The following is a 45958-nucleotide window of genomic DNA, read 5'->3' as shown; positions in this document are numbered from 1 at the left end:
TGCCCGCGCCCAGTACAAAACGATCTGCGCCGTACACCAGCAGTGCAAATCCGCCGATGATGGCACCTAATTCCAGAAAACCAAAAGCCATAGCTATCCCAACTTATCGAGTGAGTGTGTCGAGGAAAATTCCCGCAAACACGGCGGCGCCCAGCCAATTGTTATTCAAAAATGCGCGAAAACAGCAGTCACGCTGCCGGTTGCGAATCAGCCACAATTGATACATGGCCAGACCGGCGGCGAGCAGAATGCCGGCATAGTAAAACAGCCCCAGGGACTGCGATAGTCCTATCAGTATAAAACCGCCCAGTACCAGCCCTTGCAGCGCGGCGATGATGGCGATGTCCGCCTGGCCAAACAAAATGGCGGTGGATTTCACGCCAATTTTCAAATCATCATCGCGATCAACCATGGCGTACATGGTGTCGTAGGCCGTGGTCCAGAGAATGGTGATGATAAACAGCCACCAAGCCAAGGACGGAATCTCGCCAGTTTGTGCGGCAAAGCTCATGGGTATCGCCCAAGCGAAGGCCGCGCCCAAATAAACCTGCGGTAAATGCGTATAGCGTTTCATGAAAGGATAGGTGGCTGCCAGCGTTACCGCGACAAACGACAACATAATGGTGAAACTGTTCATGGTTAGCACCAGCGCAAAGGCGACCAGCGCCAGACTGGCAGCAAGCAAAACGGCTTCTTTGGCGGAAATGCGATTGGCGGCGAGTGGTCGCTGTTGGGTGCGTTGCACGCGACCGTCAATGTTGCGATCGGCAAAATCGTTAATGGCGCAGCCGGCAGAGCGCATCAAAAATACGCCCAGCACAAATACCAGCAACACATGCCAGTCGGGCATGCCATCGGCGGCCAGCCACAATCCCCATAACGTGGGCCAGAGCAGTAACAGCGTGCCAATGGGTTTGTCCATGCGCATCAACAAAGCGTATTCGCGCAGTCGCTGGCGGGTTGTCAGAGTGGTGCTGTGCATCAATATGCCTGGTGTGCAGGTAAAAAAATTTCGCTGACCAACAGAGCGTGGTGGTGAAAACGAAAACGCGACCGACGCCCCCAGATGTCGAGGTCGTTTGTTTGCCCCGACGTGGCGGCATTATACATGCCTTGGCCGCGACTCAGACGCGCGATTTGCAGATTCTCACGCTGGATGGCGGGGTTGGCAAACAGCACTGCGCCCAGCGGTTTGCTGCCCAGACGGGTGAGTGAGCGCAGTGGTCCGCGCAGCGTGGTGTGCGGAATCACTGTGCGGGCAAACACCCACGGTTGATCAAAACAGCGCAGTTGCACATGGCGGATGAAACAGAATTCGTGATCGGAAAGCGCCAGTTGTTCGCGTTCGCTTTGCAGTGGTCTGCCCCAAAACTGCTTTACCACCTGAACACGAAATTGACCATCGCAGGCTTGCTGCAAACGCTTGGTGAGCGAGTGTCGGTCGGTGAGCCAGGAGTGCAGCGTCGCTGGGCAATGGCGTAAATGCCAGCCGCGTGCATCAGACCAAATGGGCTCGCGATGGGTGGAGAACATAGAAATACCGTTGGTTAAACATCACTGTAGCGCAGACCTTGCGGCAGCCAGCGCTGAATCAGGGGGCTAATATTGTCTGGATATTGCTGAAAGAGCAAATCGGCGGCGCGTTCAATTTGCGGCAGCAAATGCTGATCGCGGATTAAATCAGCAATGCGCATTTGCGCCAGTCCGGTTTGACGCGTGCCCAGCAATTCACCGGGGCCGCGCAATTCCAGATCAATGCGGGCAATTTCAAAACCGTCACTGGTGCGGCGCATGGCTGCCAGACGCTCGCGACCGTGGTTTGACAGCGGTGGTTTGTACATCAGCACGCAACTGCTTTTGACCGAGCCACGCCCAACCCTGCCGCGCAATTGATGCAGTTGCGATAATCCCAGGCGTTCGGCGTTTTCGATAATCATCAGACTGGCGTTGGGTACGTCGACGCCGACTTCGATCACCGTGGTGGCGACCAGTAACTGCGCTTCGCCCGCCTTGAAGCGAGCCATGACTTCTTCTTTTTCTGCCGGTTTCATCCGGCCATGCACCAGCAGCACAGTGAGTTCCGGCAGTGCCGCAGACAATTCGGCAGCGGTGTCGATGGCGGCCTGATAGTCGAGCTGTTCGGACTCTTCGATCAGCGGGCAAACCCAGTACACCTGACGCCCCTGCTGGCAGGCCAAGCGTACCCGCTCGACCACGTCAGCGCGGCGATTTTCGTTGATGACCACGGTGTCCACTGGCTGGCGGCCCTTGGGCAATTCGTTAATGACCGATACGTCGAGGTCGGCATAGGCGGTCATTGCCAGGGTGCGCGGAATCGGTGTGGCGGTCATCACCAGTTGGTGCGGCAGTTTACCGCTGTGTCGGCCTTTTTCGCGCAACGACAAGCGCTGATGGACGCCAAAGCGGTGCTGCTCGTCGATGATGATCAAACCGAGTCGGGAAAACTGCACCTCGTCCTGAAACAGTGCATGGGTGCCGATCACCACTTGTGCCTGACCGCTGGCAATGTGACTGAGTGCCTGCTCGCGGGCTTTGCCCTTGAGCTTGCCCGCCAGCCAGCCTACTTCCACACCCAACGGCTGCAGCCAGTTGCGAAAATTCTGCACGTGCTGCTCGGCGAGCAATTCGGTGGGCGCCATGATGGCCACCTGGTATCCGGCTTCCACCGCCTGCAATGCGGCCAGCGCCGCGACGATGGTTTTGCCGCTGCCGACATCGCCCTGAACCAGGCGCAACATCGGACTGGTTTGTTGCAGATCTTCAGAGATGGCCGCGCTGACCCGTTGCTGGGCACCGGTCAGTTCAAAGGGCAGGCTGGCGAGCAGTCGCTGACTGAGTTGATTGGCCGATGGCAGTGCCGGCGCGCGATGGCGGCGTATTTGATGACGCAGGCGTTTGACGCTCAGGTGGTGGGCCAGTAATTCCTCGAATACCAGTCGCTGCTGGCAGGGGTGTTCGCCCTCCAGCAGTTGTGCCAGCGAAATGTCCGGCGTGGGGTGATGCAGTGTCTGTAGTGCCTGATGCAGGTCTGGCAGGCGCAATTGCTGTAACAGCGGTGCGGGCAGCCATTCCTGCAGGCGATCGTGATGATTGTGCATCAGCGCCAGGGCTTGATCGGCCAGTTTGCGCAAGGTTGCTTGGCGGAATCCTTCGGTGGCCGGGTAAATCGGTGTTAGTGCGGTATCGACGGCAGAGAAGGTTTCCTCCTGAACGAAGCGGTACTCCGGGTGGACGATTTCCAGCGAGTTGGCTCCGCGGCGGGCCTCACCGAAAACCCGAATCTGTCGTCCCGGCTGGAAGCTGTCCTGCTGTTCCTTGTTGAAGTGAAAAAAGCGCAGGGTCAATTGGCCGGTGCCATCGCTAATGCGTACCAGCAGCGAGCGGCGTTTGCCGAACTGGACTTGCGACAACAGAACTTCGCCCTGCAGCAGGGCCTCCGTTTGCGGACGCAGGCTGCCAATGGGGGTCAGGCGAGTGCGATCCTGATAGCGATAGGGAAGGTGAAACAGTACGTCCTGCACACTGTGCAGTTGCAGCTTTTGCAGTTTTTCCGCGACTTTGGGGCCAACGCCGGGCAGGCGGGTAAGAGGCCACTGGGCAAGGCTATCGGAGCTGGTGGTTGAGGCTATCGTGACAGGCGGCATCGACGTGACGGTGGCTGTTTAAAAATACAGTATATCACGTCAGATTTTGCTGGCTACGAGCGATGGTCGGTCGCCCGCACCCTGGGCGATATTCGACCACGGGGAGCGGGCGCGACCGGCGATTAGTCCTTGTGGCGATGGAAGTAATCGTCCTTCAATGTCTTCGCCAGACCGGCTAGCAGAATCAGCGCCAGCAAGTTGGGCAGCGCCATGAGAATGTTGGCAACGTCGGCCATGTTCCACACCAGATTCAGCGGCACGGCGGCACCGACCACTACCAGCATGGTGAACACCAGACGGTAGGGCAGAACGGCTTTATCGCCGAACAAAAATTGCGCTGCACGGTCGCCGTAGTATGACCAGGAGACAATGGTGGAAAAGGCAAACAGCACCAGACCCAGACCGACCACCCAGGCGCCGGCGTTGCCCATGCTCAGGCTGAAGGCGTAAGCGGTAAGTGACGCGCCCATGGCTTCTTCGGGTTTGGTCAGGTAGGCGCCGGTCACCACAATCACCAGACCGGTCAGGGTACAGATTACGATGGTGTCGATGAAGGGCTCGAGCATGGCTACCAGACCTTCGCGTACCGGTTCGTTGGTTTTGGCCGCTGCGTGCGCCATGGGGGATGAACCCAGGCCGGCTTCGTTGGAGAACAAACCGCGTGCCACACCCCAGCGAATGGCTTCACCGATCGCTGCCGCACCCGCCGCCCAGGGATTAAGCGCCAGATTTAGAATGGTGAACAGTGCCGAGGGGATTTGTGGCAGGTAGTTAAATAGCACAAACAAAGCCGCAACCAGATAAAAAATCGCCATGAACGGCACAATTGTCGAGGCAAAACTGGCGATGCGCTTTACGCCGCCGATGATGACCAGACCAACCAATAGAGCCATGATGACGCCCACGATCCAGCCGTCCTGACGCAGTTCTGGCCAAATAAAGCCCAATCCGTCGACAACCGAGTTGGCCTGCACCATGTTGCCGATGCCGAATGAGGCGATCAGGGTAAAGCTGGCGAACAATATCGCCATGCGTTTCATTTTCAGACCGTGCAGCAAGGTGTACATCGGTCCGCCGGAGACGCTGCCGTCTGGATTCACTTTGCGGAATTTCAGTGCCAGGGTGCACTCGGTGAACTTGGTCGCCATACCTATAAAGGCGGTCACCCACATCCAGAACAGTGCACCGGGACCACCCAGTGCGATGGCGGTGGCGACGCCGGCGATGTTGCCGGTGCCTACGGTGGCAGACAGGGCGGTGGACAGTGCCTGAAAGTGCGACACCTCGCCGACCTCATCGGGATGGGTGTATTTGCCGGACAAAATTCGCGTACTGTGCATAAAACCGCGGATCTGCACAAAGCCGAGTTTGAAGGTGAGATAGAAGCCGACGCCCAGCAGCAGGATAAAGGTCAGGGCGTTCCCCCAGAGCAGTCCTGAAAGTGCTCCGGTCAATTCTGTCAGTGTGTCTAGCATGGAAATGTCCGCCGAACGCAAAAAAAGAGGATTTTTGTTATGGTAAACAACGCCCTAAGGCAGGCAGTTGCTGGTTGGTCGAACATTATACATCTGAGTTTCTGAAAACAGACAGGTTTTTGCTTTTTGGACAAAAAAACAACAACAGGCGGGGCTGTGAGTGTGTGCTAGATCAAAATTTAGGTAAAAAAGATACATTTTGCTTCAGGAAACCAGTTGCTTTGTCGAAACAAAAGGCGTAGTTTCCGTACCTGAGGGGTTTTAGAAACAGGTCTGGTTGACTGGTGTTGTTTTATTGCATCAACTAATGAAGTTAAAACTGTAGGAGAAACACACATGATGAAGCGTAGTTTGGTGGCTTTGGCAGTAGCAAGTGCAGTGTCTTTTTCAGCTCAGGCGGCGGATGTGAGCGGCTTTGCTGATATTCAGATGAAAGCTGACAACGAAGAATATACCTTCGGCGCGGCTGGTGAGGTGGATTTCTCTGCGACTCAGGATGGTGTGACCGTTCGTATGGATGTTGACGTGAATCTTGCTGGTAACAATCGTCAGCAAGTGAATCCTTTGGTTGGTCACGATACTGACAATGATAATGTTGAAGATATGTGGGATACGACATCAACCGATGCTGCAGTCATTGAACAAGCGTTTTTCGCAGCTCCTGTTGCCTCAAACGTAACGCTGGTTGGTGGTGTGTTCAACAACCCCATCGGCATGGAAGGTCAGGATGCGGTTGATTTGAGCACCGTTACTAACGGCCAGATTTACGGCATTTTTGACAATCAGACGGCACTGTACGGCAACAACGTTGCGGGTTTGGCGGCTGCGGTTGATGCCGGCATGGCCAAGGTGACTGTGGGCTTCCTGAATGACATTGGTCACAACAAGGATAGTAAGGGTAAAAGCGTGAATTCCTTGGCGTTGGTGGTGAATGCGCCCATCATGGAAGGTCTGGATGTTGAATTGGGCCACGTTACCCAGGAAGCTGGCGCTGGCGCAGTGACTGACATCAACCTGACCGGCAAAGTGGCTGGTGTGGGCTTGGGCGTGGAATATATGATGGCCGAGAAGGCGGTTGATAGTGCCATCGGTGTGACTGTGGGCTATGAAGTGATGCCGGCGCTGGATGTGACGCTGCGTTATGACACTGTTGCCTATGAGGCCGCTGCCGCTCCTGCGGTAAGCAAGAAGGATTCTACGTCTACTACCCTGGCGTTGAAGTATGGCATGGCCAAAAACCTGGATGTGAAGGCTGAGTATCGCAGCGATGATAATGGCACCAACACCGATTCTTCAGGTGTGGTTGGTTTCGTTGCGAAGTTCTAATTAGTACCCAAGCGCATGGCTACCCGATAGCCATGCGCTTGTTTTTTTCCGCTTTGCTAATTTCCCGCCAAGTTATTTTTCTGATTTGTTGCGACAGCGTTTATTCCGCTTGATCCAGCTGTAATACATCAATGTGATCGTGGCTGGCCTGCCAGCGCACATCAAAATCAAATAACCGCATGCCATAGATTTTGTCTTCCGCTATGTTTTGTTTGTAGGCAGGGCGGGGATCGGTTTCCAGTATTTGTTGAATAAGCTGACGGACATCGCAGCGGTGCTGCAGTGATTTTTGTAGGCATTGTTCCAGCGCTGGCGGGCTGAAGTGAACGGCCATTTTGCTGGCGGGTGCGCTGGGGGCAAATCCAGAGTGCGCGTTGGGAATCGCATCGACGTAAGGCAGGTAGGGTTTGATGTCGACGATGGGTGTGCCGTGCACCAGGTCGGCATTTTTGATCTGGATTCGGCACGAGTGATCCGTTGTTTCAATCGAAACTATCTCGACGACTGACAGGCCGATGGCATTGGGGTGGTACGGTGATCGGGTGGAAAAAACGCCGCGTTTTTCGTTGCCGCCTAATCGTGGCGGACGCACTAGTGGGCGCCATTGTTCATCACGGTTGAGGTGAAACAGGAACATGATCCACAGGTGCGAAAAAGCTTCCAGACCGGCGAAGGCAATGTCCTGGTCGTACGGTGGATAAAAATGCAGGGTGGCGGGGGCCTGGCTGACGAGTCCGGGTTGGCGAGGGACGCCAAATTTTTCTTTGAAACAGGATTCGACAAAACCAATGGGCGTGATCTGGTGATTCATCGCGCCATCTTAGAGAGGCATCGGGACAATCGCAAGTGTCCCGATGCCGTCAGGATTAGATCAGACCGGTCGCTGAACGCAGTTCGCCCAGGTATTCGCGGGTGAGGACTTTGGATTCTTCAACGGCAGGTTGGTCGAATGCATCAATGCCCATGAGTTCGGCGACCACGACCGTTTCCATTTCCAGCAAAATGATCAGCTCGCCCAGTGCGTAGGCGTCGCGCTCGAGCAGTGCCAGGGTGCGGTTGGGGCGTCCACGGCGGCTGAGTGTGGTTCGAGTGGCCTTAAGCTCGGAAACGAACAGCTCACCAATGGTGTGGCCGGCCAGCGGTGCGATGGCAGGAATATCCTGGAAGCGCATCGGCACGCGCAAACCACGGAAACGGAAGCCTGGATCCGACAGGAATGTGACCAGTTTGTCGTCCGGGCCTTCCAGCAGTAACTGCAATTGCGAGTGCTGATCGGTAACGCCATGTGCCTCGGTTGGTGTCAGGCCACGATTTTTGCCCTGGGCGTCAATTTTGCCCAAGCTCTCGGCCCATAGCTGGCGGAACCAGTTGACGACAAAACGCAAATTGTCGGCGTAAGGCATGACAACACTGATGGTGCGATTGCGTTCGGCGTGCAGGTATTGCGCTGCGCCGTTATAGAACGCTGGATTGGTAACGATATCGCTTTCCAGGCAGCGTTCCATCATCGAGCGCGCACCCTCCATCACGCCGTCAATGTCTACCCCACCAACATACGCAGGCAACAGGCCGACGACTGACAGTACCGAGAAGCGGCCACCGACGGGTGGGTGTTCAATGACTTCGATTTCCAGGCGTTCGGCCAGTTGATAGAGCGCGCCATCGGTGTTTTCAGTGATGACCAGTACATGTTCTTTGACTTTGTCGCTGCCAAGCTGGTGTTCCATGATGGGCAGCATGGTGAGGAATTGCGATAGTGTCTCGGCGGTGTTGCCGGATTTGGAAACCACCAGCAGCATGGTTTCATTCCAGTCGACTTTGTCCAGCGCGACCAGGGTTGAGGGGTCGACGTTGTCATAAAACTCAACGGTGTTGGCCGGCTCCTGGCTGCCCAAGGTGCGTACCAGCATTTCGCCGCCCAGTGATGAGCCGCCAATGCCGAAAACGACGGTGCGGCGGTAGTTGTTGGCAATCTGCTGCCCTTTGCGTTTGATCTGATCAAGGTTGGTGGTGATTGGCAGATTAAGGAAGGTGGAGTCTTTTTGTTTGACCCATTGCTGGCAGCGCTGGCGCAGTTTGTCCAGCCGGGGCGACAGTGCACGCAACGCTTCCTCGCTGACGCCGCCGTTGCCGATGTGCTTGTCAAACAAATTGCCGTTGTCTATGGACAGTCTGGAAAGTGACTTGCTCACTCGTGTGCTCCTTGTATCTTCAATGTACGTTTGCCAGTGAATCGACAGTATATGTTTCAGACTTGATAGTTGATTTGCGAATTATAACCGCTATATCGGTTTGAGTATCATCCCTCCCAATGGGGGTAGGGTGAGGCTGAGCGAATGATCGAAGCCCATGCAGGCATGATTTTCCGCGGTGAGTTGGCCACCATTGCCCTGGTTGCTACCACCATAGGCATGACCGTCAGAATTCAGCAGCTCGCAATAGTTCCCACCACGCGGTACGCCGATGCGGTAATGATGGCGAACCACAGGGGTGAAATTCAGCACCACGATGACGAATCCGCTTTCATCCTGACGAATGTAGCTAAGCACTGATTGCGATGCATCATTGCAGTTGATCCACTGAAAACCGCGATGATCAAAGTCAAAATGGTGCAGCGCTGGTTGTTGTCGATAGTGATAGTTTAAATCGCTGACCAGTTGCTTGAGCCCTTGGTGATGCGGATATTGCAGCACATACCAGTCCAGCGAATGTTGATGGTTCCATTCCGGGCCCTGGCCGAATTCACAACCCATGAACAGCAGCTTTTTACCGGGATAGGTGAACATGTAGGTGTACAGCAGGCGCAAGTTGGCGAACTGCTGCCATTCATCGCCGGGCATTTTGCTGCGTAGCGAGCCTTTGCCGTGGACAACCTCATCGTGAGAGAACGGCAAAATAAAGTTTTCGGTGAAAGAATACAGCAAGCCAAACGTCAGTTGATTGTGATGAAAGTGGCGATGGACTGGATCGTGTTGCATGTAATCGAGCGTGTCATGCATCCAGCCCATGTTCCACTTGGTGCTGAAACCCAGGCCGCCGGTATACACCGGGCGGGATACGCCAGGCCAAGCGGTGGATTCCTCGGCCATGATCAGCGTGCCTGGATGTTCAGCGTGGGTGACGCTGTTCATTTCACGCAGGAAATCGATGGCCTCAAGATTTTCCCTGCCGCCGTATTGATTGGGAATCCAGTCATTGGGATCGCGCGAATAATCCAGATACAGCATTGAGGCGACGGCATCGACGCGCAGACCATCCAGATGGAATTCTTCCAGCCAATAAAAAGCGCTGGATAGCAGGAAATTTTTCACCTCTGGCCGGCTGTAGTTGTAAATCAAGGTGCCCCAGTCGCGATGAAAACCTTTGCGTGGATCGTCGTGTTCGTACAGCGCGGTGCCGTCAAATCGCGCCAGGCCATGGCTGTCGCTGGGGAAATGCGCAGGCACCCAGTCGAGAATGACGCCGATATTGTTTTGATGGCACAAATCGACGAAATAGCGGAAATCATCGGGCGAACCGAAACGACTGGTGGGGGCAAAATAGCCCAGCGCCTGATAGCCCCAGGAGGCATCCAGCGGATGCTCGGTGATGGGCAATAGCTCGATGTGGGTGAATCCCAGCTCCTTGATGTATGGCACCAGGCGCTCGGCCAGCTCGCGATAATTTAGAAAGCCACCGTGCTCATTGCGATGCCAGGAGCCTAGGTGAAGCTCATAAATTGATAGTGGTTGATGCAACCAGTTTGCTTGCTCGCGTGCACGCTGCCATTGTTGATCCTGCCAGACATAATCGGATGTGTTGACGTAGCACGCTGATTTTGGGCGCAGCTCAAACGCTTTGCCGTAGGGGTCGGTTTTGGAAACAGCGAGGCCGGTATCTCGGTTGCGAATTTCAAATTTGTACAAATCACCGGCCTGACAACCGGGAATGAATAACTCCCACACGCCGCTACTGCCGCGATTGCGCATGGGATGGCGTCGCCCGTCCCATTGATTGAAATCGCCAACGACGCTGACGCGTGAGGCATTGGGAGCCCATGTGGCGAAGAGAACGCCCTCAATGTCGCCAATAACCCGGCGATTTGCGCCAAGAAATTGATAGGCATGCCAATGTTTGCCTTCGCCAAACAGGTGAAGATCAAATTCAGAAATCTGCGCATCAAATGCATACGGGTCATGTTGGACAATCTGATGGCCTTCAATGTGCTGCCATTGGATCTGATAGTTTGCAGGTAATTTCTGTGCGGGGCCTTGCCAGATGAACACGCCTTCCATGTCAGTGGAGAGCATCGGCTCGTCCAGCGGCAAAATGCGGGCAGAGCTGGCATGAGGGTTGTAGAAGCGAACGCTGCAAATTTTGTCCTGTTGGTGGCGTCCCAATACCGCAAAGGGGTCGTGATGACGTGCGGAGCAAATCAGTTCGAATTGCTGTCGAAGTGGGGAATCAATCTCAAAATTAGTCATAGGGCGTTTCAACGGGGACCGTTTATCCATCGGTTGGGGCCAGAACCAGCAAAAAGCTCGTTCAAAGGCGGATATTCAACATCGTGGAACAAATTGATTGTACAAACAGTAGTAATAGATTTATATGATAAGTATTTTTAAAGCAATTTATTATTGAAAAAGATCGGCGGCGAGGTCGTCGTTGACGCTTGGTGAGAAGTTTGGATAACCCAGGAGGGACATGTGGAAGATAAACCAACACGTTATGTTAGCCGCCTGACGCGCAACGCATTCGCGATCATATTGGCAGGTGGCCGAGGTAGTCGATTGCAGCAATTGACTCGCTGGCGCTCCAAACCGGCCGTGCCATTTGGTGGCAAGTTTCGCATCATTGATTTCCCGCTATCAAATTGTATCAATTCAGGGATTCGTCGAGTTGCTGTGGTGACTCAGTATAAATCACACTCGCTGATTCGCCATGTACAGCAGGGCTGGGGGTTTTTGCGTGGCGAGTTGGGTGAATACGTAGAGATTTTACCAGCGCAGCAGCGCATCGAGACTTCATGGTATGCAGGCACTGCTGATGCTGTGTATCAAAATCTGGATATTATCCGCCGACATCGCCCTGGCCACATTGTGGTGCTGGCCGGTGATCATATCTACAAAATGGATTACGGTACGATGCTGGCGTACCACGTGGAAAAAAAGGCTGACATGACGGTCGGCTGTATCGAAGTGGATGTGGAGTCTGCCAGAGCGTTCGGCGTTATGTCCGTCGAACCGAGTGGACGAGTTGTAGCGTTTGACGAAAAACCGGCCAATCCGGCGTCTATGCCGGGCAAACCAGGCGTGTCGCTGGCATCCATGGGGATTTATATTTTCAATCCGGATTTTTTGTATCAGCAGTTGATTAGTGATGCGGTGAATGACAGTTCGGACCATGATTTCGGCAAAAACATCATTCCCGGTATTATCAACGAGCACCGCGTGTTTGCGTATCCCTTCCGCGATCCGGAAACGAATAGTCAAGCGTATTGGCGGGATGTGGGCACGGTGGATTCTTTCTGGGAGGCCAATATGGAGCTGATTGGCGTGACGCCAGAGCTGAACTTGTACGATCGCGAATGGCCGATTTGGACTTACCAGGAACAGCTGCCGCCAGCAAAATTTGTATTTGATGATGATGATCGGCGTGGTGCAGCGGTGGATTCCATGGTGTCAGGTGGCTGCATAATTTCTGGTGCGATGGTGCGACACTCCTTGCTGTTTTCCAATGTGAAGATTAATTCGTTTTCAGAAGTTGAAGATGCGGTGATTTTGCCCGATGTAATTATTGGCGAGCGCTGCCGCTTGAAGCGGGTAGTCATCGACAAGGGGTGTAATATTCCTGATGGTACGGTGATCGGTGAAAATGCGGCGGAGGATGCCAAGCGATTTTATGTCAGCCCCGGTGGGGTGGTATTGGTAACTCCAGATATGTTGGGAGAGGATCGGCGTTATGTCGGATAAGACGCCACTGAAAGTGGTGATCATGTGGCATATGCATCAGCCACATTATCGCAATGCGGCCACGGGGCAATATGAATTGCCGTGGACGTATTTGCATGCGGTAAAAGATTACGTCGATATGGCGGCAATGCTTGAGGCTGTGCCGGCCGCCAAGGTGGTGGTGAATTTTGCTCCGGTGTTGCTGGAGCAGTTGGATGATTATGGTCAGCAGATCCAGCAGTTTTTGCTGCATGGCACGCCGATCAGTGATCCGCTGCTGTCGTTATTGGTGATCCGCCCGCTGGCAGTGGATCAGACTTCGCGGTTGCAACTGATAGAGGCATGTCTGCGGGCCAACGAAGAACGCCTGATCAAGCGCTTTGCGCCTTTTGATCAATTGGCGACGTTTGCGCGCTGGTTGCAAAAAAATCCCGCTTCGCTGGCGTATGTCGAAGAGCAGTTTTTTGTCGATTTACTGGTTTGGTATCACCTGGCATGGATGGCGGAGACGGTTCGGCGGCAGGATAGCTTCATTCAAATGCTGCAGAAAAAAGCGCAGGGATTCACTCGGGAAGATTGCAAACAGTTGCTGACCTTGATGGGGGAGCTGATTCGTCAGGTGATTCCTCGCTACCGTCGTTTGGCGGAGCGAGGTCAGGTTGAGTTGGCGTGTTCACCATACATGCATCCGATTGTGCCCTTGCTGCTGGAATTCAATTCGGCTCGCGAAGCGATGCCGCAGGCGCCATTGCCGGAGTTTCCGCATTATCCGGGTGGCGAAGATCGGACTCGCTGGCATATCGAAAAAGGCTTTCAGGTTTTTGAACGCTATTTTGGTTTTCGTCCGCGCGGCTGTTGGCCCTCGGAAGGTTCGGTCAGTGAAGAAACGATCAAACAGTACGCTGAATTCGGTGTCCAATGGCTTGCCAGTGGCGAGACAGTGATGCGTAGCAGCGTGGCGCAATCGCCAACGCTACAGGGGCGACTGGAAGGCTCGTGCCTGCATTCCTCATTTCAGTTTGGCCAAAATCCGCTGCGTTTGTTCTTTCGTGATGATGGCTTGTCTGACCTGATCGGATTTACCTATTCTTCATGGCACTCCGATGATGCAGTGAATAATTTGATGCATCACCTGGAAAATATTGCCAGCGCCTGTGGTGATAAGAAAAACGCCGTTGTTTCGATTATTCTCGATGGCGAGAACGCCTGGGAATATTACCCCGATAACGCCTATTATTTTTTACATGCCTTGTACAGCAAGCTGAGTCAAAATCCAAAACTGAAAATGAGTCACTTCAGTGATGTTGTTGACTCGCCGGCTGTGCCGATCTCGCTGGAGAGACTGGTGGCTGGATCATGGGTGTACGGCACATTTTCCACCTGGATTGGCGATAAGGAAAAAAATCGTGGTTGGGATTTGTTATGCGAAGCCAAGCACGCCTTTGATTTGCAGGTGACCAAACATTTGCTTAAAGGTGAGGCGCTGGAGCGTGCGACTCAGCAGTTGGCGATTTGTGAAGGTTCAGACTGGTTCTGGTGGTTTGGTGATTACAATCCATCGAACTCTGTGCGCGATTTTGATCGCTTGTATCGCACCCATCTGGCTGCGTTGTATCAGTTGATTGGTTTGCCTGTGCCCGAAGTTTTGCAGCAGGCAATCAGTCAGGGTGGCGGTGATCCCGCTGCAGGCGGTGTGATGCGTCAAGGCAAGCAAAACTAACAAGCCGAGGAAGTCCTGTGTTTGATGTTCAAACCCGTAGTGCTGGCGTGTTACTGCATCCGACCAGTTTGCCGTCTGGCGTACTGGGCGTGGACGCGTACAGGTTTGTTGATTTTCTCGCGGAAGCGGGATTTTCCTTGTGGCAGGTATTGCCGCTGGGGCCGCCTCATGGTGATCGTTCTCCCTATCAATCGATGTCTGTGCATGCCGGCGATCCTGCGCTGATTGACTGGCAGTATGCCGTTTCCCGCTCTTGGCTGACGGATGCCGAATCTCGCAGTGTGGCGGATGAGCGTAAATATTTTGCGGCGCAAGGATTTGGTCGTCAGGCTACTGAGAGCGATAAGCGCGCGTATCGTGAATTTTGTCAAACGCAGTCGAGCTGGTTGGACGACTATTCGCTGTTTCGCGCGTTGAAGCTGCATTATAACGGCGTGTCCTGGTGTGATTGGCCAAAGCCGTTGCGTGATCGCGATGCCAGTGCATTGCAGCAGTGGGCAAGCCAATTGGCAAAAGAGGTTGAAGCGTTTCGTTTCGAGCAGTTTGTATTTTTTACCCAGTGGCAGGGAATTCGCGATTATGCCCGGCAAAAAGGCGTGGGCCTGTTTGGCGATATGCCAATTTTTGTCGCGCATGACAGCGCGGATGTCTGGGGCAATCCCGAAATTTTCCGGCTGGATGAGCGTGGCCAGCCAACGGTGGTGGCGGGCGTGCCGCCCGATTATTTTTCTGCCACCGGGCAGCGCTGGGGTAATCCGCTGTACAACTGGGATGTGTTGGCACAACAAAATTTCGCCTGGTGGAATCAGCGTATGGCCACCCAGCTTGGCTTGTTTGATGTGATTCGCATCGATCACTTCCGGGGTTTTGAAGCGTATTGGGAAATTGCCGCCGAGGAAAAAACAGCGATCAATGGTCATTGGGAATTGGGTCCTGGCGCGGCATTTTTTGAAGCACTGCAGAACAAGTTTGGCGAGCAGTTGCCGCTGGTGGCCGAAGATTTAGGCGTGATTACCGAGCAAGTCGAAGCATTGCGCGAGGCATTTCATTTGCCCGGCATGAAGATTTTGCAGTTTGCGTTTGGTGGCGGCGCGGATAATCCCTATCTGCCACATAATCATGCGCAGAACAGTGTGGTCTATACAGGCACACACGACAACAATACCACGCTGGGTTGGTGGCAAGAACAGCCGGCCTCGGTGCGTCAGCATGTGTGCGATTATTTGATGTGCAATGAAAGTGCGATGCCGGTAGCGCTGGTGCGCAGCGCCTTGGCGTCACGTTCGCGCTGGTGTGTGTTGCCGTTGCAGGATTTATTGATGCTGGATGGTCAGCATCGGATGAATGTGCCAGGAACCGAAAAAGGCAACTGGAGTTGGCGTTTTGCCTGGGATCAATTTCAGCCCGAACTGGCGACACAGTGTCGCCAGTGGCTGGGGTTGTATGGTCGGTTGTTACCGCGCTAAATCCATAACAATTTGCCTGTCTCAAATCGATGTGACAGGTGTTGGTGGTAGGGATAGGCGCGAATGCGGTAAGACTGCAGTCCTGACAGCGAGGGCGACAGTGACAACTGGAAAATCGTTTCCTCATGCTGGCGAATGTTGGTTGCACTGAAACGATGGCACTCCTGCAGGTGGTAGTGGTGCAGCGAGTCCTGGGTTTCAATCAGGCATTCGATAATCACATCTTTGGGCTGTAGTCCGGCCAAATTTAGCGCCACCTGAATGTTGAGCGTTTCGCCGGCAAGAATGCTGGTGTGCTGCAAATCATCCAGTCGGCGGATAGTGACTTTGGGCCAAGCCTCGTTGACGCCTTGTTTCCACTGCGCAAGATTGGTTGCTGGTTCGCCGCCGGATTCGGCCAGTCGGCGTCCTTGTTTGGCAGCCTTACTGTACAGTTTGCTGACGTAATCCATCACCATGCGTTCGGAATTGAAACGCGGAATCAGGCTTTTCATTGATGCTTTGGACATGCGCACCCAGTCGGATGAAAATCCATGAGGTGTGCGACGGGAAGAGCGTCTGTCGTGGCCGGCGTAAAGTGTATCAGGGCGACTGTAATACAGTGGCACGACCTGATGTTCCAGCAGGCTCAACAAATCTTCGCCTTCCTGACGATCGCGGAACGCAGGATCAAATTCGGGGCCGTGTGGTTTGATGGCCCAGCCGTTGTTGCCGTTGTAACCTTCACCCCACCAGCCATCAAGTACGCTCAAATTGATGACGCCGTTGACGCCAGCTTTTTCGCCGGAAGTGCCGCTGGCTTCCATCGGATACTCCGGATTGTTGAGCCAAACATCCACGCCGGCCACCAGCTTGCGCGCCAAAGCCATGTCATAGCCTTCAGCGAGAACGATTTTGCCTTCAAATTCCGGGCGGCGCGAAAATTCGTGAATGGTGCGAATCAATTCCTGTCCCGGATGATCTTTGGGATGCGCCTTGCCGGCAAAAATGAAAATGACGGGCGTGGTCGAATTGTTGATCAATCGCGCCAAACGTTCTGGATTGGAGAACAGCAGTGTGGCCCGCTTGTAGGTCGCAAACCTGCGTGCAAAACCAATCACCAGCACGTCGGTGTCCTTGGGGTTGATGTATTTGGTCAGGCGCTCAATTTCGGCGTCGCTGCAGCCATTGCGTCGATGCTGTAATTGCAAACGTGCATGAAGGTACTCAAACAAATCCTGCTTAATCGACTGGTGCGTGCTCCAGTAAACGTGATCGGGAATGTCGTCGATGCTTTCCCAGTATTCCTCGTTACGCAATTCACCGCGCCAGCCAGCACCAAGGCGCATGTTGAACAGGTTGGCCCACTCGTGCGACAAAAACGTCGAAACGTGAATGCCATTGGTGACATGCTCAATGGGGTTTTCGCGCGCTGGAATGTTTGGCCAAACGTAGGTTTCCATTTTGGAAGCAACGCCGCCATGAATTTTGCTGACGCCGTTATGGAATCGTGAGCCACGCAGCGACAGTGCGGTTTGATTAAAGCTGTGAGGATCGCCAGGGAAGCTGCCCAGTTGTAAAAATTGCGTATCGGAAATCTGCAGCTTTGCCGGCAGCGAAGGAAAATATTCGCGCATCAGGTCGTGGCTGAAAATGTCGTGGCCTGCGGGCACGGGCGTGTGGGTGGTAAACACGGTTCCGGCAGCAACTTGTTCCAGCGCGGAATGGAAATTACGTCCCTGGGCAACCAGTTCGCGGCAGCGTTCGAGAATGGAGAACGCCGCATGGCCTTCGTTGATATGCCATACGGTAGGATTTTTTTGCATCTCGCGTAGCGCACGAACACCGCCCAGACCCAGCACCATTTCCTGCTGAATGCGCATGTGTTTGTCGCCGCCGTAAAGTTGATAGGTGATGTGGCGGTCTTGTTCGTTATTGGAGGGCAGGTCGGTATCCAGCAGCAGCAAATCGATGTGACCAGCGCGGGCGCGCCAGACTTTGACGTTCACCTGTCGATCCTGAATGTCGACTTGCACCATCACTTCGCGACCATGTGCGTCAACGGCGGGCTGGATGGGCAGATCGTTAAAGTGACTGGGTGAATAATGTGCCAGCTGATTGCCCTGGGCATTGATGGTTTGAATGAAATAGCCTTGACGGTATAGCAGGCCGACGCCAATAAACGGTACGCCCAAATCGCTAACGGCTTTGCAGTGGTCGCCGGCGAGAATGCCCAGGCCGCCGGAATAAATGGGCAGACTTTCGTGTAAACCAAATTCAGCGCAAAAATAGGCGACCAGATCTTTTTTCGGATCTAAAAATTGCTGAATTTCGGCAACAGGTTTGGCGGCGAGATAATTGTCGTGAATGTTGATGGCGCGATCGAAATCTTCCAGAAACAGGCGATCTTCAGCCGCTTGTTGAATAATGGCTTGATCAACTCGGCGCAAAAAAACTTTGGGGTTATGGCCGCAGTTGCGCCACAGTTGTGAATCCAGGCGTTCGAAAAGTTGTACGATTTGCGGGGTCCAACTGTACAACAGGTTGTTGGCAAGCTCATTGATACGAGACAGGCGCTCAGGGATGCGTGGTTGAACTTCGAGGAGAAAACGAGTGCCGTTGTTCATGAACATTCCATCATTAGTGGCGAGAACCATTGATGATAGAAGAGTCGCACCCATAAAAAAAGCCATATGTGTTTAACATATGGCTTTTTAGCGATTTGGTACCGAGGGCGAGAATCGAACTCGCACGATGTCACCATCACCGGATTTTGAATCCGGCGCGTCTACCAATTCCGCCACCCCGGCTTTAAGGTTGCGTAGTATAGTGACTCCGAAATAAAACAGCAAGAAAAACTGTGAATGAAAAATCAGTTGGCTAAGGCTTGATCAGGAGCCTTAGCCAGTGATCTTTGCGGCACAGGCCACGAAAGCTGCAGTAAGAACAGGTTTCCGGGTCGCCCCAGGCAGGCAGTGGCTGTTGATCAAGAATCTGTTCGCCCACCGTTTGCAGGCGCTCGGCGATGCGCTGGGTCAATTCGGCCAGGTGTTCGCCTTCGATGCGGCTGCCGCGAACGTTGTCACCGTCAAGGAGAACGTATTCGACCTGTTGTACATCGACGTCGGCCAGGGTCAGCGCATAATGCGCCAGCTGCACCGCTTCGCCGCTGTCGACATCCTGCTGGCTAGGTATTCTGCCGGTTTTGTAGTCGAGAATGGCGTATCCCTGGTCGCGCTGGTCAATACGATCGAGCCGGCCATAGAGCTGGCAGATGTCCGCCAGTGGCGCCCGTTGCGAGACTTCGGCGCGATGGAAGCGCCAATGATCCTGCTGGCGTTTGAGTTCCCACCGGATGATGGCAGGAATCAAATGCTGGGCGCGACGCAACCAGCCGCGATGCTGGAAATTGTCTTCAATGTCGCGGGCAAACACCGCTTCGCAAATCATGTTCAGGTGTGCTTCGGCGTCATGTTGATTGGTGGCGTTGACCACCTTGGCAAACGGCGGCGGCAGACCAGGCAGTTGGGTGTGGAATGCCTCAAGCATTTGATGAATGCGGTGGCCGTAATCGTTTTTCTCCAGTGCTTCGCGTACTTCCTCCGGTGCCTGCAGCTTCAAGCCTTTGGCGGCGAAGAACGCATACGGGCAGTCGATCAATTGCTGATGCGAGGTGGCCGAGAGGTGCTGTGGAAACAGTGTGGTTGGTAGGCTGGGCAGTGGTTGATCGCTGGCGTGGGGCAGCGAGCTGTGGGTCGGCCAGCGAACCTGTTCCGGGGTGTTCAGCCATTGTTCCAGTGCCGTATCGGTTAACGATTGCTGCCAGCCCAATTGATGGGCGGCTTGCAACAGGGTGAACCAGGGGCTGGGCAGGTTTTCCTCTTCGCCCTGATGAAAGGTTAGCCAGATGTCGGGTGCGGATTCGAGCAGGCGGCGGAAATGGTAGAGCTGTTGGTCCTGTGCCTGCTGGCGGGTGGGCAGCCCAAGCTGGCTGCGCACGGCGTTGTTGAAAAATGGGCTACTGCCGCGACTGGCAGGAAAATATTCGCTGCTGACGCCACCGATGATCAGGGCTTCAAAATGGCCCAGCTGGCTTTGCGGCAAGTGTAGCAGATCGACGTATTGTTCGTGCGGATCTTGTGGCTTGAAGGTGTGTTTTTCCAGGGCACGGCCCAGCCAGGTGCGAAAATCTCCCCAGCCCAGCGGCAATTCGCTGTGTCGGCCTGCCTGTTCCAAGTCATGCAGCACCAGCAGAATTTGTTGACCGCCGTCATCGTTGCCAAAGCCTTGGGTCAGTCCCAGTCGTTCCAGACTTTGTTGCAATGCCTGCAGCCAGACCACTGCAGGGTGTTGCTGGCGACGAATGTGCAGGATGGGTTCTGCGGCCTGTCCCAGGTGATCGAGCAGTTGCTGCAGCGGACGGGCATCGAACGGCAATACATTTTCCAGACGTTGCTGGCGTGAGTGCAGTGCGGCCTGGTAACGGGCGAGATTGCGCGGAATGTTTTCCATGCGCACCACGTCCAGCTCCAGTCGGTAGACCTGCTTGAGGTAATCGCTGCGAGCCGCTTCGTCACACAGGTAGGGTGATTTGAGCAGGTCCAGCAGCGGTTGATGAGCGAAATCTTCTTCCAGGCATTGCAGCCAGTTTTCCAGTGCGGCGGCGGCTGAGGTGGTGGACAGCGACCAGCCGGTGGAATCACGCAGCGCGATTTGGCGGCGCTCAAGCAGCGCCCGCAGGCGACGCGCCAGGCGGCGGTCTTCGATCACCAAACCGATGCGCTGTTTTTTTTGCGCCTTGATGTGCAGCACTTTGAGCACGATGGCCTGGGCTTCCTGTTCAAAACTGTCCGCCTTGAACAGGTGCAGTTTTCCTTGGGCGGGACTGCGCGGATGTTGTTGGGCGAATTGGCGACAGCGACTGCCCAGATCGGTTTCGGTACTGCCAAACACCATGTCCAGCCACTGGCTGTACAACTGTTTGGCTTGCGCGTTGTTGATGTTGGTTGCGGGTTGTTGCAGACGCTGCAGCAGTTGTTGCAACGGATAACCGGGCAGTGACGGTTGCGACTGCGGTGCGCCGTGCATAAAAAATTGCGCCTGACCACTGTTCAGCAGCGGCGCCAGCCATTGGGCTTCAGCGGGTGTCAGTCCGGCATAGCCGGCGACGTAGTAGCGCCGTTGCGCTGGTGGGCGATGCTGGGCCAGGCGCAACAGATAGGCAGTGTTCAGATCGATTTGGCCGTGGGCGCGCAGTTGTTCCTGCCAAGCCAGCCACAAGGTGTGTACCAGTTGCGCTTCGCGCGACAGCGCCGCCGACTGGGTGCCGTAGATGTGCTGCAACTGGATGATGAAGTCGTCCAGGTTTTGCGGCAACTGGCACTGGTACATCACCAGCTCGTCGAATAATTTCAGCAGCGAATCGGCAATGGCCCAGGGGTTGCCGTGATTGAACAGTTCCGGGTGTTGCTTGAGTGCTTCGACCAGCACCAGTTCGCGCGCATCGCCGCTGAGCACCGGCGTGTCCAGCAGGGATTCGCCTTCGATGTGCTGTTTCAGTGTGGTGATGTGCGGTCCCAACAAGGCGGGACAATTCTGTGCCTGTGCTTCCTGCAGCAGCAAGCGGCGCAAGCGCACGGCGGGCAGCAAATCGGGCAGCAGTACCACGACCTGACTCAGGTCGGGCAATTGGTGACGATGCTGGCGGATGATTTCCCCGGCCACGCTGGCCAGCACATGATCGGCAAAGGCCAGCGCGTGAACCGGGGGCGATGTCATCGTGACGAGGTTAACGTTCGATGTACTGCATTTTGTTGGTCTTGCCGTCCCATTCTTTGGCGTCAGGCAGGGCGTCTTTTCTCTCGGTGATTACCGGCCAGAGTTTGGCAAGTTCGGCGTTGAGTGCAATGTAGGCTTCCTGGCCGGCAGGCACGTCATCTTCAGAGAAAATGGCACCGGCGGGGCATTCAGGTTCGCACAATGTGCAATCAATGCATTCGTCAGGATCAATGACGAGAAAGTTGGGGCCTTCGTGGAAGCAGTCCACCGGGCACACTTCAACACAATCGGTATATTTGCATTTGACGCAGTTGTCAGAGACGACGTAGGCCATTCTTTACTCCTGATTTTTTTTGCGTGCCGCTATTTTAGTGAGAATGTGGGGCGGCTGCGACACTTTATTTTTTCATCAACGCCTGCAGGCTATAGAGCGCGTTGATAGCGTCGCGCGGCGTCATGTCGTTGATGTCCATTTTTTTCAACGCGACCAGCGCAGGCGATTCCACCGGCATGTCAAACAACCCCAGTTGCTGCTGTACCGGTGCACTGATCACGGCGGGTTGCTGCACGGCCTGATTTTCCAGTTGATGCAGGCGGCGTTTGGCCATGTCCACCACCACTTGCGGCACGCCGGCCAGGCTGGCGACGGCCAGACCATAACTCTGGCTGGCAGGGCCTTCCTTCACCGTGTGCATGAAAACAATTTTGTTGCCGTGTTCCACTGCTGTCAAATGCACGTTGGCGATGCTGGGGTGTTCTTCGGGCAGGGTGGTCAGTTCGAAATAGTGAGTGGCGAACAGGGTGAACGCGCGCACGTCTTGCGCCAGATGTTCAGCACAGGCCCAGGCCAGTGACAGGCCGTCGAAGGTTGAAGTGCCGCGACCGATTTCGTCCATCAGTACCAGACTTTCGGCGGTGGCGTTGTGCAGGATGTTGGCGGTTTCGGTCATCTCCACCATGAAGGTCGAACGACCACCGGCCAGATCGTCCGATGCACCGATGCGGGTGAAAATTCTGTCCATCGGGCCGATTGCGGCGCTGTCGGCGGCGACATAGCTGCCGATGTGCGCCATCAATGCGAGGATCGCAGTCTGACGCATGTAGGTCGATTTACCGCCCATGTTGGGGCCGGTGATGATCAGCATGCGGCGTTGGTCGTGCAGTTCCAGATCGTTGGGCACGAAGGGCTCGGACAGTACCTGTTCGACCACAGGATGACGACCCCCTTTGATCACCAGTCCGGGCTGGCTTTGCAGTTGTGGCTGGCACAGTTTCAGCGTGGTGGCGCGCTCGGCCAGATTGTTAAGCACGTCCAGTTGCGCCAAGGCTTCGGCGGTGGTTTGCATTGCTGCCAGCGGCGGCTGTAACTGTTCGAGAATGGCATCGTACAGTGCTTTTTCCTTGGCCAGTGCGCGCTCTTTGGCACTGAGGACTTTGTCTTCGAAAGTTTTTAATTCCGGCGTGATGTAGCGCTCGGCACCCTTCAGGGTTTGGCGGCGCTGGTAGTCCAGTGGCACCTGATCGGCGCGCACTCGGGACAATTCGATGTAGTAGCCGTGAATGCGGTTATAGCCAACTTTCAGTGTGCTGATGCCGGTGCGTTCGCGCTCGCGGGTTTCCAGATCCACCAAAAACTGATCGCTGTTTTCACGCAGCAGGCGCAGTTCGTCCAGCTCGGCATCAAAGCCGGCGGCGATGACGCCGCCGTCGCGAATCACTACCGGTGGATTGTCGATAATCGCCGCCGACAGCAGGGCGAAAACATCGGCGTGCAGATCCATGTCCTGTTGCAGTTGTTGCAGCAGCGGTGAATCCAGTTCGGTCAGATGCGCATGAATCTGCGGCATCAGTCCCAGCGTGTCGCGCAGCACCGCCAAATCGCGTGGACGGGCGCTGCGTAACGCGACGCGGGCGAGGATGCGTTCGATGTCACCGACGCTGCGCAGGGTGTCGAAAATTTCCTCAAAGCGGCTTTGCTCCAGCAGGGTGTCGATGGCCTGATAACGTTGGCGCAAAATGGCGTGCTGGCGAATAGGTTGGTTGATCCAGCGTCGCAACAGGCGGCCACCCATGGCGGTGGCGGTGTTGTCCAGCACCGAGGCCAGGGTGTTGCTGGTGCCGCCGTTCATGTTGATTTCCAGTTCCAGATTGCGGCGGGTGGCTGCATCCAGGTTGATGGCGTCGTCCAGGCGCACGGTGCGCAGACCGCGCAGATGCGGCAGGGCGCTTTTCTGCGTGTCCTTGACGTATTGCAGCAAACAGCCGGCGGCGGCGACGGCGCTGTGCAAATCCTCGCAACCAAAGCCGGACAGATCCTTGGTGTTGAACTGCTGGTTCAGTTGGCGTTGGGCACTGTGCAGATCAAACAGCCAGGGTGGCTGTTTGCGCAGGCCGGGGCGTTTTTGCAGGATGACTGGCAGGCTCATCTCTTCGCTGACCAGCAATTCGGACGGACGCAACCGCTCGATTTCCGCCAGCAGTCCTTCCTCGGTGTCAGTTTGCAACACATAGAAACGACCACTGGCCAAGTCCAGACTGGCGACGCCGTAGTGCGTACCGTCAAAGTACAGCGCACCGAGCAGGTTGTCGCGGCGCTCTTCCAGCAGCATTTCGTCGGTGACGGTGCCGGGCGTGACCACCCGCGCCACCTGACGTTCGACCGGGCCCTTGGAGGTGGCCGGATCGCCGACCTGTTCGCAAATGGCGACCGATTCGCCCAGGCGAACCAGTTTGGCCAGATAGGGTTCCACCGAATGATACGGTACGCCGGCCATGGGGATGGGTTCACCGTTGGATTCGCCGCGCGCAGTCAGGGTAATGTCGAGCAGACGCGAAACCTTGCGGGCATCGTCGAAGAACAGCTCGTAAAAATCGCCCATGCGGTAAAACACGATGGTGTGAGGGTAGTCGGCCTTGATGCGCAGGTACTGCTGCATCATTGGAGTGTGGCCTTTGGTCTTTTTGCTATCGACGACTGACATGGCGTGAAATTTATCGAAATAGTTTTAATAAACAGAGGGTTGCTGCGTGATCGCAGAAAATACCCGCCAGCGAGGGGGCAATTATATCGCAGACGCGATGGTGGGGAGGTGAATTATGGTGTGGGTGACAAAAGATCTTCCCAGCACTGCATAGTCCTTGATGTTGTATTGGTTTGGCCGTCGATCGTTACTGATTCTGGTTGATAGATTGGATTTTTACCTTGTTTTCGGTTAAGTAAATCTAATGAAGAGCGTACATGGGGCTAAAGTCGGTGGATTTTATACATTGCGGGTGAGGCCGATTTTGGGTGATTGCCCGTGATGTTGGAAGGAATGAGATTGCTGAAAATCGACAGTTCGCTGGAATAAGCGATGGATGTGATCGGCAAGTCGCTTGAAATCATGCTGTCGGCGCAGAAAATAAAAAAAATAAATGTGGCCAAACAGGCTTGATGTATTGCCGACAAGGACGTTTCGTGGCCGTTAGCAATAATGTTTGCGTGGTTGTGCATGGATGGAATTACGCAGGCAAGGGGGCCACTGATGGCAATAGCATTGAATCGAAATAAAAACTCTGTCTTAGGGCTGTTTTTGCTGGTGATTCTGATTCCACTGTTTCTGGTTTCTTTTGGCTTTTGGCAATATCACCAAAAATATGAGTCGGACATTGAGTTCCTGCAGCGAGAACGGCTTGGCTTGCGTGAGATTCAGCGTCTGTACGGCATGATGCTGATGCTGCAGAAAATCCGAGGATTGGATAATCTCTACAGTCTTGCTGGCAACGGGCGGCTTTTGCCGACGATAGTCGAGCATTCTGATCGTTTGCGAGCGGCGATACGTGCCGGCGTGCAGGCACCACAAATCAGTGCGCTAGGGCTCGATGGTGAGTTGGCCGAGTGGGGAAAAAATGTCTCGAGTCTGTTAGTTGAAGCCGGTCAGTCGCGCTCCAACACTCCTGCGTTTGATCGCTACAGTCAGTTGGTTGGTGAGATGCAGCGGCTGATTGTCCAGGCAGCGGATCGCTCTAATCTGACCTTGGATGGACAGTTGGAGTCGTTTTACCTGGTTAATGCGGCGGTTCATCGCATTCCTGTCATGACTGAACAGTTGGCTTCGATTCGCGGGCTGGTGTCGCCGCTGGTGGGGCAAACTCCCCCCGTATCGGTTGTTCGCGCTATTGAGGCACACAGGGCAATTTTACAAAATGAAACTCACAGATTGACCCGCATGCTGCAACAGCATTTGCGTGATACGCCTGGACAGTATCTGCGGGTTTTGGAAAACCTATCCCAGTTGGCAGGCGGGCTGGATGATTTTTTGAAACAGGTGGCGTTGGTACAGCAGGGCGGAGTTGTGCCAGGAACGCCAACGTATTTTTTTAATGAGATCAGCAAGTTTGTCGACGATATTCAGCAGTTGCACCAGCAGGTTGTTGATGATGCAGATACGGTGCTGAGCGACAGGATTGTACAGTTGCGCAGACAGCAATGGGAGGGTGAGCTGGGATTTGGCTTGGCTTTACTGACCATGCTGGGCAGCGCTGCAATTTTTTACCGAAACAATCGGCGGGTCATGCGGCAGCTCAGCCAATCAGAGGATGAGTTGCTGTATTTTAAGCGCTCGCTGGATCGAGCGCAGGATGGTGTGTTTATGTTTGCACCAGCGTCGTTGGAATTGTTGTATGCCAATGCCAGGGCGATGCAGCAGCTAGGTTATCAAAATGACGATGTGCTGCAGATGCGCGCTTTTGAGCTGATGGTGGAATTCAGTGAGGCGCAGTTGCGAGAAAAAATCTCACCCTTGTTGAGCGGCCAACAGCAGAGTATGAGTTTCGAAACTCACTATCGGCAGCGTGATGGGCATCTTATTCCTGCAGAAGTCGTTATGCAGTACTTTGCACTGCATAACGACGAAGGGCGTTTTGTGGCGATTATGCGCGATATTGGTGAGCGCAACCGCGCGGAGGCGTGAAAAAGAGTTTTACTCAATCGGGGTGTCGTTCTGATTGCCCCAGTCTGACCAGGAGCCGGGATAGCCACGCAGTTTGGTAAATCCCAGATGTCTGAGCACGGCAAACGACAGCGCTGAACGGTGATGGCTGTGACAGTAAACAATCACTTCGAGTTCGGGATGGATGCCTTTGGCGGAGAACATGGCCTGTAATTCAGTCAGTGGTTTGAGCTGCAGGGCGTTGTTGCGATCCAGGGCATCGGTCCATTCGATATTGACGGCACCAGGAATATGACCACCGCGTGCGGCGCGCACGTCGGTGCCGGCGTATTCTGCGGGGCTGCGGGCGTCGAGGATACGCACCGATTTGTCACTGAGGTGGTTCTGGATGTAGCTGCGCTCGGCGATCACCGACGGATTGCTGAATGTCAGCGGGTAATGGCTGTGTTCGATGGGCTGGCTGTCGGTGCTCAATGGCAGTTTGGCGGCTTTCCAGCTGTGGATGCCGCCGTCCAGCAGGGAGAGTTTGCGATGACCGGCTGCTTCCAGCGTCCACAACAGGCGGGCTGCTTTGCCGCCGCCTTCGTCGTCACAGGCCACGACCCAGCTGTTTGGTGTGATGCCCAGGCTGCTGAAAATCTGGCTGAGGTGTTCAGCTGACGGCATCAGGCCGAAGGTCGGCGGCGTGTGGCGGACGATCTGGCCGTAAGGCAGATGGCGAGCGCCGGGAATGTGTCCCTGCGCGAACAATTGCGGATCGCACAGATCGATGATGACCAGATCGGTTTGTTGGAGAACAGCGTGCAGTGCCTGGGGGCTGATGATGTACGGCGCTTGGCTCATGGAGGCTCCTGTGCAGGTCGCGGTTTTGATGATCGCGGAATTGTACAGGGAATCGTGGGGGATGGGCAGAGCGCGCGGCTCGTCGGCTGACGAGCCGCGAAAAATCGATGATTATGCGTCGCGCAGGCGCTTGAGCATGATTTCGTGCAGGCGCAGGTTGGACGCCAGCAGGTCGCCGCTATCCAGGAAGCTGTCCGTGCCATCAATGTCGGTTACGGCGCCGCCGGCTTCGCGCACGATCAGTGCGCCAGCCGCCATGTCCCAACGATTCAGGCCCAGTTCCCAGAACGCGTCATAACGACCGGCGGCCACGTAGGCCAGATCCAGTGCTGCCGAACCTGGGCGACGAATGCCAGCAGTGTCGGGGATCAGAGCTTTGAGCGTCTTGAGGTAGCGATCCAGGTCCTGGTCTGGACGGAACGGGAAACCCGTGCCCAGCAGTGCGCCACGCATGGTTTTGCGTGCGGTAACCCGGATGCGGCGGTCATTGAGCTGGGCACCGTTGCCACGGTAGGCCATGAACATTTCGTCCTTGACCGGGTCGTACACTACGCCCAGTTCCAGCTTGCCTTTGTGCAGCATGGCGATGGACACGGAGAACTGCGGAATGCCGCGTAAAAAGTTGGTGGTGCCGTCCAGGGGGTCAATGATCCACTGGAAATCGCCCTCGCCACTGGCGCCGCTCTCTTCAGCAAGAATGGCGTGGTCGGGGTAGGCGCGGCGAATCACATTGATGATTTCCACTTCCGCACGTTTGTCGACTTCGGTAACGTAGTCGTTGGCCTGCTTTTCTGAAATATTCAGAGTGTCTATGTGATTGACTGAGCGTAAAATCACTTGACCGGCACTGCGGGCCGCGCGGGTTGCGATATTCAGGGTGGGATGCATCACGTTTCTCCGGGATTGTTACATTGCGGCTATCGCTGCGGGCCGCGTATTTTAGGGCTTACGCTTTCTGATAGCAATCTAAGGGTTTTATGAATTTTGTCAGCAACATCCGTGTGGTCATGATTGAGACCAGTCACCCCGGTAATATCGGCGCGGCGGCGCGAGCCATGAAAAACATGTCACTGCACCGGCTGGTGCTGGTGAATCCCAAGCAATTTCCGGCGGAAGAGGCCACGGCGCGGGCTTCCGGCGCAGATGATCTGCTGGCGACGGCGCGGGTGTGTGCCTCGCTGGACGAGGCGGTGGCTGATTGCCAACTGGTGATCGGTGCCAGCGCCCGGCTGCGCAGCGTCGAGTGGCCGCAGCTGGATGCCCGCGAATGTGGCCAAAAGGCAGTGGCCGAGGCTCAGGCCGGGCTGCAGGTGGCGGTTCTGTTCGGCCGCGAGCACTCCGGCCTGACCAACGAGGAGCTGGATCGTTGCCACTATTTGATGCACATCCCGACCAACCCCCATTTCCAGTCGCTCAATGTGGCGGCGGCAATTCAGGTGGTGACCTACGAAATCCAGATGGCGTCATTGGCGGCGCAGCCGGCCGAGGCGGTGGACGAGGAGCTGGCGGATGTGGCGCGCATGGAGGGCTACTTCCAGAACCTGCAGGTGACCATGCAGGAATTGGGGTTTATGGATGAAAGTAATGTCAAATTGATGCGCCGACTGCGCCGTTTATACCAGCGCGCCCGTCCCAGCTTGACCGAACTGGACATCCTGCATGGTATTCTCAGCGCCGCCAAAGGGAAAAAGTACCAGTGGATGAAAGATCGACTGGACTTGTTAAACAAAGAAGTTGACCATATAACTAAGAAATAGCGGTAAAGACGGAATTTCATGTTTGCACGAATCCGAGAAGACATCCGTTGCGTATTTGACCGTGATCCGGCGGCGCGCAACAGTTTTGAAGTATTGACCACCTACCCTGGGCTGCACGCGCTGTGGGCGCACCGCCTGGCCAACTGGTTCTGGCGGCACCGGCTGCTGTGGTTGGCGCGGTTTATTTCCGGGGTGGGGCGCTGGTTTACCGGAATCGAGATTCATCCGGGCGCGACCATAGGCCGGCGATTTTTTATCGACCACGGCATGGGGGTGGTGATCGGCGAGACGGCGCAGATCGGTGACGATGTCACCTTGTATCATGGCGTGACCCTGGGCGGCACGTCCTGGAAAAAGGGTAAACGCCACCCCACGCTGGGTAACGATGTGGTGGTCGGCGCGGGCGCCAAGGTGCTGGGGCCGATCGAGATCGGCACCGGGGCGCGGATTGGCTCAAACGCAGTGGTGGTCAAAAGCGTACCTGCGGCAGCGACGGTGGTCGGTGTGCCAGGACGAATTGTCGCTAAAAAGCCAGAAATGGATGAAAAGCGCCAGAAAATAGCCGCGAAAATCGGCTTTGATGCCTATGGCACCACGCCGGACATGCCGGATCCGGTGGCCCACGCAGTGAACGCCATGCTGGACCATATTCATCTGATGGATGAGCGAATGGAGCAGATTTGCCACGCGCTCAAGGCCATAGGTGCTGAGGTGCCGGAAGGGCGCATGCCGGAGCTGGACTCGTGCAGTATCGACAGTCCTGAAGGTCAGGGCTCGGTCCAGGATGAGACGCTGCGCTGAGTGCGAAGAATCGGGTTTAATTTCACTTGAACTCGAAGGGTTAAAAAATTGACAAGTTTAGTCAGATAAGCAACAATAAGCATAGTTAAACAGAGTGCGAAGTTTCGCAAAAAACCTTAGAGAGAAGACTATGCGATTGACGACAAAAGGCCGCTACGCGGTCACCGCAATGCTGGATCTGGCAATTAACTACAACGAAGGTCCGATCACTCTGTCGGATATTTCCAAGCGTCAGGGGATCTCTTTGTCCTACCTGGAGCAGTTGTTTTCCAAGCTGCGTAAGCGCGGCCTGGTGGACAGCGCCCGTGGTCCTGGCGGTGGTTACCGTCTGAGCCGTGGTTCCGACGAGATTTCCATCGCTGAAGTGATTGCCGCTGTGGATGAGAGCATTGACGTGACCCGTTGCGCCGGCAAGGGCAACTGCCAGGGTGACGGCAACTGTCTTACCCACGAACTGTGGTGCGACTTGAGTGGCCAGATCCAGAGTTTCCTGAATAACATCACGCTGGGCAAATTGGTAGCCAATCGCGGTGTGCAGGAAGTGGCACTGCGCCAAAAAGAGCGCGTGATCAATGGTGAAGGTAACGCACAACAGGCGGCGGTAAACAGCTAATCGCCGCACCCTGATTGCGAGGGTTGCGCCATGACGGTTTACCTGGATTACAACGCGACAACGCCGGTGGATTCGTTGGTGTTGGAGGCGATGTTGCCGTTTTTGCAAACGCTCAGTGCCAATCCGTCAGCGGTCCATGCGCCAGGGCGACAAGCCCGCGCCGCGATGGATGTGGCCCGTGAACAGGTTGCTGCGTTGGTGAATGCACATCCTTCGCAGGTGGTGTTTACCAGTGGTGGCAGCGAGGCGAACAGTCTGGCTATTCTGGGATGCGCGCGCGGCATGGGCTTTTCGCACATTGCCTGTAGCGCGATTGAACATCCTGCGGTGCTGGAAGCGTGCTACGCATTGCAGCGCCAGGGTGTGCGGTTTGACGAGCTGGCAACCGGTCCCGATGGTTTGTTGCGCCAGTCTGCGCTGCGGACGTCATTGCAACAAGGCTTGGGGTTGTTGTCGGTGATGCTGGCCAACAACGAAACGGGCGTGTTGCAGCAGGTGCAGGAAATCGCGGTCTTGGCGCGAGCGCACGGAGCGGTAGTGCACACCGATGCAGTGCAGGCGCTGGGCAAAATTCCCGTCGATTTTCGTGGCCTGGGCGTGCAGATGATGACGCTATCGGCGCACAAGATTTATGGTCCCAAAGGTGTTGGTGCCTTGGTGATGGACAAGCAGCTAAAGCTGGAACCGCAAATTTACGGCGGTGGTCAGGAAAAAGGGCTGCGGTCAGGGACGGAAAATGTTGCGGCCATTGTCGGTTTTGGCAAGGCGGCGGAAATCGCCAAAGCGAATTTGCAACAAATGACGCGGTTACAACAGTTGCGCGATCAGCTCGAGCAAGGGTTGATGCAACTTGGCGGCGTGGTGGTTTTTGCCAGACATGCAGACCGCTTACCTAACACCAGTTTTTTCAGCGTTGCCGGCATTGACGGTGAAACGCTACTAATGAATTTGGATCTGGCAGGTTTTGCCGTATCGAGCGGTTCAGCCTGTGCCAGCAAAAGTGAACAACCTTCGCATGTGCTGATGGCCATGGGGGTTGAAAAAGACATCGCTCGTGGCGCGATCCGCGTCAGTTTAGGGCGGGCAACCAGTGCTGACGACATTCATGCTTTTTTACAGGCGCTGCAGCAGCAAATCTCCATGCTGCGTTCCCTGTCGGCAGTGTTGGTTTAGATGAAGACTTTGATGGAGTAACGCAAGAAATGAAGTTGCCAATCTATCTGGATTATTCTGCAACAACGCCAGTTGATCCGCGTGTCGCAAAAAAAATGATGGAATACCTGACGCTGGATGGCCAGTTTGGTAACCCTGCGTCGCGCTCACATGCATTTGGCTGGGCGGCTGACGAAGCGGTGGAAACCGCTCGTAAAAATGTCGCTGATCTGATTAATGCCGATCCGCGTGAAATTGTTTGGACTTCTGGCGCAACCGAATCAGACAACTTGGCGATCAAGGGCGCAGCCCAGTTCTATCGCAAAAAAGGCAAGCACATCATCACCTGCAAAACCGAGCACAAAGCGGTTTTGGATACCTGCCGCCAGTTGGAGCGCGAAGGTTTTGAAGTAACCTATCTTGAGCCCGAAGCCAGCGGCTTGATCGACCTGAACAAGCTTGAAGCCGCGATGCGTGACGACACTGTGCTGGTGTCCATCATGCACGTCAATAACGAAATTGGTGTGGTACAGGATATTCGCGCGATTGGCGAAATGACGCGTTCTCGCGGCATCATTTTCCATGTTGATGGCGCGCAAAGTGCGGGCAAGGTAGAGATCGACATGGAAACCATGAAAGTGGATCTGATGTCTTTTTCCGCACATAAAATTTATGGCCCGAAAGGCATTGGTGCGCTGTACGTGCGTCGTAAACCACGGGTGCGTTTGGAAGCGCAAATGCACGGCGGAGGTCACGAGCGTGGTTTGCGCTCGGGTACGCTGCCAACGCATCAGATCGTTGGTATGGGCGAAGCATTTCGATTGGCCAAAGAAGAAATGGCCAAGGATAACACTCACATTACAGCACTGCGTGACCGCCTGTGGAATGGCATCAAAGACCTGGAAGAAATCTATGTCAACGGCGATATGGAGCAGCGCATTCCCGGCAATTTGAACGTGAGTTTTAATTTTGTCGAAGGCGAATCGCTGATCATGGCGCTCAAAGATATCGCGGTATCTTCCGGTTCAGCCTGTACTTCATCCAGCTTGGAGCCATCCTACGTGCTGCGTGCCTTGGGTCGCAGCGATGAACTGGCGCACAGCTCGATTCGTTTCACTATCGGTCGCTTTACGACCGCCGAAGAAGTTGATTACACCGTAAAACTGGTGCGTGAAAAAGTGGCCAAATTGCGGGATATGTCGCCATTGTGGGATATGTACAAGGAAGGTATTGATCTGAATTCTGTACAGTGGGCGGCACATCATTAACGGAGGTAAAGTTATGGCTGTGACAATGACGGTTGCCGCTGCTGAGCGGGTAAAGAAATTTCTCACCAATCGTGGCAAAGGCGTGGGCTTACGTTTGGGCGTTAAGCCTAGCGGCTGTTCCGGTATGGCGTATGTGCTGGAGTTTGTCGATCAGGTGGAAGAGACGGATGAAGTCTTTGAAAGTTATGGCGTGAATGTCATCGTCGATAAGAAAAGCCTGCTGTACATCGACGGTACCGAGCTGGATTTTGCCAAGAGGGGTTGAATGAAGGTTTCAAATTCAACAATCCTAACGTCGCCGGCGAGTGTGGCTGTGGCGAAAGCTTCACCGTTTAATTCGATTTATCGATGATACAGCACGAGAAAAATTATTTTGAGCTGTTAGGTGTTTCTGCCAGCTTTGACTTGGATGTCGCTGTGCTCAGCGAAAATTATCGCGCGGTTCAGCGCGCCTTGCACCCTGATCGTTTTGCCAATTCTTCTGAAAAAGAGCGCCGCCTGTCCGTGCAACATGCAGCACGGATAAACGATGCCTACAACACCCTGAAATCTCCATTGTTGCGATCGGTCTATCTGCTGGGGTTGCGAGGCGTTGATGTGCAAATCGAAAGCAATGCCAATATGGCGCCGGCGTTTTTGATGGAACAGATGGAGTTGCGCGAAGCATTGGATGATGCAGCAATGGCTGGCAGTACGGATCAAGTGCAGACGCTGCTCGAGCAGATTGATGCCAGGGAGCGTCAACTGCACAAAGAGTTGAGTGCAGGTTTTGAAGAAAACAGCGATGCTGCACTGCAGCGGGTTGCGCTGAATGTTCGTAAACTACAATTCTTTAGCAAATTAAAACACGATGCTGAGCAGGTCGAGGCTCAGTTAGACGAATAAATACGGTTTACCTCATGGCATTACTGCAAATCTCTGAACCAGGACAAAGCGCGGTTCCGCACCAGCGCAAATTGGCTGCGGGCATCGACTTGGGAACCACCAATTCGTTGGTGGCGAGTGTGCGCAGCGGCGTTGCCGAAACCTTGCCTGATGCGACTGGGCGGCATATTTTGCCCTCGGTGGTGCACTACGCAGCAGGTCAAACGACCGTGGGCCACGAGGCATTGGCCGTCGCTGTTCAGGACCCGCTAAACACGATTGCATCGGTGAAACGCTTCATGGGGCGTGGACTGGATGATGTTGTGACGCTGGGTGAACAGCCGCCTTATGAATTATTGTCCGGCGAAAGTGGCATGTTGCGAATTCGCACCGTGGCCGGCGATGTTAGTCCGGTCGAAGTGTCGGCGACCATTCTCAATCAGTTGCGCGAACGTGCGGAGCAAACACTCGGCGGCGATTTGGTTGGCGTAGTGATAACTGTGCCGGCTTATTTTGATGAAGCGCAGCGTCATGCGACCAAGGATGCGGCGAAGCTGGCGGGTTTGAATGTGCTGCGTTTGTTGAACGAGCCCACCGCAGCGGCAGTCGCTTATGGTTTGGATACCCGTGCCGAGGGCGTGATTGCTGTCTACGACTTGGGCGGCGGTACGTTTGATATTTCCATTCTGCGTTTGAACAAAGGCGTGTTTGAAGTGTTGGCCACTGGTGGCGATTCTGCGCTGGGTGGTGATGACATGGACAGGCTGGTGGCGCAGTGGATTATGCAGCAAGCGGGTATCAAAGGTGATGAAGGTCATCAGTTGATGCGCTTGGTGTTGCAGCAGGCGCGCGCCGTGAAAGAAATGCTGACCGATGTTGCTGTTGCGCCAATTTCGTTGCAACTGGCGGAATTTTCCTGGCAAGGTGAATTGACGCGTGTGCAGTTAAATCAGTTGATTGAGCCGTTGATCAAAAAGACGCTGGCTCCGTGTCGTCGTGCGCTGCGTGATGCAGGTGTGAGCAAGGACGAAATTGCAGAAGTGGTTTTGGTGGGTGGTTCAACGCGGGTGCTGGCTGTTCGCGAAGCAGTGCGTGAGTTTTTTGGTCGCGATGCTCTGGTCAATATTGATCCGGATAAAGTGGTGGCCATTGGTGCTGCGCTGCAAGCCGACGTGCTGGTGGGCAACAAGTCTGATGAGGAAATGTTGCTGCTCGATGTGATTCCCTTGTCGCTGGGACTTGAAACCATGGGTGGTTTGGTGGAAAAAATTATTCCCCGCAATACCACCATTCCAGTGGCGCGGGCCCAGGAATTTACCACGTTTAAAGACGGCCAAACCGCCCTGGCGGTGCATGTGCTGCAAGGCGAGCGCGAAACAGTGGGGGATTGTCGCTCACTGGCGCGATTTGAATTGCGCGGTATTCCGCCGATGGTGGCGGGTGCGGCGCGTATTCGTGTGACCTTTCAGGTGGATGCCGATGGTTTGCTAGGCGTCAGTGCGCGCGAGATGATTAGTGGTGTAGAGGCAAGCATCGTGGTCAAGCCGTCGTATGGTTTGACGGACAGTGAAATCGAAACCATGCTGCGTGATTCTTTTGCCCATGCGGCGGAAGACATGCAACAACGCAAATTGCGGGAACAACAGGTTGAGGCCGATCGCGAAATTGAAGCATTGACCTCGGCGCTGGCCGAGGATGGTGAGCGATTGCTGAGCGCCGATGAGCGGCAGCAAATTGATGCTGCACTGGCTGCGCTAATTGCACAACGCGCCGGCAGCAATGCTGATGCGATTAAGGCTGCGATTGTTGACGTGGAGCGGGTCTGTGCAGACTATGTTGCGCGCCGCATGAATTCGAATATTCAAAAAGCCTTGGCTGGGCACAAGCTCGAAGAATTTAGAGGGTAGTTATGCCGCAGATTATTGTGTTGCCACACGAGGAATTGTGTCCCAATGGCACAGTGGTTCAGGCCGAAAAAGGCGAAACCATTTGCGATGTATTGTTGAAAAATGACGTGGATATCGAGCATGCTTGTGAGAAATCCTGCGCTTGCACAACCTGTCATGTCTATATTCGTGAGGGAATGAATTCCTTGAACGAAGCCACCGAGACAGAAGAGGATTTGCTCGACAAGGCTTGGGGCTTGGACCCAGACTCCCGTTTGAGTTGTCAGGCGAAGGTGGGTGATCACGATCTGGTGGTCGAGATTCCCAAGTATACGATCAACATGGTATCGGAGCGTCACTAGAGGGCTTATGAACTGGACAGACTCGTTGGAAATAGCGATTGCGCTGGATGAAAAATATCCCGACGTTGATCCGCGTTTTGTGCGGTTTACCGATTTGCATGCCTGGGTGTGTGAGTTAGAGGAATTTGATGATCAGCCTGAGCGCTCAGGTGAGAAAATTCTCGAAGCCATTCAGATGGCGTGGATTGGCGAACGCGATTAAGCAAATGTCGCAGATACAAAAAAGCCCGGCATTGCCGGGCTTTTTTGTTTTGCCATGACTGCGTTGCTATGGGCGCTGGTAGTGACCGATGGTTAGAGCGTCCGTGCAAACCTCGCCGACGGAGCAGTAACCATTGCTGTTGCCCAGGCCATCGTACAGGTGATCGACTTTGGCAGGTTGGTAGTTGAACTCAACAGGATTGACGTTGTTGTCGTCGAAACCGGCAACGTATTTCGCCAAGGTGTTGTTGCTGTTCTGGCTGGGGAAGGAGCTGTTTGCCTTGAGGCTCCAATCCACCAAAACGCACGGTTCGCTCTGCGTAGTGCATTCGCCGCCGCCCAGGTCGGCATTCAGGTCAAAGGTTCCGCCAACCCAGCGTTTGCCGTCGTTGATGCCAAAGTTGATGTTGCCGTACTGCTCGGAGAGCCCGGTGGAGCCAACGAACACATCCGCCATGCTGGCTGGGTTGACGACAGCGAGGCCGGCGGGGCAAACACTGCCACTGTCGATGATGCAGTTGCCAGTGCCGTTATGCGCAATTTCGCTGCGGTTAAACCGTAGTGGCGAATAGGCGAATGCGGTTGTTGCGACGACGCCGCCGCCAGAGTTCAGGGTGATAAACGAACCGTTGATGGTGTTAAGCAGCAAGTTATCTGTTGCGCGGATGCCGGCTCCGGCATTGTTTACGCTGGTGAATTGGCTCACGTAGTTAAATGATGCACCAAAGGCGGCAGCATTGCTTTTACTGAAACGCAGGCCATCGCCACCGTTGGATGAAGCGGTGCTCAGGATAATGTGATTATTTTTTGTGTCGCGCAGCTCGATACCATTGCCGCCATTGTTATCCGCACGAACATTTTCCAGCATGTTGTCAACTTGTGCGTCGAAAAGTTGGTCTGTCTTGGTGATGAATAGGCCATTCTGGAGATTGTTGGTCAAAACCACATTGCTCAGCGCGTTGAACTTACCGTCAGTAATCTGCAGGCCATGGCCATTGGCGTTGTTAATATTGATTGTGCCGCCACTGCGCGTGTTGGTGGCGTTGTCCAGTAATATGCCGCTGCCATTGCTGAAGGGAATTCTGATGTTGTGCAGAATGGCGTAGTTGGTACTGCCGAGCGTGAGCGCAGCTTCATTGTTGCTGGCGCCAATAAATTCGCCCTCAACCCATAGATGGGGAGTGAGCAGATTGACATTGCCCACTAGTTTCGTTCCGGCAGGGATGACTAAGCTGATGTTGCTGATGCTGCCGATGTTGTTATTGTCGACTGCGGGGGTAGAGAATCGTGAAATCCCCATGTCAACGTAAACATAAACATGGCGACCTGCAGACAACAAACTACTGCTGGTCAGGTTGATCGTGTTGGGCCACCACACAGACAGTGCACTGCTGTAGGTTTGGTTGTTCTGTTTAAGCGTGATTTTGTTGCTGCGCCAAGCCGCTGAACTGTTCTCGATCGGATTGGCGACTTGCACATTGAGCAGATCGCGCAGACCCTTGCCAGCGGCAAAGCCGGTGGAAATAGCCTGGATGCCTGATCCGTCGGCTTTGGTCTGACAGATCCAGGTGAATGCAGACAGGGCATCAGTGATACTGACGCCAGCGCAACTAGTAAGGTTGCTGGTTTCGTAAACACGGTAGATGCCGCCATGGAAACAGCCCGAGTTGACGGTATTGTCGCAGAGGGGGAGGGGGCCAGGAGTATTTGGATCAGCTTTGGGCTGAAGACGGTCGTTCCAGTAGGGGGCGTTGGCAAAGTACGGAGTAACGTCAGAACAATTTACGACGATGCTGGGCGCGGTTAAACCCATGATGAACGTGCCGGTGCCGGTACAAACCTGCTGGGTGTTCTTGACTTCAACTATGTAAGTTTGGCCATTGATGACCGGGACGTTGGTAAACGTGGCGCTGTTGGCAGCCGCAGTGAAAGTGAGGGTGTCAGCCAGATTGCTAAGAGTCTTGTTGGTGACGGTGACGTTGGCGCCGGCGGGCAGTAGTCCATTGACGCTAACGGTAACTTCCAGGGTTTTGAGTGTGGCGAAAAGCGCGCGATCTACCAGATTTTGGCTGCCGTCGTTGTAGAGGTTGCCGGCCAGGTCGGCAACCTTTTTAGATAGCATCACGGCGCCCATTGCGTTATTTCCTAAGAGTGAATTGGTTGGCTTGAACGTCAGCATAAAACTGGTGTCGTCATATTCCCAGTTGCCGACGAGCGTCGTGGGGGTACCGTTGATGGAGACAGTGTTTGTACCGCCCACAAGGACATTGTTGGAGTCTTTGAGCTGAGCGATGTCAATGGCCTCGTCGAAGACGAAGGTGACGTGATCCAGATTGACGCCATCCAAGGTCTTGTTGCCGCCGACGGCTGGTTGGGCATTGATGATGATCGCTGTCAGTTGTGGGGGCGTAACATCGCCGTTGGCGTCCTGTGAAGGATCACCCAGATTGGCCGCACCACAACCCGCTAGCAGTAGTGGGGCAAGCAGACTCAGGACGCTGAGGTTTTTGTACATAGTCAACACTCTGGCTCTATCGCTAAACCCGTGTAAGCTACTTGATAATCCTTTACTGCGCAAGGCGGACCTGTGCGGAGTGAAGGCGCTCCAAACCTTTTAAAATAGGTATAAAATTGCTGGGGTATTATCCCAAAAAACAGATTAACGAACCATTAACAGAGTTGGGTATTTCAATAAAACCCAGTTAAAACAACGCTCTGCCAGGTCGTATTTGCCTATTATTCCAGTGCTTTAATCGGCCTATCCGGGATGGGGATAAGGGAATTTATTGGACTTGGGTCACAGTTTGTCTTGATCGATCAACGAAATAGCACCGTGGCGTTTGCTTGCGCAAGGGTCTGACGATAGAATGACGCGTTTTCGAATTCAGGTCTATTTTGGAGTGAGACAGATGGCGATTGAACGTACTATTTCTATTATCAAGCCCGATGCAGTGGCAAAAAATGTAATCGGTGAAATCTATGCACGCTTCGAAAAGGCGGGTCTGCGCGTTGTGGCAGCCAAGATGGCGCACCTGACCAAAGCCCAGGCGGGCGGTTTTTACGAAGTGCACAAGGCGCGTCCATTCTATAACGATCTGGTGAGCTTCATGACCTCCGGTCCTGTGATGATCCAGGTGCTGGAAGGTGAAAATGCCGTTGCCAAGCACCGCGAAGTGATGGGTGCCACCAATCCTAAGGATGCGGCTCCAGGTACTATCCGTGCGGATTTCGCCTCCAGCATCGATGAAAATGCGGTTCACGGCTCTGACAGCCTGGAAAATGCGAAGAACGAAATTGCATTTTTCTTCAGCGCTACCGAGTTGTGCCCACGCACGCGTTAATTTTTACAGGGCGATAAGCCCAAGAGTGATGTGGCAATGACCGACGTGATGCAGCGAACTAATCTGCTGGATCTCGGCTATGACGATCTGAAGGGCTTCTTTGTCAAAATTGGCGAGAAGCCCTTTCGTTCTACGCAGCTGATTAAATGGATCTACCAGTTGGGTGTGACTGACTTTGAGCAGATGAGCAATCTGTCGAAGGAGTTGCGCGCGCGCCTGACCGAACATGCGGAGATTCGTCCGCCGCAGGTGGTGGTCGATCAGGCGGCCAGTGATGGTACGCACAAGTGGCTGTTGCGCCTGGAGGATGGTAACTGTATCGAGACGGTATACATTCCCGAGGTCAATCGCGGCACGCTGTGCATTTCCTCCCAGGTGGGCTGCATCCTCAATTGTTCGTTTTGTTCGACGGCACAGCAGGGATTTAATCGTAACCTGACAGTCGGTGAAATTATCGGTCAGGTATGGCTGGCAGCGAAAATGCTCGGCCAGTTTGAACCGAACGCGGAACGCATTATTTCCAATGTTGTCTTCATGGGCATGGGCGAACCACTGCTCAATTATGATAATGTGTTAAAAGTAATAGAGATTTTGCTGGATGATAATGCCTTTGGCTTGTCGCGCCGGCGGGTGACCATCAGTACGGCGGGTGTGGTGCCGGCCCTGATGGATTTGCAACGGGATACGGACGTGGCGCTGGCAGTGTCGCTGCATGCAACCAACAACAAGTTGCGTGACGAGCTGGTGCCGCTCAATCGCAAATATCCGGTCGAAATGCTGCTGGAGGCATGTCGCAACTACGTGAAAGATTCCGCTCGTGCTAAAGTGACATTTGAGTATGTCATGCTGGCGGGAGTGAACGACCAGCCGCAGCACGCCCGTGAGTTGATTAAGTTGCTGAAGGGAATTCCTTCCAAGGTGAACTTGATACCGTTTAATCCCTTCCCCAACTCGCCGTATCAGCGCTCGGACGCCGACAGCGTATTGCGATTCCAGAACATGCTCATTAACGCGGGTTATACCACCACGGTGCGTAAAACCAGGGGTGATGATATTGATGCGGCCTGCGGCCAATTGGCCGGCAAGGTTCAGGATAAGACCAGACGCACGATTCGTTTGGCGCAGCAACGATAAAGGGAGCGGGCGATGAAAATCAGATTCGGGCTGGTTGGTGCTTTGGCGATCATGGCGCTCGCTGGCTGTGCGTCGTTGGGGCAAAGCGGGGCTGTTTCGCCTGATGAAGTGGCGCGAACCAATCTGGACGAAGCTGGAAAATATTATCGCCTCGGCCAATACGATGTTGCGCTGGACAAGTTACGCAAGGCCGCCGCGGCCAAGCCGCAGGATAGCCAGATTCATGAGCTGCTGGCGACCACCTATGCCCGCGTCGGCGATTTGAAACAGGCGGAATATTACTACCGCAAAGCCCTGCAATACGTGCCGCGTGAAAGCGCAGAATTTGGCGAATACAGCAACAATTACGGCGTATTCTTGTGCAACAAAACCGATTATTCGGACGCCGAGAGCTATTTTGTGCAGGCGGTGGCCAATCCGTGGTATCGCACGCCGCAGCTAGCCTACGAAAATGCCGGCAACTGTGCCGAGCGCGCGGGGGCAGATGACAAAGCAAAAGAGCTCTATGCCAAAGCATTGGCATTGCAGCCGGATATGCCGCAGTCCTTGCTGGCATTGGCTCGGATGAGTGTGGACCAGCAGGATTACGCTGCCGCTGCGGATTATCTGCAGCGATACGATCAAAAACAGCCGGCTAACGCAGAAAGTGTCTGGTTGGCGGCAAGAGTCGCCAAAGCACGCGGTGAACTTGCCCGCGCAGAAAAAATGGAACAGCGGCTGAAAAGTCAGTTTCCGGCATCGCCCTGGGCGATACAGCTGGCACAGCCTGAATAACAGATGACGTTTTCTGCCGCCGAGCAGAAGGCAAACCGAGGAAGAGAACAGACCATGACAATCAATACCACTGAAGAACGCGCGAATATCGAGCTGGTGACCAGCGAGGCAGCCAACCCGCCTGTCGTCGAAGGCCCTGGCAAGTTGCTGAAAAGTCGCCGCGAGGAAGCGGTTATCAGCGAGATGGATGCCGCATCACGCATGAAAATCAGCGTGCAGCAGTTGCGTGCGTTGGAATCGGACGATTTTGCCAATCTACCGGCTCCTATTTTTGTGCGCAACTTTTTGGCTCGCTACGCAGAAATGCTCAATTTGGATGCGCAAGAACTGGTTCGCATGTACGAAGCTGCCGGCGGTGAAAGCAATCAACCGACCTTGGCGCGCGTGTCATTGCGCGAAAATGTGAATGGCGGCCCGGTGCCGGTTCGCTGGGTGTCGTACGCGCTGGTTGGTGTGGGTGCTCTGCTGGTGGTGTTGTGGGCCTCGACCTTTGGCGAGAATACAGCGACCGAGCAAACCGTCGCAGAACAGGTTGATGTGGCACCTGCCGCGTCTGCTGAGGTAGCGACTGACGGTGCTGCCCAGGTGACGAATGAACTGGCCCTGCCCGCACCAAGCGCTAACAACAGCATCGATAGCGAGGGTTTTGCTGACCTGTCCACCACGGAACAGCAGTAAATCAGATGGCAGCGCAGTTAGAACTGCGCTGCTGCATTTCCGGTGTTTCTTCGGAGTAGTTTGTTGTCAAATCAAATCAAATCCATTCGCGGGATGCACGACATCCTGCCGGAGCATATGCCCTATTGGCACCACTTGGAGTCAGTGGTCGGGCGCGTGCTTGATAACTATGGTTACCAGGAAATTCGTCTGCCTGTCGTCGAAAAAACCGAGTTGTTCAAGCGCTCGATTGGCGAGGTAACGGACATCGTTGAAAAGGAAATGTACACCTTTGAAGACCGCAACGGTGACAATCTCACCTTGCGTCCCGAAGGTACGGCGGGCTGTGTTCGTGCGGCGATAGAAAATGGCATGTTGCACAACCAGACTCAGCGGTTGTGGTACAAAGGTCCGATGTTCCGCCATGAGCGGCCGCAAAAAGGTCGCTATCGCCAGTTTTACCAAATCGGCGTCGAGGTGTTTGGGCTGGCAGATCCGGACATTGATGCCGAACTGATTTTGATGACGCGTCGCCTGTGGAAAATGCTGGGCTTGCTCGACGATGTGACGCTGCAGATAAACAGTTTGGGCTCGCTTGAAGCGCGTGCAGTTTATCGCGATAAACTGGTTGAATATCTCAGTGCGCACAAGGATCAACTGGACGAAGACAGCTTGCGTCGCCTGGAAGGAAATCCCCTGCGCGTATTGGACAGCAAGAATCCACAAGTGCAGGCGGTGGTGCAAAATGCGCCGGTGCTGATGGATTATCTGGATGATGAATCGCGCGCGCATTTTCAGCTTTTGACGGCGCGGTTAGACGCGGCTAAGGTGAAGTACCAGATTAATCCACGTTTGGTGCGTGGTCTGGATTATTACAGTCGCACCGTTTTTGAATGGGTGACGGATCGTCTGGGTGCGCAAGGGACGGTTTGCGCTGGCGGCCGATTTGACGGGCTGGTGTCGTATCTGGGCGGCAAGCCAACACCGGCAGTGGGCTTCGCAATGGGCATGGAACGTTTGGTAGCGATCATGGAAGAAGTTGGTTTGCAGGTGGATGCCGGGCAGCCGCATTTATTTCTTGCCATGATGGGGGATGTCGCTGAGCAGCGCGGAATGTTGTTGGCCGAAGAGTTGCGCGATCGCATGCCGGCACTGCGCTTGCTGGCGAACGCCGGCGGCGGTGGTTTCAAGGCGCAGATGAAGCGCGCCGATCGTTGCGGTGCGCGTTGGGCGTTGCTGCTGGGCGAGGACGAAGTGAGCAGAAACGAAGTGGCGATCAAGCCATTGCGCGGCGAGGGTGAGCAGATTTCCATGTCGTTGGATGCTGTCGCCGAATATTTTTCACAACAAATTTAAACATAGTCAGAGGGCAGACCCGTGGTTGGAAGAACCGATCAAGAGCAAGTTGCAGAACTGAGAGTGTGGTGGGAAAAGTACGGCAAAATCACATTGATTGGCGTCGTGTTTTTGATTTCTGGCGTTGTGGGTGGTCGGGTGTGGATGGATTTTCAGGAATCCGCCAAGGCGCGTGTTTCAGCAGATTACAGCCAGATGATGGATGAGCTGCAGCGTGGTGATGTGGAAGCCGCGGCCAGCCGGGCATCAGCCTTGATTGAAAAGAACAGTGATTCCGGTTATGCGCCGTTGGCTGCATTGGCGCTGGCCAAAATTGAAGCTGAAAAAGGTGAGCTGGATAACGCCAAACTGCGCCTGCAGTGGGCGGCAGATCACGCTGATCAGGTCGAGCTGAAGGCGATTGCCAAATTGCGTTTGGCCAAAGTGCTGTTGGCGCAACAGCAAGTGGATGCAGCGTTGGCGCAACTCGGTGGTGAAGTGCCCGAAAGTTTCCGTTCCAGCTACGCGGTTGTTCGTGGTGATGCGTACGCGCAAAAAGGTGATGTGGCCGCAGCAAGAACGGCTTACCAGACAGCGTTGGACGATCAGGAATTGGCTTCACAATTGCGCTCTCTGGTGCAGATGAAAATAGATAATTTGGGATTGGTGGCGGCGTCCTAAAATGAAAAGACTGGCCCACGCGCTATTGTTGCTGCCGCTGTTGCTGGCCGCGTGCTCTACACCGCCGAAAGACATTGATGTGCACGAACTGTCGAAGTTCGTTCCTGTGTTGCCGCAGGCCAAAGTCAAAGTGCTGTGGGGTGATGAATTAGGTGCGGACCTGGATCAGTATCTGGCGAATCGTCCTCTGGTACACAATGGCCATGTGTACATGGCCGATGCCAGTGGCCAGGTGAGCAGTTATGACCTCGATAGCGGTCGCGTTAATTGGCAGGTTCGTGTGCCAGCACGGTTTTCAGCAGGCCCTTCCCTGGGCGAGGGTATGTTGCTGCTGGGTACCTCCGACGCCAAGATCATTGCCTTGGATCCGCGAAACGGTGATGTGCTGTGGCGCACGGATGTCTCCAGTGAAGTACTCGCGGCACCGGTGGCGGCCAATGGTCGGGTGATAGTTCGTACTGGCGATGGCCGGGTGATCGGGCTGCAGGCCGCCAGTGGCAAACAGTTGTGGGTGTTTGATCGCACTGTTCCCCTGCTGAGTCTGCGTGGCAGCAGCACGCCGCTGCTGGTCAATGACATGGTGGTGGTGGGTTTTGCCAGTGGAAAATTAGTGGCGCTGTCACAGCACGATGGCAAACAAATCTGGGATGTGGCGGTGGCTGTACCGCGAGGCCGTTCGGAACTGGAGCGCATGGTCGATATCGATGCGGATCTGGTATATGCCGATGGCGTGATTTATGTCGCGAGCTACCAGGGACGAGTGACGGCATTGGCCGCCGACAGTGGACGCACTATCTGGACTCGTGAAATGTCGGTTTACCGCAATTTGGTGAAAGACGGCAAACAGCTTTATCTTACTGACACCGAAGGTCAGTTGTGGGCACTGGACGCCAGCAGTGGTGCGACACTGTGGAAGCAGGATTTATTGTCAGCACTGGCAGCGACAGCGCCGGTGGTGATGGGAAACAAACTGCTGGTCGGTGATCGACTGGGCATACTGTATTGGGTCGATAGCAGCGATGGCAGTCTGCTGGCGCAATTGCCGGCAAAAAATGTGATGCAGGCCAGTCATGTGGATGAATTGGCGGATGAACTGGATCATGTGAATGACCAGTTTTGGCCGGACACGGTTGGTATGGCGCATGCCGCCCAAGTGGTCGATGGTCGCATTATCCTTAGTTATCGGCGCGGCGTGATTGCCGTGCTGCAAGAACGTCATTAGGTTCGAATCGGACCGTAAAAAGAGTTTATTACCGTGAAACACGTCATTGCTTTGGTTGGGCGCCCCAATGTGGGGAAGTCCACTCTCTATAACCGACTTACCAAAACGCGAGATGCGCTGGTTGCCGACATTTCCGGATTAACCCGCGATCGCCGCTATGGACGGGCGGAATACGATGACAGGCAATTTATCGTGGTCGATACCGGTGGATTAACTGGCGGCGATGGCATTGATGCCTACATCGCCGAACAGGCAAAACAGGCGATGGAAGAAGCCGATGCCATTTTGTTTGTGGTCGATGGTCTCAGCGGCTTGAGTGCCGGCGATCAAGACATTGCCCAGCAATTGCGCATGCTAAACAAGCCGGTATTTCTAACGGTGAACAAAACTGAACGCCAGGACAAAAATGTTGCCGGCGTGGAATTTCATAGTTTGGGCTTAGGGCAACCGTACGGTATTTCCTCAGCGCATGGCGAGGGCATTTCCGCGCTGCTCGACGAAGTTTTTGCGCAATTGCCGGTCATCGAAGAAACCGAAGAGGATGCAGAACAAGAAGGCGGCGCCAAGGTTGCCGTGATAGGTCGCCCAAACGTGGGCAAATCAACCCTGGTGAATCGCCTGCTGGGCGAAGACCGCGTGCTGGCGTACGACATGCCGGGCACCACCCGTGACAGTATCTATATTCCCTTCGATTACGAAGGTGAGCAGTTCACGCTGATTGATACTGCGGGCGTGCGTCGCAAAGGCCGGATAGACGACAAGATTGATAAATTTAGCGTCATTAAAACGCTGGCTGC

36 protein-coding genes, 1 tRNA gene and 1 pseudogene are annotated in these 45958 nt (G+C 54.6%); 23 read left to right on the top strand and 15 right to left on the bottom strand.

Annotated elements, in window-relative coordinates; genetic code table 11:
* Nucleotides 1-103 precede the first annotated feature (103 nt).
* From ubiA to OEW58_07060, 4 genes are all read right to left on the bottom strand, one after another.
* The gene (gene ubiA, locus OEW58_07075) at nt 104-982 is read right to left on the bottom strand and encodes a 4-hydroxybenzoate octaprenyltransferase (protein MDH5301106.1); all 879 of its coding nucleotides are present in this window, start codon (nt 980-982) and stop codon (nt 104-106) included.
* The gene (locus tag OEW58_07070) at nt 982-1533 is read right to left on the bottom strand and encodes a chorismate lyase (GenBank protein MDH5301105.1); all 552 of its coding nucleotides are present in this window, start codon (nt 1531-1533) and stop codon (nt 982-984) included. Before OEW58_07070 ends, ubiA begins: the two co-directional genes overlap by 1 nt.
* Nucleotides 1534-1547: 14 nt before the next feature.
* Nucleotides 1548-3665, bottom strand: a complete 2118-nt coding sequence (gene recG / locus OEW58_07065; GenBank protein MDH5301104.1) for an ATP-dependent DNA helicase RecG — start codon at nt 3663-3665, stop codon at nt 1548-1550.
* A 122-nt stretch (nt 3666-3787) separates the two neighbouring features.
* Nucleotides 3788-5140, bottom strand: a complete 1353-nt coding sequence (locus tag OEW58_07060) for a sodium:alanine symporter family protein (GenBank protein MDH5301103.1) — start codon at nt 5138-5140, stop codon at nt 3788-3790.
* A 336-nt stretch (nt 5141-5476) separates the two neighbouring features.
* Here OEW58_07060 and OEW58_07055 point away from each other — a divergent pair, with 336 nt between their 5' ends.
* On the top strand, nt 5477-6466 hold the full coding sequence (locus tag OEW58_07055; protein MDH5301102.1) for a porin: 990 nt from the start codon (nt 5477-5479) through the stop codon (nt 6464-6466).
* A gap of 100 nt (nt 6467-6566) precedes the next feature.
* On the opposite strand, the gene tsaA is transcribed toward OEW58_07055, so the two are convergent.
* From tsaA to glgB, 3 genes are all read right to left on the bottom strand, one after another.
* The gene (gene tsaA / locus OEW58_07050; GenBank protein MDH5301101.1) at nt 6567-7277 is read right to left on the bottom strand and encodes a tRNA (N6-threonylcarbamoyladenosine(37)-N6)-methyltransferase TrmO; all 711 of its coding nucleotides are present in this window, start codon (nt 7275-7277) and stop codon (nt 6567-6569) included.
* Nucleotides 7278-7332: 55 nt separating this feature from the next.
* Nucleotides 7333-8658, bottom strand: a complete 1326-nt coding sequence (locus OEW58_07045) for a hypothetical protein (GenBank protein MDH5301100.1) — start codon at nt 8656-8658, stop codon at nt 7333-7335.
* Nucleotides 8659-8748: 90 nt separating this feature from the next.
* Nucleotides 8749-10929: a 1,4-alpha-glucan branching protein GlgB gene (glgB, locus tag OEW58_07040; GenBank protein ID MDH5301099.1), complete on the bottom strand. Its 2181-nt coding sequence runs from the start codon at nt 10927-10929 to the stop codon at nt 8749-8751.
* Nucleotides 10930-11151: 222 nt separating this feature from the next.
* On the opposite strand from glgB, the gene glgC reads away from it, so the two are divergent.
* From glgC to malQ, 3 genes are read left to right on the top strand one after another with little or no spacing between them, the layout of a single operon-like run.
* Nucleotides 11152-12417 (top strand): glucose-1-phosphate adenylyltransferase, encoded by a 1266-nt coding sequence (gene glgC, locus OEW58_07035; GenBank protein ID MDH5301098.1) that lies wholly within the window; start codon nt 11152-11154, stop codon nt 12415-12417.
* Nucleotides 12407-14116, top strand: a complete 1710-nt coding sequence (locus OEW58_07030; protein MDH5301097.1) for a glycoside hydrolase family 57 protein — start codon at nt 12407-12409, stop codon at nt 14114-14116. The genes glgC and OEW58_07030 overlap by 11 nt, the downstream gene beginning before the upstream one ends.
* A 17-nt stretch (nt 14117-14133) precedes the next feature.
* On the top strand, nt 14134-15582 hold the full coding sequence (gene malQ / locus OEW58_07025; GenBank protein MDH5301096.1) for a 4-alpha-glucanotransferase: 1449 nt from the start codon (nt 14134-14136) through the stop codon (nt 15580-15582).
* Here malQ and glgP read toward each other — a convergent pair.
* From glgP to mutS, 5 genes are all read right to left on the bottom strand, one after another.
* Nucleotides 15579-18188 carry an alpha-glucan family phosphorylase gene (glgP, locus tag OEW58_07020; GenBank protein MDH5301095.1) on the bottom strand — a complete coding sequence of 870 codons (2610 nt, stop codon included), beginning with the start codon at nt 18186-18188 and terminating at the stop codon, nt 15579-15581. The genes malQ and glgP overlap by 4 nt on opposite strands.
* A gap of 96 nt (nt 18189-18284) precedes the next feature.
* Nucleotides 18285-18371 (bottom strand) — tRNA-Leu (locus OEW58_07015).
* 70 nt (nt 18372-18441) lie between these two features.
* Complete coding sequence (locus OEW58_07010; protein ID MDH5301094.1) at nt 18442-21339, bottom strand: PD-(D/E)XK nuclease family protein; 2898 nt, start codon at nt 21337-21339, stop codon at nt 18442-18444.
* Between the two features lie 10 nt (nt 21340-21349).
* On the bottom strand, nt 21350-21673 hold the full coding sequence (locus OEW58_07005) for a ferredoxin family protein (GenBank protein MDH5301093.1): 324 nt from the start codon (nt 21671-21673) through the stop codon (nt 21350-21352).
* Between the two features lie 64 nt (nt 21674-21737).
* Nucleotides 21738-24320 (bottom strand): DNA mismatch repair protein MutS, encoded by a 2583-nt coding sequence (gene mutS, locus OEW58_07000; GenBank protein MDH5301092.1) that lies wholly within the window; start codon nt 24318-24320, stop codon nt 21738-21740.
* A gap of 543 nt (nt 24321-24863) precedes the next feature.
* Between mutS and OEW58_06995 the strand changes: the two genes are divergently transcribed.
* Complete coding sequence (locus OEW58_06995; GenBank protein ID MDH5301091.1) at nt 24864-26291, top strand: PAS domain S-box protein; 1428 nt, start codon at nt 24864-24866, stop codon at nt 26289-26291.
* Between the two features lie 9 nt (nt 26292-26300).
* On the opposite strand, the gene OEW58_06990 is transcribed toward OEW58_06995, so the two are convergent.
* Complete coding sequence (locus OEW58_06990; GenBank protein ID MDH5301090.1) at nt 26301-27113, bottom strand: sulfurtransferase; 813 nt, start codon at nt 27111-27113, stop codon at nt 26301-26303.
* Between the two features lie 111 nt (nt 27114-27224).
* Nucleotides 27225-28001 (bottom strand): inositol monophosphatase, encoded by a 777-nt coding sequence (locus OEW58_06985; protein ID MDH5301089.1) that lies wholly within the window; start codon nt 27999-28001, stop codon nt 27225-27227.
* Between the two features lie 89 nt (nt 28002-28090).
* Between OEW58_06985 and OEW58_06980 the strand changes: the two genes are divergently transcribed.
* From OEW58_06980 to iscX, 10 genes and pseudogenes are all read left to right on the top strand, one after another.
* Nucleotides 28091-28870: an RNA methyltransferase gene (locus OEW58_06980; protein MDH5301088.1), complete on the top strand. Its 780-nt coding sequence runs from the start codon at nt 28091-28093 to the stop codon at nt 28868-28870.
* A gap of 18 nt (nt 28871-28888) precedes the next feature.
* The gene (gene cysE, locus OEW58_06975) at nt 28889-29671 is read left to right on the top strand and encodes a serine O-acetyltransferase (protein ID MDH5301087.1); all 783 of its coding nucleotides are present in this window, start codon (nt 28889-28891) and stop codon (nt 29669-29671) included.
* A 130-nt stretch (nt 29672-29801) separates the two neighbouring features.
* On the top strand, nt 29802-30284 hold the full coding sequence (gene iscR, locus OEW58_06970) for a Fe-S cluster assembly transcriptional regulator IscR (protein MDH5301086.1): 483 nt from the start codon (nt 29802-29804) through the stop codon (nt 30282-30284).
* A gap of 30 nt (nt 30285-30314) precedes the next feature.
* Nucleotides 30315-31457, top strand: a complete 1143-nt coding sequence (locus OEW58_06965) for a cysteine desulfurase (protein MDH5301085.1) — start codon at nt 30315-30317, stop codon at nt 31455-31457.
* Nucleotides 31458-31486: 29 nt separating this feature from the next.
* Entirely contained in the window at nt 31487-32704 is a 1218-nt protein-coding gene (locus OEW58_06960; GenBank protein MDH5301084.1) for an IscS subfamily cysteine desulfurase, read from the top strand.
* Nucleotides 32705-32717: 13 nt separating this feature from the next.
* Nucleotides 32718-33040: pseudogene (iscA, locus tag OEW58_06955) on the top strand (iron-sulfur cluster assembly protein IscA).
* Between the two features lie 12 nt (nt 33041-33052).
* On the top strand, nt 33053-33589 hold the full coding sequence (gene hscB / locus OEW58_06950) for a Fe-S protein assembly co-chaperone HscB (protein MDH5301083.1): 537 nt from the start codon (nt 33053-33055) through the stop codon (nt 33587-33589).
* Between the two features lie 14 nt (nt 33590-33603).
* On the top strand, nt 33604-35475 hold the full coding sequence (gene hscA / locus OEW58_06945; protein ID MDH5301082.1) for a Fe-S protein assembly chaperone HscA: 1872 nt from the start codon (nt 33604-33606) through the stop codon (nt 35473-35475).
* Nucleotides 35476-35477: 2 nt separating this feature from the next.
* Complete coding sequence (gene fdx, locus OEW58_06940) at nt 35478-35816, top strand: ISC system 2Fe-2S type ferredoxin (GenBank protein ID MDH5301081.1); 339 nt, start codon at nt 35478-35480, stop codon at nt 35814-35816.
* A 7-nt stretch (nt 35817-35823) separates the two neighbouring features.
* The gene (gene iscX / locus OEW58_06935) at nt 35824-36018 is read left to right on the top strand and encodes a Fe-S cluster assembly protein IscX (protein ID MDH5301080.1); all 195 of its coding nucleotides are present in this window, start codon (nt 35824-35826) and stop codon (nt 36016-36018) included.
* Between the two features lie 66 nt (nt 36019-36084).
* On the opposite strand, the gene OEW58_06930 is transcribed toward iscX, so the two are convergent.
* Complete coding sequence (locus OEW58_06930) at nt 36085-38532, bottom strand: right-handed parallel beta-helix repeat-containing protein (GenBank protein MDH5301079.1); 2448 nt, start codon at nt 38530-38532, stop codon at nt 36085-36087.
* A gap of 394 nt (nt 38533-38926) precedes the next feature.
* On the opposite strand from OEW58_06930, the gene ndk reads away from it, so the two are divergent.
* The 8 genes from ndk to der form a co-directional block, all read left to right on the top strand.
* A complete protein-coding gene (gene ndk / locus OEW58_06925) occupies nt 38927-39358 on the top strand; it encodes a nucleoside-diphosphate kinase (GenBank protein ID MDH5301078.1) in 432 nt (143 codons plus the stop codon).
* A gap of 36 nt (nt 39359-39394) precedes the next feature.
* Nucleotides 39395-40492 (top strand): 23S rRNA (adenine(2503)-C(2))-methyltransferase RlmN, encoded by a 1098-nt coding sequence (gene rlmN, locus OEW58_06920; protein MDH5301077.1) that lies wholly within the window; start codon nt 39395-39397, stop codon nt 40490-40492.
* 12 nt (nt 40493-40504) lie between these two features.
* Complete coding sequence (gene pilW / locus OEW58_06915) at nt 40505-41266, top strand: type IV pilus biogenesis/stability protein PilW (GenBank protein MDH5301076.1); 762 nt, start codon at nt 40505-40507, stop codon at nt 41264-41266.
* Between the two features lie 54 nt (nt 41267-41320).
* Nucleotides 41321-41944: a helix-turn-helix domain-containing protein gene (locus tag OEW58_06910; GenBank protein MDH5301075.1), complete on the top strand. Its 624-nt coding sequence runs from the start codon at nt 41321-41323 to the stop codon at nt 41942-41944.
* Nucleotides 41945-42007: 63 nt separating this feature from the next.
* Nucleotides 42008-43279, top strand: a complete 1272-nt coding sequence (hisS, locus tag OEW58_06905; GenBank protein ID MDH5301074.1) for a histidine--tRNA ligase — start codon at nt 42008-42010, stop codon at nt 43277-43279.
* Between the two features lie 21 nt (nt 43280-43300).
* Nucleotides 43301-43939, top strand: coding sequence for a tetratricopeptide repeat protein (locus tag OEW58_06900; protein MDH5301073.1), 639 nt, complete (start codon nt 43301-43303; stop codon nt 43937-43939).
* Between the two features lies 1 nt (nt 43940).
* Nucleotides 43941-45161: an outer membrane protein assembly factor BamB gene (gene bamB / locus OEW58_06895; GenBank protein MDH5301072.1), complete on the top strand. Its 1221-nt coding sequence runs from the start codon at nt 43941-43943 to the stop codon at nt 45159-45161.
* Between the two features lie 33 nt (nt 45162-45194).
* The coding region (der, locus tag OEW58_06890) for a ribosome biogenesis GTPase Der (protein ID MDH5301071.1) at nt 45195-45958 on the top strand (764 nt) is incomplete at its 3' end.

This window comes from Gammaproteobacteria bacterium, assembly GCA_029884425.1.
Classification (GTDB): Bacteria; Pseudomonadota; Gammaproteobacteria; order S012-40; family S012-40; genus JAOUHV01.
This window is presented reverse-complemented; position numbering and strand designations above follow the sequence as displayed.

Coding starts and splice junctions, on each gene's coding strand:
- ubiA (MDH5301106.1), bottom strand. CDS start 982: ATGCACAGCACCACTCTGACAACCCGCCAGCGACTGCGCGAATACGCT.
- OEW58_07070 (MDH5301105.1), bottom strand. CDS start 1,533: ATGTTCTCCACCCATCGCGAGCCCATTTGGTCTGATGCACGCGGCTGG.
- recG (MDH5301104.1), bottom strand. CDS start 3,665: ATGCCGCCTGTCACGATAGCCTCAACCACCAGCTCCGATAGCCTTGCC.
- OEW58_07060 (MDH5301103.1), bottom strand. CDS start 5,140: ATGCTAGACACACTGACAGAATTGACCGGAGCACTTTCAGGACTGCTC.
- OEW58_07055 (MDH5301102.1), top strand. CDS start 5,477: ATGATGAAGCGTAGTTTGGTGGCTTTGGCAGTAGCAAGTGCAGTGTCT.
- tsaA (MDH5301101.1), bottom strand. CDS start 7,277: ATGAATCACCAGATCACGCCCATTGGTTTTGTCGAATCCTGTTTCAAA.
- glgB (MDH5301099.1), bottom strand. CDS start 10,929: ATGACTAATTTTGAGATTGATTCCCCACTTCGACAGCAATTCGAACTG.
- OEW58_07030 (MDH5301097.1), top strand. CDS start 12,407: ATGTCGGATAAGACGCCACTGAAAGTGGTGATCATGTGGCATATGCAT.
- glgP (MDH5301095.1), bottom strand. CDS start 18,188: ATGAACAACGGCACTCGTTTTCTCCTCGAAGTTCAACCACGCATCCCT.
- OEW58_07010 (MDH5301094.1), bottom strand. CDS start 21,339: ATGACATCGCCCCCGGTTCACGCGCTGGCCTTTGCCGATCATGTGCTG.
- OEW58_07005 (MDH5301093.1), bottom strand. CDS start 21,673: ATGGCCTACGTCGTCTCTGACAACTGCGTCAAATGCAAATATACCGAT.
- mutS (MDH5301092.1), bottom strand. CDS start 24,320: ATGTCAGTCGTCGATAGCAAAAAGACCAAAGGCCACACTCCAATGATG.
- OEW58_06995 (MDH5301091.1), top strand. CDS start 24,864: ATGGCAATAGCATTGAATCGAAATAAAAACTCTGTCTTAGGGCTGTTT.
- OEW58_06990 (MDH5301090.1), bottom strand. CDS start 27,113: ATGAGCCAAGCGCCGTACATCATCAGCCCCCAGGCACTGCACGCTGTT.
- OEW58_06985 (MDH5301089.1), bottom strand. CDS start 28,001: ATGCATCCCACCCTGAATATCGCAACCCGCGCGGCCCGCAGTGCCGGT.
- OEW58_06980 (MDH5301088.1), top strand. CDS start 28,091: ATGAATTTTGTCAGCAACATCCGTGTGGTCATGATTGAGACCAGTCAC.
- cysE (MDH5301087.1), top strand. CDS start 28,889: ATGTTTGCACGAATCCGAGAAGACATCCGTTGCGTATTTGACCGTGAT.
- iscR (MDH5301086.1), top strand. CDS start 29,802: ATGCGATTGACGACAAAAGGCCGCTACGCGGTCACCGCAATGCTGGAT.
- OEW58_06965 (MDH5301085.1), top strand. CDS start 30,315: ATGACGGTTTACCTGGATTACAACGCGACAACGCCGGTGGATTCGTTG.
- OEW58_06960 (MDH5301084.1), top strand. CDS start 31,487: ATGAAGTTGCCAATCTATCTGGATTATTCTGCAACAACGCCAGTTGAT.
- hscB (MDH5301083.1), top strand. CDS start 33,053: ATGATACAGCACGAGAAAAATTATTTTGAGCTGTTAGGTGTTTCTGCC.
- hscA (MDH5301082.1), top strand. CDS start 33,604: ATGGCATTACTGCAAATCTCTGAACCAGGACAAAGCGCGGTTCCGCAC.
- fdx (MDH5301081.1), top strand. CDS start 35,478: ATGCCGCAGATTATTGTGTTGCCACACGAGGAATTGTGTCCCAATGGC.
- iscX (MDH5301080.1), top strand. CDS start 35,824: ATGAACTGGACAGACTCGTTGGAAATAGCGATTGCGCTGGATGAAAAA.
- OEW58_06930 (MDH5301079.1), bottom strand. CDS start 38,532: ATGTACAAAAACCTCAGCGTCCTGAGTCTGCTTGCCCCACTACTGCTA.
- ndk (MDH5301078.1), top strand. CDS start 38,927: ATGGCGATTGAACGTACTATTTCTATTATCAAGCCCGATGCAGTGGCA.
- rlmN (MDH5301077.1), top strand. CDS start 39,395: ATGACCGACGTGATGCAGCGAACTAATCTGCTGGATCTCGGCTATGAC.
- pilW (MDH5301076.1), top strand. CDS start 40,505: ATGAAAATCAGATTCGGGCTGGTTGGTGCTTTGGCGATCATGGCGCTC.
- OEW58_06910 (MDH5301075.1), top strand. CDS start 41,321: ATGACAATCAATACCACTGAAGAACGCGCGAATATCGAGCTGGTGACC.
- bamB (MDH5301072.1), top strand. CDS start 43,941: ATGAAAAGACTGGCCCACGCGCTATTGTTGCTGCCGCTGTTGCTGGCC.